The 57,671-nt window shown below is 41.8% G+C and carries 44 protein-coding genes and 1 pseudogene (1 of these 45 only partly in view); 21 read left to right on the top strand and 24 right to left on the bottom strand.

Annotated elements, in window-relative coordinates; genetic code table 11:
* Positions 1–963 precede the first annotated feature (963 nt).
* Positions 964–2,073 (bottom strand): HNH endonuclease, encoded by a 1,110-nt coding sequence (locus ATS75_RS05980; protein WP_058559513.1) that lies wholly within the window; start codon positions 2,071–2,073, stop codon positions 964–966.
* Entirely contained in the window at positions 2,070–2,669 is a 600-nt protein-coding gene (locus ATS75_RS05975; RefSeq protein WP_058559512.1) for a class I SAM-dependent methyltransferase, read from the bottom strand. The genes ATS75_RS05980 and ATS75_RS05975 overlap by 4 nt, the downstream gene beginning before the upstream one ends.
* 254 nt (positions 2,670–2,923) lie before the next feature.
* On the opposite strand from ATS75_RS05975, the gene ATS75_RS20600 reads away from it, so the two are divergent.
* Complete coding sequence (locus tag ATS75_RS20600) at positions 2,924–3,127, top strand: hypothetical protein (RefSeq protein ID WP_414858278.1); 204 nt, start codon at positions 2,924–2,926, stop codon at positions 3,125–3,127.
* 486 nt (positions 3,128–3,613) lie between these two features.
* On the opposite strand, the gene ATS75_RS05970 is transcribed toward ATS75_RS20600, so the two are convergent.
* Positions 3,614–4,105, bottom strand: a complete 492-nt coding sequence (locus ATS75_RS05970) for a DUF417 family protein (protein ID WP_058559511.1) — start codon at positions 4,103–4,105, stop codon at positions 3,614–3,616.
* A gap of 195 nt (positions 4,106–4,300) precedes the next feature.
* Positions 4,301–4,858 (bottom strand): TetR/AcrR family transcriptional regulator, encoded by a 558-nt coding sequence (locus ATS75_RS05965; protein ID WP_058559510.1) that lies wholly within the window; start codon positions 4,856–4,858, stop codon positions 4,301–4,303.
* 492 nt (positions 4,859–5,350) lie between these two features.
* On the opposite strand from ATS75_RS05965, the gene ATS75_RS05960 reads away from it, so the two are divergent.
* Positions 5,351–6,856 (top strand): T6SS phospholipase effector Tle1-like catalytic domain-containing protein, encoded by a 1,506-nt coding sequence (locus ATS75_RS05960; RefSeq protein ID WP_058559509.1) that lies wholly within the window; start codon positions 5,351–5,353, stop codon positions 6,854–6,856.
* Here ATS75_RS05960 and ATS75_RS05955 read toward each other — a convergent pair.
* The 9 genes from ATS75_RS05955 to ATS75_RS05915 all read right to left on the bottom strand — a co-directional run bounded on the left by ATS75_RS05955 (position 6,853) and on the right by ATS75_RS05915 (position 21,185).
* Positions 6,853–7,617, bottom strand: coding sequence for a substrate-binding periplasmic protein (locus ATS75_RS05955; protein WP_058559508.1), 765 nt, complete (start codon positions 7,615–7,617; stop codon positions 6,853–6,855). The genes ATS75_RS05960 and ATS75_RS05955 overlap by 4 nt on opposite strands.
* Positions 7,618–7,735: 118 nt before the next feature.
* Entirely contained in the window at positions 7,736–10,369 is a 2,634-nt protein-coding gene (locus ATS75_RS05950) for a glycosyl hydrolase family 18 protein (RefSeq protein ID WP_058559507.1), read from the bottom strand.
* Between the two features lie 65 nt (positions 10,370–10,434).
* Positions 10,435–12,048, bottom strand: a complete 1,614-nt coding sequence (locus tag ATS75_RS05945; RefSeq protein WP_058559506.1) for a lytic polysaccharide monooxygenase — start codon at positions 12,046–12,048, stop codon at positions 10,435–10,437.
* A 67-nt stretch (positions 12,049–12,115) separates the two neighbouring features.
* Positions 12,116–15,292: a glycosyl hydrolase family 18 protein gene (locus ATS75_RS05940; RefSeq protein ID WP_058559505.1), complete on the bottom strand. Its 3,177-nt coding sequence runs from the start codon at positions 15,290–15,292 to the stop codon at positions 12,116–12,118.
* Between the two features lie 422 nt (positions 15,293–15,714).
* Positions 15,715–15,903, bottom strand: coding sequence for an alternative ribosome-rescue factor A (locus ATS75_RS05935; protein WP_058559504.1), 189 nt, complete (start codon positions 15,901–15,903; stop codon positions 15,715–15,717).
* 167 nt (positions 15,904–16,070) lie between these two features.
* Entirely contained in the window at positions 16,071–18,608 is a 2,538-nt protein-coding gene (locus tag ATS75_RS05930) for a TonB-dependent receptor plug domain-containing protein (RefSeq protein WP_058559503.1), read from the bottom strand.
* Positions 18,609–18,903: 295 nt separating this feature from the next.
* Positions 18,904–19,554 carry a UPF0149 family protein gene (locus tag ATS75_RS05925; RefSeq protein WP_058559502.1) on the bottom strand — a complete coding sequence of 217 codons (651 nt, stop codon included), beginning with the start codon at positions 19,552–19,554 and terminating at the stop codon, positions 18,904–18,906.
* A gap of 127 nt (positions 19,555–19,681) precedes the next feature.
* Positions 19,682–20,635 (bottom strand): sensor histidine kinase, encoded by a 954-nt coding sequence (locus ATS75_RS05920; RefSeq protein ID WP_058559501.1) that lies wholly within the window; start codon positions 20,633–20,635, stop codon positions 19,682–19,684.
* Positions 20,625–21,185: a heme NO-binding domain-containing protein gene (locus ATS75_RS05915; RefSeq protein WP_058559500.1), complete on the bottom strand. Its 561-nt coding sequence runs from the start codon at positions 21,183–21,185 to the stop codon at positions 20,625–20,627. Before ATS75_RS05915 ends, ATS75_RS05920 begins: the two co-directional genes overlap by 11 nt.
* A gap of 288 nt (positions 21,186–21,473) precedes the next feature.
* On the opposite strand from ATS75_RS05915, the gene ATS75_RS05910 reads away from it, so the two are divergent.
* Positions 21,474–22,751, top strand: a complete 1,278-nt coding sequence (locus ATS75_RS05910) for an HD domain-containing phosphohydrolase (protein ID WP_058559582.1) — start codon at positions 21,474–21,476, stop codon at positions 22,749–22,751.
* Between the two features lie 350 nt (positions 22,752–23,101).
* On the top strand, positions 23,102–24,121 hold the full coding sequence (gene hemH, locus ATS75_RS05905; protein ID WP_058559499.1) for a ferrochelatase: 1,020 nt from the start codon (positions 23,102–23,104) through the stop codon (positions 24,119–24,121).
* Between the two features lie 90 nt (positions 24,122–24,211).
* Here the strand turns inward: hemH and arfB are convergent, their stop codons facing one another.
* Positions 24,212–24,625 (bottom strand): alternative ribosome rescue aminoacyl-tRNA hydrolase ArfB, encoded by a 414-nt coding sequence (arfB, locus tag ATS75_RS05900; protein WP_058559498.1) that lies wholly within the window; start codon positions 24,623–24,625, stop codon positions 24,212–24,214.
* A gap of 107 nt (positions 24,626–24,732) precedes the next feature.
* Between arfB and ATS75_RS05895 the strand changes: the two genes are divergently transcribed.
* Entirely contained in the window at positions 24,733–25,293 is a 561-nt protein-coding gene (locus tag ATS75_RS05895; RefSeq protein WP_058559497.1) for a hypothetical protein, read from the top strand.
* Between the two features lie 104 nt (positions 25,294–25,397).
* Complete coding sequence (locus tag ATS75_RS05890) at positions 25,398–29,435, top strand: DEAD/DEAH box helicase (protein WP_058559496.1); 4,038 nt, start codon at positions 25,398–25,400, stop codon at positions 29,433–29,435.
* A 7-nt stretch (positions 29,436–29,442) separates the two neighbouring features.
* Here the strand turns inward: ATS75_RS05890 and ATS75_RS05885 are convergent, their stop codons facing one another.
* The 3 genes from ATS75_RS05885 to ATS75_RS05875 all read right to left on the bottom strand — a co-directional run bounded on the left by ATS75_RS05885 (position 29,443) and on the right by ATS75_RS05875 (position 31,322).
* Positions 29,443–30,195, bottom strand: a complete 753-nt coding sequence (locus ATS75_RS05885; RefSeq protein ID WP_058559495.1) for a phytanoyl-CoA dioxygenase family protein — start codon at positions 30,193–30,195, stop codon at positions 29,443–29,445.
* Complete coding sequence (locus ATS75_RS05880) at positions 30,192–30,782, bottom strand: uracil-DNA glycosylase family protein (protein WP_058559581.1); 591 nt, start codon at positions 30,780–30,782, stop codon at positions 30,192–30,194. The genes ATS75_RS05885 and ATS75_RS05880 overlap by 4 nt, the downstream gene beginning before the upstream one ends.
* Positions 30,783–30,959: 177 nt before the next feature.
* Positions 30,960–31,322, bottom strand: coding sequence for a VOC family protein (locus tag ATS75_RS05875; protein ID WP_058559494.1), 363 nt, complete (start codon positions 31,320–31,322; stop codon positions 30,960–30,962).
* A 230-nt stretch (positions 31,323–31,552) separates the two neighbouring features.
* On the opposite strand from ATS75_RS05875, the gene ATS75_RS05870 reads away from it, so the two are divergent.
* The 8 genes from ATS75_RS05870 to ATS75_RS05835 all read left to right on the top strand — a co-directional run bounded on the left by ATS75_RS05870 (position 31,553) and on the right by ATS75_RS05835 (position 41,592).
* A complete protein-coding gene (locus ATS75_RS05870) occupies positions 31,553–32,173 on the top strand; it encodes a fused MFS/spermidine synthase (protein ID WP_058559493.1) in 621 nt (206 codons plus the stop codon).
* Entirely contained in the window at positions 32,166–33,059 is an 894-nt protein-coding gene (locus tag ATS75_RS05865) for a spermidine synthase (protein ID WP_058559492.1), read from the top strand. Before ATS75_RS05870 ends, ATS75_RS05865 begins: the two co-directional genes overlap by 8 nt.
* 287 nt (positions 33,060–33,346) lie before the next feature.
* Complete coding sequence (locus ATS75_RS05860; protein WP_058559491.1) at positions 33,347–34,249, top strand: ABC transporter ATP-binding protein; 903 nt, start codon at positions 33,347–33,349, stop codon at positions 34,247–34,249.
* A complete protein-coding gene (locus tag ATS75_RS05855) occupies positions 34,249–35,769 on the top strand; it encodes a hypothetical protein (RefSeq protein ID WP_058559490.1) in 1,521 nt (506 codons plus the stop codon). Before ATS75_RS05860 ends, ATS75_RS05855 begins: the two co-directional genes overlap by 1 nt.
* A 234-nt stretch (positions 35,770–36,003) precedes the next feature.
* A complete protein-coding gene (locus ATS75_RS05850; protein WP_058559489.1) occupies positions 36,004–36,765 on the top strand; it encodes an ABC transporter ATP-binding protein in 762 nt (253 codons plus the stop codon).
* Positions 36,766–36,782: 17 nt separating this feature from the next.
* Positions 36,783–38,783: a TonB-dependent receptor gene (locus tag ATS75_RS05845; RefSeq protein WP_058559488.1), complete on the top strand. Its 2,001-nt coding sequence runs from the start codon at positions 36,783–36,785 to the stop codon at positions 38,781–38,783.
* Positions 38,784–38,795: 12 nt separating this feature from the next.
* A complete protein-coding gene (locus ATS75_RS05840) occupies positions 38,796–40,238 on the top strand; it encodes an ABC transporter permease (RefSeq protein WP_058559487.1) in 1,443 nt (480 codons plus the stop codon).
* Positions 40,231–41,592, top strand: a complete 1,362-nt coding sequence (locus ATS75_RS05835) for a DUF3526 domain-containing protein (protein WP_058559486.1) — start codon at positions 40,231–40,233, stop codon at positions 41,590–41,592. The genes ATS75_RS05840 and ATS75_RS05835 overlap by 8 nt, the downstream gene beginning before the upstream one ends.
* A 59-nt stretch (positions 41,593–41,651) precedes the next feature.
* On the opposite strand, the gene ATS75_RS05830 is transcribed toward ATS75_RS05835, so the two are convergent.
* Together ATS75_RS05830 and ATS75_RS05825 are read right to left on the bottom strand one after the other, a co-directional pair.
* Entirely contained in the window at positions 41,652–42,809 is a 1,158-nt protein-coding gene (locus tag ATS75_RS05830) for a benzoate/H(+) symporter BenE family transporter (protein ID WP_058559485.1), read from the bottom strand.
* 353 nt (positions 42,810–43,162) lie between these two features.
* Positions 43,163–44,007: pseudogene (locus tag ATS75_RS05825) on the bottom strand (ectonucleotide pyrophosphatase/phosphodiesterase); the annotation flags it as partial.
* A gap of 119 nt (positions 44,008–44,126) precedes the next feature.
* On the opposite strand from ATS75_RS05825, the gene dgt reads away from it, so the two are divergent.
* Positions 44,127–45,593, top strand: a complete 1,467-nt coding sequence (dgt, locus tag ATS75_RS05815; RefSeq protein WP_201020952.1) for a dGTPase — start codon at positions 44,127–44,129, stop codon at positions 45,591–45,593.
* A 169-nt stretch (positions 45,594–45,762) separates the two neighbouring features.
* On the top strand, positions 45,763–47,316 hold the full coding sequence (locus ATS75_RS05810) for a hypothetical protein (protein ID WP_058559481.1): 1,554 nt from the start codon (positions 45,763–45,765) through the stop codon (positions 47,314–47,316).
* A gap of 279 nt (positions 47,317–47,595) precedes the next feature.
* On the opposite strand, the gene deoD is transcribed toward ATS75_RS05810, so the two are convergent.
* Both deoD and ATS75_RS05800 read right to left on the bottom strand, forming a co-directional pair.
* Complete coding sequence (gene deoD / locus ATS75_RS05805) at positions 47,596–48,303, bottom strand: purine-nucleoside phosphorylase (protein WP_058559480.1); 708 nt, start codon at positions 48,301–48,303, stop codon at positions 47,596–47,598.
* Positions 48,303–49,535: a phosphopentomutase gene (locus tag ATS75_RS05800; protein WP_058559479.1), complete on the bottom strand. Its 1,233-nt coding sequence runs from the start codon at positions 49,533–49,535 to the stop codon at positions 48,303–48,305. Before ATS75_RS05800 ends, deoD begins: the two co-directional genes overlap by 1 nt.
* Before the next feature lie 191 nt (positions 49,536–49,726).
* Between ATS75_RS05800 and udk the strand changes: the two genes are divergently transcribed.
* From udk to ATS75_RS05785, 3 genes are all read left to right on the top strand, one after another.
* Complete coding sequence (gene udk, locus ATS75_RS05795) at positions 49,727–50,356, top strand: uridine kinase (protein ID WP_058559478.1); 630 nt, start codon at positions 49,727–49,729, stop codon at positions 50,354–50,356.
* A gap of 19 nt (positions 50,357–50,375) precedes the next feature.
* Positions 50,376–51,599, top strand: a complete 1,224-nt coding sequence (locus tag ATS75_RS05790) for a NupC/NupG family nucleoside CNT transporter (protein WP_058559477.1) — start codon at positions 50,376–50,378, stop codon at positions 51,597–51,599.
* A gap of 186 nt (positions 51,600–51,785) precedes the next feature.
* Positions 51,786–52,505 (top strand): substrate-binding periplasmic protein, encoded by a 720-nt coding sequence (locus ATS75_RS05785; RefSeq protein WP_058559476.1) that lies wholly within the window; start codon positions 51,786–51,788, stop codon positions 52,503–52,505.
* Positions 52,506–52,516: 11 nt separating this feature from the next.
* Here ATS75_RS05785 and ATS75_RS05780 read toward each other — a convergent pair whose 3' ends face one another.
* The gene (locus tag ATS75_RS05780; protein WP_058559580.1) at positions 52,517–53,233 is read right to left on the bottom strand and encodes a substrate-binding periplasmic protein; all 717 of its coding nucleotides are present in this window, start codon (positions 53,231–53,233) and stop codon (positions 52,517–52,519) included.
* A 212-nt stretch (positions 53,234–53,445) separates the two neighbouring features.
* On the opposite strand from ATS75_RS05780, the gene ATS75_RS05775 reads away from it, so the two are divergent.
* Together ATS75_RS05775 and ATS75_RS05770 are read left to right on the top strand one after the other, a co-directional pair.
* Positions 53,446–54,348, top strand: a complete 903-nt coding sequence (locus tag ATS75_RS05775; protein ID WP_161936884.1) for an endonuclease/exonuclease/phosphatase family protein — start codon at positions 53,446–53,448, stop codon at positions 54,346–54,348.
* A 13-nt stretch (positions 54,349–54,361) separates the two neighbouring features.
* Positions 54,362–56,536 carry a M3 family metallopeptidase gene (locus tag ATS75_RS05770; RefSeq protein WP_058559474.1) on the top strand — a complete coding sequence of 725 codons (2,175 nt, stop codon included), beginning with the start codon at positions 54,362–54,364 and terminating at the stop codon, positions 56,534–56,536.
* 100 nt (positions 56,537–56,636) lie between these two features.
* Here ATS75_RS05770 and ATS75_RS05765 read toward each other — a convergent pair whose 3' ends face one another.
* Both ATS75_RS05765 and ATS75_RS05760 read right to left on the bottom strand, forming a co-directional pair.
* Entirely contained in the window at positions 56,637–56,846 is a 210-nt protein-coding gene (locus ATS75_RS05765) for a cold-shock protein (RefSeq protein ID WP_058559473.1), read from the bottom strand.
* A 723-nt stretch (positions 56,847–57,569) separates the two neighbouring features.
* A protein-coding gene (locus ATS75_RS05760) for a sensor domain-containing diguanylate cyclase (protein ID WP_152996186.1) crosses the window boundary here: on the bottom strand, positions 57,570–57,671 show its 3' end. 1,506 nt of this gene lie beyond the right edge of the window; the window shows 102 of its 1,608 coding nt (coding positions 1,507–1,608); its start codon lies off the right edge, out of view; it ends in the stop codon at positions 57,570–57,572.

Here is a 57,671-nt window from a genome sequence, read left to right as displayed (position 1 = left end):
TTTATCTCAGCCAGCTCTGCGCTTGCAAGCCAAAAGCCGGATATAAACTCAGCCTACATTCATAAGCACCAAGCTCTCAACACACTCCAATTCCCCGTGATCACTCCCGAAAGTTATAAATTGATGAGTAATCACTTGCATGGATGCAAGTTAAGCCGTGACTTCGCCATGGACGGCGAATACACGGCGCTTACGTTCAAATCAATTTTTAACTTGAGGATCAAGTGTGATCCTCGGGTGCGCCGAGAGAGTCCAGAGAGAGTCCAGAGAGAGGTCGGCGGCAGCCTCTCTTTGGTTGCCATCGCCAACGCGATAAAACCTCGAATAGAGGTTTTAATCCCTTCACAACCCTAATTAAAACCAAGAAATCACGGCTAAAGCCAGTTCCTACAAAGCAAAGCGCGAGGTAAACTCCCGCCTACATTCATAAACACCAATCCATCAACACACTCCAATTCCCCGTGATCACACCCGAAAGTTATTAATTGATGAGTAATCACTTGCTGGGAGGCAAGTTAAGCCGTGACTGGCACATGGATGTGCCTTACACGGCGCTTACGTTCACATCAATTTTTAATTTGAGGTAACAGTGTGATCCTCGGGGCGCCGTGGGATTCCAAAGGGCGGTCGGCGCTTTAATATATTAGAGAGCGCCCCTTGGTTGCCATCGCCAACGCGATAAAACCTCGAATAGAGGTTATTTAATCCCTTTCCCAAAATCATGTAAAAATCACGGCTAAGGTTTGTTCTTACAACAAGATATAACCATGTAATTAAATACATCGACGCGCTAAAGCACGACCTACAATTCAAAAGCTGCGCTTTTCGCGTGAGCAAGCTCTGCGCCTACAAACCAAAATACGCGAGATAAACTCGCACCTACGGCACGATTTCAATTTAAAAGCTTCGCTTTTCGCGCGAGCAAGCTCTGCGCCTACGAGTTAAAGCGATTTAAAATCGCGCCTACGCGTCGTATTTCGGCTTACCTTCCGCCACTAAACCAAGCTCAGCACTTGGTTGCTCTTTGCTATGCAGATATAAACCCACACCAGCGGCGTGTTCAAAGCTGTCTTTCGCTAACCACAACTTAGCGCTGTTTGCCTGCGCTACCTGATACGCCCAATCACTCACCGAGCGTGACTTATCAGCATCGCAATTAAAGTAATTGCTGAGTTCACGGGTTATATGCTGGCTATTCAAAACCAAGTTTTGCTCTTGCCAGCGCTCGCGGTGCAACTGCGCGGCTAAAAAGTCCCGTTTGCTGTTATTACACGTACTGTGCGCGGCCACAAAGTTGTGGCCTAAGTCATTCGCGTAGCGGGCAAAGGGAATAAAGTGGTCAACCTCGGTTTTGTTATTCAACGGCTTTTGGCAGTAAAAACAATTACCGTGTTGCAGCTCAATTAACACAGGTTTGGCTTTACTCAATGCGTTACGGTCAAAGCCGAATAAAAAGTCATGCAACTGGCTTTGTGGGCCAATTAACGTTTGGTTATGTTTAATACTCTGAATTTTTTGCAGCCACGCATTTTTAGCCAAATAGACCACCAAATCATAAAAGCGCCGAAAACAGCTCGCGATGCCCGCATTGAGGGTAATGAATTTGGTGCTATTGGTATGCGGGTATAAAAAACACTCCGCTTGCTTTGCAAGTATTTGTAACCGCCACAACGGGCCTGTTTTAAGTGTGGCTAATGCCGCGTTGAATGTGGGCTTATAAAATGCGCTTTGTTTTAATGCGCGTAAATTACGAATATTGTTTTGTTGGCACTCATACAGCACCGAAATCACTTTAGATTGTGCGCCGCTGTTTTGCTTTAATAACGCACTTTCGCCTGTTTGCTCTGAGGCAAATGGCACCGCATGATGCCAATATAAAACAATGAGTTTGTCGGCCAAGGTGGCTAAATCTATTTTCAGCTCTGCTTGGTCTGATACCAGCGGTTGTTCAACACATACATCAGCCAACGCGTGCAGCAACGCAAATTTATACGTTGCGCTAAAATCACCTTCCACCAGCATGCGCTGAATATAGGCGATAAAGTCGAGTTGCTGCTGCATTGCACCAATCATAAAACAGGCACAGCTTTAATTAACGCATTAAGCCACACTTCGCTTTCGCGCTCTGGTCGTTGGTCTATCGTTTGCCATTGTTTTATTATTTTAAGCTCGGTGTGCTGAGTAATTAGCGCGGTTAAGCCGTCTTCATTTAAATCGGTAAATTCACGGCCATTATGCACGCGTTCTTGCGTGCCATATTTAAACGACACATACAAAACACCGTTTGGTTTTAGGGCATTTTGCAGTTTTAAAAACACCTGCGGTAGCTCTACTTTTGGCACATGCAATAAGCTGGCGCAGCACCAAATGCCGTCAAAAGCGTTCATGTCATCAATCTCTTTAAAGGTTTTATGAATGACAGGCTGACCAAGGTGTTTACTTGCAAATTCAACAAGCGCTTGGCTTGCATCTATCGCGGTGACAGTAAAACCAGATTGAATGAAGTGTTGGGCGTCGCGGCCAGTGCCACAGCCGGCATCTAAAATAGCTGCGTGTGCAGGGAGTAAAGGGAGGAATTCATCATACAATGGCGACATATCAACATTCACAGAGGATGCGATAAACGCTGCACTGTGTTGATTGTAATAGTCGATACTGCTATTAGACATTGCTCTACCGCTCCGTGGCAAAATTCAATACAAAAGAATGGGTTACTTAATAATTACCCTATAAAAAGGAATCTATCACATATTCCCATAAAGAATACAGGGTTTTACGACCAATAGACTAATTGCTTTAATTTATTGGCTTTTATAACACGTTGAACGCCTTATACTTCCTCGATTCACTTAGTGTGGGCTTTGGTACATCAGCGCCAGAACTTGTGGTGTCAATTCATGCCGCATAGAACAAGCAAGAAGATATCACTGTAGGTAATGTGGTAGGCAGTAATAGTGGTAATATTCTGCTTATTTTAGGGCTCTGTGCTGTTATTACCCCGCTGACTATTTCAGCATTGGCGCTCAAGTGTGATGCGTCTGTTATGTTGGCCTGGTCGGTTATGTTTTGTGTGATGGCCTACTGCTTATTACCTTGTTATTTACCTTATTTACACCTACTACTCTGAAAAAACAGCATAACGCGCAGGCTATTATGCATAAAAACGAAGCCAATGAAGGCGCTAGGTTCTCGGGAAGTGACGAAAAGGTTTTAATGTAGGTCGTGCTTTAGCACGTTAAATTTCAACATTAGGCATAGTCGCCATAAATGACGACCTACAGATGTGATCAAGTAAACCGCGTCAGCAAGCTTAACGCCTACGGTGTATAAAAGGTGCTAGGTTCTTGGGAAGTGACGAAAAGGTTTTAATGTAAGTCGTGCTTTAGCACGTCAATTTTCAACATTAGGCATTGTCGCCATAAATGACGACCTACAAATGTGATTAAGTAAACCGCGTCAGCAAGCTTAACGCCTACGGTGTATAAAAGGTGCTAGGATGATTATCGTAGCCCGCCGCTTTGTCTTCTTATTTACCTTCACATTGTTAGTTTAATTTTACGCGACACTAAAAAAGGCCCCATGGGCCTTTAGGTAACATCACTTACCATGAACGTTAAGCTGATTTAGCAACCAGTTCATTTAAGCTGTTGCCTGCCACAAAGAGTGACGCTGCAAATAAGCCTATGTCTTTTAGTAAAAACTCGCCCACAAAACTCAATACTGGGAAGCCCGCATCGCTTGTGATACCCGGTAAAAATACCATCATACTGATTGTGACTGTAAATAATGCCATCGACAGCACGCCGCCAATTATCGACAACGCAGGATTCACAAAGCGGCCAATAAATAATAAACCGATGATGATCTCAAGGCTGCCTAAAAAGTTAACCATGCCCTGCTTTGAAAAAATAGCGTACATCCACGATACCAGTGGGTTATTAGCAATCATGCCGTACATGCCTTCGGCTTGGCCTGCACTAAACTTGATACCGCCAAACCAAATATAAATAACCCCAAGGGTAATATAGATTAACGGGAGGCCTGCTTTTTCAAGCTTGTTAGCGAGGGTGGTTAGTGTGTTTAGTTGTGTTGGTGTTAGGGTCATAGGGTGCTCCAATGTACTGTTTGATTTAACAAACCTACTAGTAGGTAGGTTTGTTGGTTAAAATTTTTAGTTACGTTATGTCAGCCTGTTAGTGCTTTTTAGCTGGCACTAACCGGTTGCCTAGTAAAAACACACCTACGTTTAAGCCCTGTGGTTCACTTTTACGCAGAGCGTGTATTTATATTGTTTACTTAGTTAAGCCTTTAACATGTCTATGCTTGCATCGCAGGTTTGCTTAAATAACCCGTGGTTCTGGCCTCGGTTAAGCATCAGCGCGCCTTTTACGGCACAACAAATAATAACCGCTTGCTGGTAAGGTGTTGCCTTAAACGCAAACTCACCCGCTTGTGTGCCTTGATCTAAAATACGCGAGAGTATTTGTAGCTCTAAACCTGCCAGTTTATTTACGTGCTTTTGCAGTGGTTCGGTCATGAGCTGCAAATCAGTTTGCATGGCGTAAATACCACACATTTGCTGCTGCTCTGCGCAGCTTTCAAATATAGCAAAGTAGCCTTTTAGTTGGTCTACCGCGTGTTTTTTAGTTTTTAACTGTGAGTCTAGCTGTGCCAGTGCATCACATTTTTGTTGGCAATACGCAATGCCCAAATCAGCTTTCGCAGGAAAGTGATGATGAATACTGGCTTTGGTAATGCCCAATGTTTTTGATAAATCTGCATAACTAAAGCCGTTAAAGCCCTTGAGCTGAATAAGCTCGTTCGCATGATGCAAGATAGTGTTGTATGTTGTGTTCATGCAGTCATATTACCTACCAGTAGGTAGGCTGGCAAGTTATTTTTTAACCTTAGCCAAAAAAAGATCAGCTTGATCGTTTAAGATCCTGTTATTAATCGTTAAATTAATAAGCGTTTAATCACGTGGTACATGCCTTTCGCTACCCTGTCATCAGATTTTTATTACAGCACTTTGCTTATTTTATATAAATACTTTGTGTATTAACTGCGCTTTACCCGGCATTTATGTCCTTTTACCCCTAAACGCTACATTGCAATAGGCGGTGCGTTTGTTTATAAAAGTGCGCCGGAGCCATGTGTATTTGCAGGGGTTATTAACCGGTCGTGATCTGCGCATTGTCATGTCGTTATGCGTATTTTACGCTGGCTTTTTTGCACGTTATGGCGTGCTGCACTGGGGACAAAAAAATAATTCACCGCGGTGCTTAAAAAATGTCTTCAAACCTTAATAAACAGGCTATATTTTGTATCAAACCACTTAAGGACTCATGCTATGACGGGTAAAACGCTGATTTTCAATTTTGATGGCACAGGGAACGAACCCCGCGATGCAGAGCAATTTAGTTCTGAACATTTTAAAGAAGATGCCAGTATTTCTAATATCCTCAAACTGCATTTGCTGCTAGGTGGGGCACTTAATAACGAACCCACCACTAAATTTGATAACCAATTGAGCTTTTACTACCAAGGAATTGGCACACAAGGCAGCCGGTTAAAGCGCTTGTTAAACCAAACACTGGCCCCGCGTGATGATGACGTTGCCAGTATTTTAAACCATGCCATGAGTGACTTTAACGCGTATTATCAACCAGGCGATTGTGTTTTATTAACAGGCTTTAGCCGGGGTGCAGCGCTGGCGCGTCGGTTTGCCAAATGCCTTGAACCGTTAATAACCGAGCACGTTTACCTGTGTGTATTTGACACCGTGGCCTCCATTGGCCTGTCTAAAGTCACCAAAGCAACGCGCGGGGCTGAACACGTTATTTTTGAAAACCATACCCTTGCTAACAATGTAAGCAGTGCCTTGCATTGTGTGTCGCTGGATGAAAAACGCCGTGCATTTGAGCCCACGCTATTTAATCATCACCCTGATGTTCAAGAAGTGTGGTTTGCTGGGGCACACTCCGATGTGGGAGGTGGCTATTATCGCGATGGCCTTGCCGATATTTGCTTACGCTTTGCTATTGAGTGGTTGCTTGATCAGCCGTTGTCTGTGGGCTTTATTACCAGCCATGAAATTGATTATGAATCACTTTTCCCAAGTGTAAAAAATTCCCTGATCGCCCAAGATGACATGACCGTGACGCCAGACCCATTAGCGCTCAGCCACCAGCAAAATTACTTTTGGTTTAATCCATTCTTTAAACTCATTGACCGAGAGTGCTGTGTGTTAGTGGATGACCAAGAAAGCGAGTTACCGCCTATCGTGCATCACAGTGTGGCAAAACGGATTCATCACTTAACCAGCTATCGCCCTGAGTCATTAAAAAGCGTCAATTATCAGCTACTCTACAACGACAATACCACCTTGGATTTTAAGGGACTCAGTGACCACATTGGGCTGAACACGCAAAATATGTCGGTGTTGAGTATTGGCCAAAGCCATGATGTGTGGGTGTTTGCGTCTGAGCAATATAATGCAACGGGCTTAATGCTGGAGCAAGGCGCAACGTACCGCTTTACTCCCTACCCAGAACAACACTGGTTTGATGATGGTGTTAAGTGCACCGCGGCAGGCTGGCACCGCGATAACGTAAAACTAGGGGTGAAAGAAATCCCCATGGCTGTGCTCGAACCGTTTAGGCGTTTGAGGCAATCTCACTGGTTTGCGCTAATTGGCGCCATTAATTTTACTGATAATGCGGCCTTTGAAATTGCCGATGGTGGCGAGTTTAACATGCAGCACTCAGGCGAGTTTACGCCCTTTGCAAATGATCTCATGCGCTTTTATGGTGCCAATGCGGGTAAAATAAAAATACAGGTAACGCGTTTGGGTTAGTCCATGTAATTGGTAATAATGTCGGCTATGGGGGTTTCAAGCTGTTTAATTGCATCATCTATTTTTTGGCTTTGCGCTGAGTTGACTGTTTTTTTGCTAAGCATAAAGTGAATGGGGTTATCGTTCACAATATACGGATGCACTGAAATCTCGCTATAGCCTTTTTTAGCAATAAGGTATAAGCCTGATACCTCGTCATCTATCATGTAATCAACTCGTTTAGCTTGCAGCATGCTCAACCGTTGGTTGATCATTTTTACTGGAACTATTTGATCTTTATATTGAGGTAATTTTCTTAAATTATCAAACTCTTCACCATAGTAGCTGCCACTATTAACAACAAACGTTTTGTCACTTAGCATTAACTGAGCAAGCGTTCTTGAGGGGGAAATGTTGTTAGCGCGGCCAAATATCCGCATCCGCTCATGTCGATAAGGTAACGAAAAGTGGCTGTATTTTGCTCTTTGCTGGTTAAAGCTTGCTGCCGTAAGTAGATCAACAGTGCCTTTTTTAAGCTCAGCTAATCCCCGACTCGCTGATGGAAGTGCGATAAACTCACTGCAAAAGCCGGCCGTTTTAAGGACCAACCGTGTAATTTTCATATCAATCCCTGTATAGGTTTGCTGTGATTTATATGCATAAGGAGGCCAAGCGGGACCCACCCCTACCTTTATGGTTTTATCACACGCAAAACTAGTCGATAAAAAGAATGCTAAAAAAAGACACAGTAATTTAATAATAATGACAACTTTATTGTGCATACATTAGTAGAGTATGGAACATACTGAGCTAAACACAAAAAAAGCAGCTAAAAAGCTGCTTTGAATGAGTCAGTTCACTTTAAATTGCCACCTGAGAGTAGGTCAGGTGGCGTTTAGATTAAAGTAACTTCCATACGTCAGCTGAGCCTGGCTCGTTTCCTTGAGTCCACCACTTAGCTTGGTATTTGTTGCCGTTGTGAGACACTTCATCACCGCTGTTATACACCGCTGATGACTGCCAAACAACACTGCCAGACCCATCAACCGGTTGTGTTGTTGGTTCCCATACGCCGCCTAAATCAGGACGATTACCTTGTGTCCACCATTTCGCTTTGTATTCAACACCGTTATAAGTCACGACATCGCCACTTACGTAAGTAGCGGCTGCATCCCAGTTACCTGTTGGTGGTACTGTGGTGTCTGTGTTCGTTACTGTGACTGTGAAACTTTGTGTTGTTGTCAGCTCGCCATCGCTCACAGCCACTGATACAGTAACGTTTGTGTCTGCATCAACCGCGCCTGCTGTTAAGCTTACGTTAGCGCCATTGCCCACAAGGGTTAAACCCGCTGGCACTGTCCATGAGTATGTAAGTGCATCGTTTTGTGCATCGGTTGCAACAACCGCTACGCTTGCAGATGCGCCTTCTTCCACACTGACATTAGCAATTGCATCAACACGTGGTGCGGTGTTATCACCACCACCTGTGGTAGGTGCAATTACATTTACGGTTACGTCGCGGCTGACTGTTGCTTTGCCATCTGTTACCGATACCGTTACGACATATTGCGTGTCAACTGTCACAGCAGGTGCGGTAATCACAAGAGATGCACTGTTGTCACCCGATACGGCGAGTGCACTGTCGGCTGTCCAGCTAAAGCTAAGTGAGTCGTTATCAGCATCGGTTGCAGATGCTGCTACCGTGACACTTTCACCTGCATTTACAGACACCGTTGAAGACACTGACAGCACTGGTTTTTTGTTACTTGGTGGATTAACCACACCGCCTAAGCCATCGTGCATGGCGTTAAGAATGTCGCCATTATCCGCATCGATTTCCCATGCAAATAAACCGCCTAGGTTATGCTGCTTAACATATGCCCCTTTTGCGATAACTGATTTAGGGCTATCGTACGTGATGAGTTTACCGGTTGAGCGGTTCCATACATAAGCCGCTTGCGCTTGCTCATCGTAACCAACTTCAAACCCATTTACGCCAGTCCCCGCCGCACCGACCATATGTGTTTTAACACCTTTATAGTCAATTACGCCGTCTTCCCATACGCCCTGTGCTGTTGAGCCTTTTAATGGGCCTGTGCCTGTTGCCGTCATTGGGTTGCCATCAATCGTTGTGCCTGTTGGGTAAACACCTTCCCAGCCACGGCCGTACATGGCTGCGCCAACAACAATTTTCTTAGAGGGTACATTTTGCGCAAGTAATAGCTGTACTGCGTTGTCTGTTGTGTATGCTGGGCCTTTACGTGGCTCGCCATTTTCATCTAACCCGGTGCCATTACATTGGCCTACACTCATGTGCTCACCACAATAAAGTGCCGTTTGATGACCTGTTACGCCGCTCCACGCGCCGTAAAAATCGTATGTCATGGCAAAAATGTAATCCATGTGCTGGCTAGCAGCTTGGTAGTCAACGTCTTCAATTTTGTCGTAACCTGCACCAATGGCCGATGTTAGCTCGTATGTACGGCCTGTTTCTGCTTCAAGTTTATCAAGCATGGCACGTAGTTCTTGCATTAGCGCTACATACGCTGGGCCATCGTTAACGGGGTCGCCAATGTCTGGATTAGGGCCGTCACCACCTGGGAATTCCCAATCGATATCCACACCGTCGTAGAATTTCCATGTTCTTAAAAACTCTTCCATGGACGCTACAAATGTGTCGCGGTTTGCTTTATTAGTAAAACCACCGAATGGGTCAGACAGTGTCCAGCCGCCTACCGATGGTAATATTTTAATATCTGGGTAGCGCTGCTTGAGTGCCATTAATTGTGAGTAAGTCCCTCGGATCGGGTCTTTTGCATCAACGCCTGGTAATGCTTTTTGAACCGCTGCCCATGGGTCGTGAATAACCACTTCGTAATCTGCAGAGCCGGCACAGGCTGTATCAAGTGCTCGCTTAGGGCCACCAGTTAATGATGCATTTTCACCACAGATTGGGATAAAGCCATATAAAATGTGGCTTAAGTTTTGAGCTGGCATATTGGTTACATCGTAATCACGGCCATAAATACCCCATTCGACAAAATACGCGCCTGTTACAAGGCCTTCTTTCGTGCCAATGTCGCGATTATTTGGATCTACATCCATAGGCAGTGGCGCTAGGTGGCCGCCGTCCGTGTCTGCGATTACAATGGGTTTGCCCGCACTGCGCGCACACGTTGTGCCGCCTTCGCACAGCTCAACATACATTGTGTGGCGGCCTGCTTTATCATAAGGGAATGAAATAGTGCCTTTTTTGCTGCCTGCTGCCAGTGCGCCTTCATTTACTAGCATGTCATCAAAGTATACTTTGTAGCTGTCGCCACCGTCACCACTCCAGGCGCTCCACTCAATATTGATGGTTACTTCATCAACACGTGAAACGAGTTGCTTGTACGAACCCGTGCCTTCTAAGTCCACTTGCACAAATGAGTACTGTTGTGGTTCCCAGTTAATGCTTGGGGTAGAAGGGGCTGCAGATGCTGCACTTGCAAATAAAGCAACCCCTATCGCTGCGCTTAGTTGTTTGATATTCATAGGTCTCTCTTATCCATTATTTATGTCATTATTTAATAAGTTTGAACTGCAAAACTTAGGCTTTATTAAAGTTTGGTCCATACATTGGCTTGCCCTGGCGTATCGCCCTGAGTCCACCATTTAGCGCGGTAGCGCTGTCCTTGATACATTACTTCTGCGCCACCTTGGTAGGATTTGCTGGTATGCCAAGTGGCTGTTGTGTCATCTTGTGTGGCTGACTCCCATGCCGCTGCGGTATCTGGTTGTTGGCCTTTGTTCCACCATTTAGCGGTGTAAATCACGTTAGCAAAACGCACTTTGTCGCCTGCTTGATACGTGTTAGCGCTGTTCCATTCAGGGACTGTTGGATCAACCGGATCAATTGGGTCGACGACAGGCACGTCGTTAACCGTGACACTGAAGCTTGTTTGTGTGCTTAATTGACCATCAGACACTGAGACTGCAATGGTGTAATCGGTGTTGGCTGACACCTCTGCAGTGGTTAAATTGATGTTGGCGCCTGCGCCTGTAAAGCTAAGAGGTGCAGGTACTGTCCAACTGTAAGTGAGTTCAGTTTGCTCATCATCAAAAGCATGCAGATGAATGGCAGTGGTGGTGTTTTCATCTACCACGAGGCTATCTGGGGTGTGTACAATCGGTGCTGTATTTTGCGGTGCACTTTGTACGCTCAGGGCGTAGGTGTAATTTGCATCGCTGCTGTACACTTGGTTTATCAGCACGTCGGTTGCATCGAATGTAATGTCACCCGCTTGATTTTGCACCCCAATTTGCACTAAATGTGCGTAATCAAGGTTAAGCTGTGCAGCCAAAGCTTGTTGCCAATTTGCTTGATTATCGGCATTTATTTTAAGCTGCTGGTTGATCACCTCTTGGCCTGTTTCGTCAAATAAACGGGCCCACACGGTGTCACCTGCAATGGCGTTTTGCCCTTGGCGAACAAAATAACCCACGCTGGTCCACGCGTTCGGATCGGTCGGGCCTGCGTCGTTTACTATATTGATATCACTACAGTTATAAAACCCTTCACCCACCACATCTATACGTTGCCAACGGCTGTATAAAATAGCTTCGCCGCTGCGATCTTGTGGTATTGCTACATTCATTTCGTAGTAGCGTTTACCATCAGGGTCTTTAACAACTTCAATGTTGTCGTGCGCTTGTACTAGCTGTAAGTCTTGCCAAGTGAGTACGTCAGTTGCGCTATTGAAACTTGGCTTGGTGATGTAGAACTGCCAAAAGCTTGGGTTATGCGGGGTTGATGCCAAATAGCGTATTTGAATATCGCCATTGGCATTAGGCACGACATCGCTACGTTGAAAGTGTGGTGAGGGTAAATCCATACCCCGTTTGGCGTTATCGCCACCGGCACATAAAAGCCCGTTCGGTACTTTTGCTTCAACGGCGACTTGGTTTAGGTAGTCGGGGGTATTCACTGAAAACTCAATTTCTTGTACAAACTGTACGGTGCCTGATTCTAAAAATGCCGCACGGCAGGCTAAATTTGGAATATTGCTGCCATCTTCAGGCCACCAATACCCGCCGTCTGCTTGGCAAAAAGCTTGGCGAGCTTTAGGGCTGTCCATGTAACCATGCGCATTAACATGCGCTGGCGCAATGCTTAATAGCACGGTGCTTGCAATCGCCGATAGCGACAGGGTGTTTAATTTAATGGATGTCATTGTGTTGTCCTTCAAAAAGACTTTATACAAGGGTGAGTAAATGCTCACCCTCTTTTATTGCTATTATTTACAGGCTACAGCTTTTGCTCCAATCGGCAGTGCCCGGCTCTGAGCTGGTCCACCATTTGGCTTTATACACTGCATTGTTATGCACCATGAGGTCACCGCCTGATGCATGGCTTGGGTTGCCAGCCCAGTCGGTTTGAGGGAAATTTGGATAGACAGCAATATCAGCAATGGCAACCCCTTCACATGTACCTGACGTGTCGCCACCTCCTGTACCGCCACCAGTGTCACCGCCGCCATTACCTGGCGTTGCATCAGGTAGTGCTGGGTATTCAGCTTTAAATGCGTACACTTTTCCGTCTTTTTCAATGGTGAAGTTACTTGGCCCAGTGATTGGCATGTAGTACATCACTTGCGCATTCACAGTAGTACCTGCACTAAAGTCTTTAGGTTGGCCGCCCCATTCATTGTTCAATGTGATTGAAAAACGGTGGAACTCATTCTCATAACCACCAATGTTGTTACCTGCTGCGTTCGACCCATTCACTTCCACTGCCATGCCCAGCTTTTCTTGCGCATTCCAGTTAGATTTAAAAATAGCGGAGGTTGATACCGGCACATCAAATGAGATTTTTGCACCACTTAAATCAAGGCTCGAATTATTAGTGAACGCAAATGTTGGGCTAATTGGGTAGTTATCATCGCCAATTGGGAAGTCTTTTGCTGCAAATGTAACATCGACTGCTTCAGCGGGTACGGTGAAATCTGGGTTCCCGCCGTGTATGTCATATGCAACACCACTTTGGTTAAACTTATCGTATGCTAATGACGTTAAAGTTGAGCCCATGAAGTATTCGCCTTTGGCTGAGTCATAGTCAAAGTCGCCTGCTAATTCCCAGAACATGATACCGCCAAGGCCGTTGTTGATAACGTAATCAACTTTCGTTGCCATCGACTCTTCGTCTTCAATGGATAAGAATACTTTTTTGTCTGCGTTCCATAACCACGGTGCAACGGCAACGCTGTCATAATGACGCGTATAAGTACCCGTTAAGCGGTCGTCAGCATCTGTGTCAGGTGTTAAGCCATAAACCCCTAAATACGAACCAACAATGCCATTTTCAAGGTTTTTAACATGCCATAATGGGTTTGAACCTGCTGGCATTTCTTGCCCTGCATCGTTCTTATCATGCCACAGGTTATCAATGCCTAGCGCACCATTACCGCATTTGTTTTTCTCACCTACGCCAGTACCTTTAGCGCAATCAGCTTGGTTTGGCAGTGCCGCTTGGCCCCATAAACCGTTTGTTCCGCCTGATACATCTTTAAATCCACGGGTGTAATACGGTAAACCAATATTGATTCGCCCTGCTGACATCGCGCCACGAAAGTAACGTACAGCCCAATCGGTATTTAAATAACCAATGCCTTCAAACTCTTTGGTGCCATATACATTCCACTGTGCTAGCTCAGAATCAAGGCCAGTGTCGAATAATGCGGCATTGTGACCAACGTGTGAGTTCCATGCACCGTGTAAGTCGTAAGACATAATGTTTACGTAATCAAGGTATTTAACCGCTTGGAATGTTTCCATACCGCGAAGTAAATAACCTGAAGACGGAGAAGCAATTGTCAGTAAGTAGTGCTTGCCTGCAGCTTCACCTGCACGGTCTAACGCCTCACGTACTTTTTTCATTAGCACTTGATATGAAGCATTTAAACCACCACGACGTGCGTTTGAAATTGGGAAGTCATCAGGGTGACCTGAGTCATTCATTGATGAAGGGTATTCATAATCGATATCAACCCCATCAAAGCCATACTTTTCAATAAATTCAACGGCACTTTGTGCAAATGCGTTAATGCCAGCATGGTTGATTGAGCCATCAGCATTGGTGGTCATAGTATAGAAACCACCGCTTTCAACACGGCCTGTTTCATCAAAATAACCGCCTGTTTCAGCCCATCCACCGACAGATATAAGTGTTTTCACATCGGGGTGTTGTTTTTTGTATTTGTTTAACAGGTTAAAGTGACCTTTGTAGTTAAACTCTGGGTCCATTTCAGCCCCTACTACGCCAGGCCATTCCATGTTTGTAGCTGGGTTATTTGCTGACGCAGGATCGCCAATTGATACTTTGTTATTTGCATCAACATGGGCAAATGCATAGTTGATGTGAGTAATTTTGTCCCACGGAATATCGTTCACTAAATAGCTAGGTTGGCCATTTGCGCCATTGCGCCAGCTAGTAAAGTAACCAATCACTCGACGAGGATGGTCTGCGCCCATGATCTCACGACCATCGGCGTCATAAATTGTACAATAAGGCGTGTTTACGCCGGGTGTTTGATAGAGACCTTGTGGACGACAATCGGTGCCTGTCACTGGGCCGGTATTTTCGTCAACAACCGTTAATACTTTTGTTACTTGCGCTGTTGCACCGTCGTTATCAGTTACTGTTAGAGTAAAAGTTGCCTGGCCGAGCGCCGTGGCTTGCCATGCAAAACTACTTGCTGTTGAGCTTGATTGGTGAACATCGACCCCGTTTGCCGCAAAGCTTAAATCGGTTACTTGGCCATCACTATCGGTACCAGAAAGTGCGAACACCACCTGCGATCCAACAATAAGTTGCTCCGGTAAGGTGCTAAACGTAATACTGGCGACAGGAGCTTGATTAACTGGATCAACAACAACGGCATCGCTGACATTAATTGTTTGTGTAATTTGTGCAGATTTTGCACCCTGATCATCCGTTGCCACGGCACTAATTTGGTGCGAACCAGGGATAGCCTGCCAATTGGCACTAAACGGTGCAGTGGTATCAACGAGCACTGACGTGCCATCAACAAAAAATTCTACATTTTTGACAGTGCCGTCTGGATCTGTTGCTGACGCCAACATGACAACGCTGTCTTTATCGGCAAATTGAGATCCGTCCGCTGGGCTCAAGCTTGAAATAGAAGGGCTTATATTTTCCGTGACAGCGCTGTCACATTGACCCAGCAATTTCCACTCTTTCCAGTCACCCGCATTCTCCACGGGATTTGACTGCGTCCACCATTTTGCTTCATACGCATTACCTTGTGACTGTACTTGGCTTCCGCCTGTGTGTGTTTGGCCTAACTGCCATGAAGTGAGCGCACTGCAATCAACCGCTGCATGTGCACTGAGGCCAATTACGCTAAGTGATAGGGCACTTAACTTAAAGGCATTTTTTAATATATTACGTGAGCTCATCTGCTCCTCCGCCCAGGGGTTAAAAATAACATTTATTTTACATCTGTTTTCAAAATTAACACACTTTACACGCACGTCAACTTAATAATAGAAAATAAAGGTACAAAAGCAGCGGAAAAAGCAACCCAAAAAGATCAAGCAAACCATATAATGTGATTATAAAGTATTACACTTTGTGTTTATCGGCTTTTATTGTGTGTAATTTGCAACACTAAAAAAGAACAGTTATTTAACATTAAATTAACTTAAAATAATGAGCATTTACGCGGGCTTGAGCTGAAGTTTACGTGTACGTAAAAGGTACATGGAGGGCTGAATTATGCTTTATATAACCATAAAGCCCCGTATTAGAAAAAAATTATCTAAGCGGGGCTTTAAATTTATTAAAAATTTGGCAAAAGCCTTATTTGATTACTGCTTTTTTATGCAGCCATTAAATAAGACTCTCGTCCTACGTGTTTGTTGTTTCGGCTGTAAGAACCTTTGCCTTTCTTAGCTTTTACAACCTGTGGCTTAAACACCTTTGATGTGACTAACGCGGCCAATGCATTATCACGGATTACACCACGACCGGTGTCTAGTTTGCTGTTTGATTTCGCTTTTTTACTCATACTGTTCCTTTAAATATTAGGGCTATTAATCCAGGGGATTTAGATGGCGATTGTAGGCTTAATTTTCAACTGCGCAAGTGTTTTTAATACGTTTTAGCGCATTCATTTACGAAAAAAGCGCAGTAAACACTGCGCTTATAATTAGGGAGAGTGATTAGAAATTAGGGTTAAAAACTAAAACTCACTTTTGCATAATAGGTCATACCATCAAAACCGTAAGGCAATGCTCTAACAGGGTATTTGAACGCTTGATTGGTTATAAAATCAAGCGCCTCGTCTTGCCCTAGCTCATCAGGTGTTACATCAAATAAGTTATCTATACCCATGTTCAAAGTGAGTGACTCATTTAACTCATAGCCAAGATTAACATCAACTAACACCGCCGATTCCACAACACTGGTGGCTTTAAACTCACCTGTTGGTGACAACTCATTAGGTAAACCAATGTGATCATTACCAAAGTATTTCACATCGGTTTCACCAAAGTAGTTAAAGCGCAACATGGCACTGAGTGCATCTCGCTCATAATCAAATGTTAAAGTACCCCGTTCGCCGGGCTGACCATTGGTTAAAAAACTACGTTGGATATCATCCAAGGCAATACTCTGCGGTATTCCCGCTGGCGCATTTACTTTGTCGATTTCGGTTTTGTTTAAATTACCTGCAAACGTTGCGGAAAAATTACCGTCATATAAATCAGTACGATATGAGGCAATAATATCAACACCTTTGGTCGTTGAATCCACTGAGTTTGAGAAGTAAGCGGCTTGATCTGCCCCCGTTTTAGCCAAAGCAGCCACGGCTTCAGGGCTAAAGGCTACGTCGCTGGCTGATAAAAAGCTTCCTAGCGTAATACGGTCTTCGATGGCGGTATGATAAAAATCAACCGTTAATGACAACTCACTGCTGACATCGTAAACAAAGCCAAAGCTGATATTTTCTGAGCTTTCTAACGCTAAACTCTCAACCCCTAAAGCTGAAGGGAATTCAGAACCTGCGGTAGCAATAAACGATTGCTCAAGTACGCCACCAGCCCCTAAATTAGTGGTATAGGCTGTGTAGGCACTTTGCTGAAGCGAAGGCGCTCTAAACCCCGTTGAAACGGCACCGCGTATTGCAAAGTCATCAGAAAATTCATAACGAGATGCCAGCTTACCAATTACGTCATCTCCCGCATCTGAAAAGTCTTCATAACGTAACGCAGCACTGATGTTCCATGCGTCTGTCAGCATGGTTTCTGCATCAATATAAATGGCATAACTGTTACGCCCTTGCTTATTTGATGCCTCTGGACGAAGCCCGTTGTAAGCTTGAAAACCACATTCTGCAAATTGGCTTACGTCGTTTACCGCGGGGTAAGAGGTATCCATGTTTGCTAATCCACACGCATAAGATGCTTCAGCCCCTGGCACTATTTGGTAGTTTTCTTTGCGGTACTCTGCGCCTACAGCTAAATATATCGGCTCGCTTGTGCCGATATCAATGATGCCATTAAGATCGGCATTAAACGTGGTTTGATCAAATCTAAACCCACCGGAGTAGCCGCCAGTTGGCCCTGCATTGGCAGCGATATCAGCATCACTTGCACTGGGATTATTAAATAGGTATTCAGCTGCGTAAGAGGCATTTAATGTGTTACGTGATGTAAAATCGTATTGGTTTTCACCATAGACCGCCGACACATCGTAATTCCAATCTGTGTTTACGTCACCTTTGACGCCTAATGCAACGGAGATATCCTGCGCTTCATTGTAAATACGCGGTAAAAAGCCATCACTGTATACTTGGGTGACGTTTTTAGATGCGGCATCAAAATTTCGGTAAAAGCCATTACCCAACGCAGTGCGTTCGGAGTAGCCACCAAATGAATAAAGTTCAACATCGCCCATTGGCAACGCCATGTTATAAAACAACGATGTGAATTCGCTATTTGCGTTCCCTTGTCCCCAGCGCACTTCTTCAGATAACGTACCAGATGGCACATCTAATGACCCACCACTATCACGTTGCGCGCGGTTAGTGCCGTCAGCATCACGGTATTCAGCAGAGAAATTGATAAAACCGCCGGCATCTGAAATATCAAAACCACGGTTTAAACCAATAGATAACGTATCACCATCACCCTCTTTGGTACTGCCCATTTGTACATAACCTGTGGTAATACCCGTGGAATTATTTAATGATAAGTTTATGACCCCGGCAATGGCGTCTGACCCGTATTGAGCGGCTGCACCATCACGTAAAACTTCCACTCCATTTAAGGCTGACAGTGGAATAGCATTCATATCTGTGCCCGCGGCACCCGCTCCCACGGTACCCACTAAACCAAAAATTGATTGATTATGGCGACGTTTTCCATTGACTAAAACGAGTGTTTGATCTGGCTGTAAACCACGAAGAGTCGCAGGACGAAATAAATCGGATCCGTCCGATACCTGTGTACGTGAAAAGTTAAAAGAAGGCGCGGTTGCTTGTAAACTTTGACCCAGCTCTGTGAACCCTCCTTTATTTAAGGTATCTGCATCGATTAAATCAATAGGTGAAGATGACTCGGTAACCGTGCGATTTGATACTCGAGATCCTAATACGGAGATTTGTTCTATATTTTTATCAGCTTGAACCGGCTGCTCTTGAGCTATTAAAGGAGAGGCACTAACGGCGAAACCAACCGCCATTGCGATGGTACTAATACGAAGTGTTGTCATTGTATATTCGACCCTGTTACTGATCTTGCTTGTGGATTGCAGCACGCGCAAGTAAATTTATAATTATTGGTTTAGGCCACTATTTAACGGATCTGGTGTTTAAAAAGTAAATAATGCCTTGCCTCGCATCCTAGCAATATCCGCCCTAAAAAAGAAACAGATTTATCTAAGACCATGGTCGAAATATGCAATATTCATCTAAATTTGATAGGAAAAAATTAATTTGATTGAATTTCAAACAAAAAAAAGCATGATTATTCAAATCATGCTTTTTTGTTTTTGATTCTGCTTGTGTTTAACCTTCTTCCTCTAACAATGCGAGTTTTTCGTCTTCGAGCATCAAGGCCATAGAAGCAATTGAAACTAAGCTCTCATCTAAACCAGCAAACAACGTTGTAAATCCACCACTGAGTGTGGTTGGATCTGCGTGCTCTGCTAATGCTTTTTCCCACATTGCAAACGTTGCCAACAAATTCAGGCTTGCTTGAAAGTTATCGATAAAAAGCTGGCCATCTTCTTTTGGCTTTGCTTGTTGTTTATCTACATTAAGTAAAAAATTAAAGTCCTGCTGCCATACTTCTTGGTTAAGCATGTAAGCTGCTAAATAACCCGTGCACCAGTTTTGCAATGCAATCGTCGGCGCTTGTGAATTCTCAGCTGGCATATAGAGTGTTTTTAAAATGTGTTTTTGCGCAACTTGTGCCTCAGTCACGCTATCGAGCACATTATTCAATGCATCGCGTTCTTTTGAGTCGTTCATTAATGTGTTGAACACAGCCTCATCTGCACCTGCAATGTAACTGGCTATTTCTGATTCACCATAAAACTCTGAACACGCAAGTAATGCACTCATAAAACCCAATACATGGTCAGTACTTAATTTTTTTGATTCAGAATGTTGTTGTAAAAAGTCTGCAAGGAAATTTAAGCTGTCTTCGTTGATCATAATTAGCCCTAAAAGTTTAACTGTACTATACGCTTATAAACACATTAGAAGGTTAAGCTAACTTATTCAAATATTTTAACAAATTAACAGATACTAAATGGTGTTTAACTGGGCGCTGTTCACATAACTACTGAGTCAATACGGGGAAAAAACAACTCACTTTAGTGCCTTCATATTCAGTACTGTCTATGTCAATCGTGCCCAGGTGGTCTGTTACCATGGTATACACTAATGACATGCCCATTCCGGTGCCCGTGCCAACGGCTTTGGTGGTAAAGAAAGGGTTAAATATTTGCGTTTTAACATCATCACTCATTCCACAGCCATTATCAGTCACTGATATGACTATTTTTTCATTTTCAAAGCCTGTATATACATGAATATGCCCTTCTCTTTCATCCACCGCATCACATGCATGTTTGGCATTGATCAGTAAATTGACAACAACCTGATTAATCGTTGATAAATTACACATGCTCAGTGGCAATGTGGTGATATTCGTCGTGATGTTGTAGCTAACCAGCTGATTTTTTAATAATTTTAATGCGTTTCTCACACCATCAGTCATATCTGAAAGTTCTTTTTCGTTATTTGCTGGCCGCGAAAAATCTAGCAAATTACGCACAGTAGAGTTGATTCGTCTCAGGCCTTCGTCACTGTCCTCGATCAGTTCTTGGATCTCGGCACCAATTTCAATAAACGACTGCGCTGTTCGTAATTCTTTTAATGCGCTTTTGAGCGCCTCTGCCCCCATTTTCCCAGATACAAATCGTTCATTTAGAAGAAGTACTTTATCTATTGTTAAGCGTGTTTTAAGAAGGTACTCATTGTTACTCATGACGTAAGCAAGTGGATTATTTATTTCATGTGCAATGCCTGCGGATAAAGTACCTAGGGTAGACATTTTATCTGCTTGAATAAATAGCTGCTCATGGAGTTCTAAATCCGCGACTTTTTTTACTAACTCTTGATTAAGTGCGTATAAAACTTGGCTTTTGTCTTGAATTAATTGCTCAGCCTTGATTCGAGCCGCACGCTCTTGATAATAAGCCTGTTCAAAATCGTCATTTTTAACCGTCATTTTCTTCCTGTTGTGTGTAATAGACATTTAAAATACACGCTTCAGCGCCGCGATGTTGGCATTGTGGGTGAGTTATTTTAACTGCCATATCAAAATGATCACCTGCTCCATAAATTAAACCTTCAGCTAAAATGCATAATTTTCGTGGCGAGTTATAGTGTATTTCAATGTGCCCAGATGCAATCATCATGCAACGCATAATGGGTAAGTTTGCGCCATTGTGCAGCTTATTGACCTCTTTGTGGATCACGTTATTAATATTTAAGATAAGTGCTTCAAAATGAGCAAAACGACTTACCACCACTTCATAGTGATGCATTAAATGCGCGAATAAATGGCGACCAAATAAAGCTAACACTTCGTCAAGCGTTAGCTGAAGCTCTTCACAAATAGCATTAACCATGGCATAGAGCTCGGTATCAGGGTAGTCATTAACACCAATATAGCACCGCCCTTTGGGTGCATGTTTTACAAGCAAGTTTTCCCAATATAAAGTATCTTTTAGCTCTAACACTAAGGTCTCTAACGCGTTAAAAATACTCCCCTTCATTTTATTGCATTCCCTAAAGCTGCACATTAGGCTGTTAAGGCATGACGCTTTATATTTTGTACTAATAAAACTTTATGTCATTCATGATGAATCATCTTTAACCAAATGGTTGACTAAAAATAACCTGCCTTAGGTGTGATACACGTCTTTACGACTTTGCCGAACTTCTATTTATAAAATTAGCACAATTTATTTTTTTCACACATTTATAAACTGGGTTTCACACGCTATTGTTTAAACTGTATAAAAATAAAGGAGTTGTTTGTGGAAAAATCAGCGATCCAAATTATGTGTGTAGACGACGATGAAATAGTACTGCGCTCTTTATCAAGGCTGCTAAAAAGTCAGCACAACGATGTATCAACTTTTACAAACCCACTTTTAGCGCTAGAGCAGATCAAAGCACACGAGTTTGCGGTGATCATTAGTGACATGCGCATGCCGCAAATGAATGGTGCCGAGCTATTTAATCAGGCACAAGCTATTTCACCTGACTCGCAACGAATTTTAGTGACCGGCTTCACTGATATAGATACAACCCTGGATGCGGTTAACAAAGGAAAAATACACGGTTTTATTCAAAAGCCTTGGCAAAATAGTTTATTGCTTAGTACCGTCACTGATAGCGTTGAAAAGTATAAATTAAAAAAACAAAACCAGCGGCTGCAACAGCAAATAACTAAACAGAACTCACAACTAAAAGAGCTTAATAATTCATTAGAACAGCGCGTTGAAAAACGCACTAAACAAATTAAATTAGTGTTAAAACAACTCGAAGTGGCTAATGCCCATGAGGTTGACGATCACCGAAGTACCGTTGAGCTTTTATATAACTTTATTAATGCAAATCCATACCTTGATGGTACTAAAGCACAGAATATTGCCAATACATGCACAGAAATAGCAAAACAATTAAAGCTGCCACAAAAAAATATTGAAATGGCATCAATGGCAGGTTATCTGGCACAAATAGGGTTGCTTGCCATGGACCCTGAGCTCTACAAAAAACCGGTCCATGAGTTAACAGAGCAACAGCGAAAAAACTTTTATACGCATCCCAGTACAGCGCAATTAATGTTGATGCCAGCAACCCATTTGCATGAGGTGTCTGAGGCTATTTACCATCAGTATGAATATTACAATGGTAATGGTATTCCCAAAGGCATAAAAGGCAGTGATATTCCGCTCAGTGCGATGATTTTAGCTGTTGCGCGTGACTATTGGAACGCCCATGAAAACAGTGCGTTAGCATCCGATAAGCGCCACCAATACGCTGTCGATTGCATAACTCGATACAGCGGAAATTTTTATCATCCTAAAATTGTGTCTGCGCTTGAGCAGTGCCAACTAAAGTGCATAAAACAGCAGTCTCAAGTAGGCTCAATGAAAATAATGAATGCACAAGAGTTGCAAGTAGGTATGGTACTCGGGCATGCATTACAGAGCCACGCCGGTATTATGCTTTTGCCTAAAGGCCATATATTAAGTGCTAAATCAATTGAGAAGTTGCAGCAACTTGAAGCTAAAAAACCGTCACCATTTAGAGTCATGATCAAATCATCCTGATTAAGTGATCTCATTTAGCCTTTTATTCGTTACAATAGAATAATAATGTACCCAAACCACCTCAAGATGCATAATTCAGCGTTTTATAGGGGCTTAAGATCAAGTCGTTACTTTGCAAAAATGGCAGCGCCTTTTAATAAGTAACAACGATGAAGTAAGTGCCTTTGAAACCCCAAGAGAGTTGGTTTAAAAGCAATTTATACTGCGTTATTGATTTTAACGATAGAACCACTATTATTTGCAATCAATGCCTTGCCTAAATCGCTTTTAACTTCAACGACGTTAATATCTCAAGGTAGTTTGGGCATATATGAATTTTATCTAATTACTGTCTACTTTAGGAGCAGTGCGTGTCGCGATTTTCAGCCGTAACCGATAACCCCCATGACCAGCGTTTTAACCAAAAAACAGGTATTTTACTCACCAATTTAGGTAGCCCAGATGCACCTACGGCTAAAGCATTACGTATTTATTTAAGGGAGTTTTTGTCTGATCCCCGTATTGTCGAGATCCCACGGCTAATTTGGATGATGATACTGCATGGTATTATTTTACGTATCAGACCTAAGCGCTCTGCCAAATTATACGAAAGTATCTGGACTGAGAATGGCTCGCCATTAACGCACATCACTCGTCAACAGCGCGATAAGCTCGATGCGTTTATTAAAGCACAAGGGTATACAAACACTGAAGTTGTTATGGCGATGCGTTACGGGAACCCATCCATTGAAGCAGGCCTTGAGCAACTTAGAGATAAAGGTTTAACGCGTATTGTGGTACTGCCTTTATATCCTCAGTATTCTAGCCCAACCACGGGGTCGACCTTTGACGCTGTTGCTAAAGTGCTACAAAAATGGCGTTGGGTACCTGAACTTCATTTTATTAATGGCTATCACAAAAATGAGTTATATATTGAATCGCTTGCTAACAGCGTAAGTGAAGACTTACATGCTAATGGTACACCACAAAAACTGGTATTCTCATACCATGGTATGCCAAAACAGTTCTTAGACAATGGTGATCCGTATCATTGCTTGTGTTTACAAACCACTCGTCTTGTTGTGGAAAAACTAGGCCTTGATAAAGAGATGGTGATAAGTACATTCCAAAGTCGATTCGGTAAGGCTGAGTGGTTAAAACCTTATACAGACGCCACACTTGAGGCTTTGCCAGGGGAAGGAATTAAAGACGTTGCGATTATCAGCCCAGCATTCAGTGCAGATTGCCTTGAGACGCTTGAAGAATTAGAGGGTGAAAACCGCGAAATTTTTGAGCATGCAGGCGGCGAAAAATACCGCTATATTGCGGCGCTGAACGACAGAAATGACCATATCAGTGCATTGTTTAATGTACTAAAACCTATGCTTTAACTAAGGCTGTTATTTCCGGTGCTGTCTCAGCACTATTTTCGTTTTAAGTAAAGCTGAGCCTAGAATGTGGGTGTTCCCCATAGAAAGGCTCTAAAGTTTTATATTGCCGCGCAACGCTTTGGTTTGACCATGTTTGGTTTTTTTATCCATACGCTTGCGCTGCGAACTTCTGGTGGGCTTTGTTGCCCGTCGCGCGCGCTCTAACTTAGTCGCTGATACGATCAAATCTTTTAAACGCTTTAACGCGTCTTCTCTGTTTAACTCTTGTGTGCGATGACTTTGCGCTTTTAATACAATGACGCCCTCTTTTGTTACTCGACTGTCATTAAGTTGAAGTAGGCGCTGCTTGTAAAAGTCAGGCAGTTTAGAGCGTTTGATATCAAATCGAAGATGGATAGCACTGGCTACTTTATTTACATTTTGCCCACCAGCACCTTGCGAGCGAATTGCGGTGAGTTCGACTTCCCACTCATCAATTGTTACTGTATTTGATATAATTAACATTAGGTTCAGATAGTTTTGTCAAAATGTGAGTATAACATTTGTTAGAAGCTGAGCCTATGTATTGGCACTTTGCTTAATCAAGCAGACTATTTTATAAGGAATTTAACATGAAAAAATTAATGATGGCACTGAGCTTAATGGCAATGAGTTTTTCAAGTTTTGCTAAAGATATCACTGAAAACGATCTCCAAAACTACATGCAAGCGCTTCCTGCGGTTGTTGATTGGTCGCAAAATCAAGACGCACTTAAAAGCACGGATTTAAAAAACTTACTTGGTGGTTCTGACAATAGTAGCAATGCTATGGCGCTTGGTGCGTTAGGCATGATTAAAGATAATGATTTGTACAAAGATTTTGCAGCATTAACAAACAAATATGGTTTTACACCGGAACAGTTAATCTCTGTAGGCACTGACGTTTCAATGGCCTATTTTGAAAACATAAAAAGTGAGTTATCACCCGAGAATAAAGAAAAAGTAAATCAGCTCATGGGGGGATTACAGAGCATGAATAGCGTTAAGGATAAAGGCGCTAGTTCGATGATGGGCATGCTGGGTAACTCTGCTAGTGCCAAAAGTAATGATGAACCTTTAGTGAGTGCTCACAACCTTGCACTCATTGAAGAATATATGCCGCAATTGAAAAAACTATATGCCGTATTGCAATAATAATGATTAAGATGAAGAAGCGACCTACGGGTCGCTTTTTTATTGCTTGTTAAAAATGGCTCCTTATACTAAGCCTCATGTAAAAGCGATATGTTAGACACTTTATGCCATTGAATGACCTGCCAAGCGTAAATACGCAAGACGAGAAAAAACGCCTATGTGTTTTACTTGCTCACCTTTTGAGTGCCTCGTCGTATGGTTTTCAACATTCAGAGCAACAAATTTCTCAGCGACTATTTCGTGTATTTAAACCCGGCTATTCGTTTTCAAAAGCTGATGTCACTGCACTAACCGAACAATTAGTCGATATGGAACTACTATGGAAACTGCCCTTTGGGCCCCACTATAAAGTGACGACGGATGCTGTTCCTTATATTGTTATTAATTTGCTACAACACCAAACCAGCTTAATTGATCCATTATTAACTGAAATTAGCCATGTTTATCATCAACAAGATCGTGCGCTAAATTTTATTACCTTGTTACTGCACCATTTTAATCAAACAAAAAACCATATTATCGTTAACGCAGAATTTGATCTTGGCGAACAGTTTGTACATTTACTTGGCCAATCCCAATTTGCTAATCAGCTTTGGGAAATACTACCCAAACAATGGCAGCAAGAATGCCTGACTCACTTCGCTCACGCGCAATTTTTTAATTTAATGGCAGCAAAACCTTGGCCTAAATTAGTTAACTCGTGTGATGGGATGAGTGAGTACACGCGTTACTATTTTAATGAAAACCTTGCGGTATTATTACAAGACAATCAATGCGATGAATTACTCGACACCCGCTCTGATTGGCAACACGCATTATTTTTAGAGGCGAATACCCTCGCTATTAGCGGTCATTCAACTGAAACCGCACTTGCCAATTACAAAAGTGCGCTCACTCGCTTTAGGAAAGTGTTTGGCAAAGGCTGTTACCCCGCTGAAATAACAGGGCTGTTGTACACGCTAACCCTACTTATTAGTGGCAGCACCGCTGACATTAAACAATTAACCACCTGTAAAAAGTGGTACCACAAACATTTTGGGGAACATGCCTACACCAGCATAGGTGTTGATTATTTACTGGATAGCGATCCGATTTCTCACTTTGCTGGATATCGACTTATTAATAGACTAAGCAACTTAATAAGTAACCCAAACGCAATTGGGGCATTATTTTGCTTTTTAATTGCATTAGTTAAGTATGCTAATGATGAGCAAATAAATGAATTACGCGGGCAATCAACACTTCTAAAACAGCTCTTAGAGAGCTTAGAACCGCATTCGCATTGGCTTGGCAAACAATGCGTATATCTAGCGAACTGGCTCTACGATGATACTCCTCTGCCCAGCGAAGGTGTTTTAAAATATTTTGTACGCGTACCACAATGGCAACGGTGGCTTGATGAAATAAGCCAAATAAATGAAAAAAAAGCCACGATGCGCGTTATTTGGCAGCTGGATCTAACTCATCTGGATTTACCGCTGATCCAAGCTAAAGTACAACAACTTAATGCTAAAAATGAGTGGACTAAAGGACGAAAAGTCGCCATACATGATCTTGAAAATGGGCAATATGAACCCGCCCTAACCGAAGCCGATATCAAGCTAATAAACGTTATTTATAATCATGCAGGGTTTGGATACCAAGAAGTGCAAGCAACGGCGACAGTGCTTCATGCTTTAATTGGCTTAAAAAACTTAGAAAGCCTTCATGGTGAACCGCTTAGTATTATCCGTGGTGAATTTGTCATTGAAATTGTTAAAGATAATAACGATTGTTATAAACTAGCGCTGCAACCAGAAATTAAAGAGTGTGATGAGGATTTTTTATTAACTCATAGCCACGACAGTAGTTATCAAGTTTTTGCCATTAGTGAAAAACAACTAAAATTACAGCAACTTTTTTCACATCAACCTAATAATCTAACACAAGAGCGTTTACCGCAATTAAACATTGCGTTGAAAGCCTTGGCGGATGATCACTTTATAAGCAGCCAGCGCAAAGAGTTTGCACACGTTAATAACGTACGACAAGGGGGGGTTGAGTTAAGTGCTGTTATCAAACTAACCCACATGGGAATAGACGTTAATTTTTACGTTATGCCATTAGGTGTTGATGGACCTTGGGTCATACCTGCACTAGGGGCAACCACACTCGTACATGACGATGGTAATGAAACAGATAATATTGTTGTTCAACGCGACCTTAAAAAAGAACAACGAACGTTTAACACGTTGTTAAAGCAACTCAATGGTGTATTTATAGATAAAGACTATCAACGGCACACGCATCTGCAGCAATTTTTTATCCCTGAAGATATTAGCCACGCCATACAAACACTGGAGTATGCACATAAAAAAAATGCGCTGGTGTTAAGCTGGGACGAAAGCAGCCAAAACATGAAAGTCGCCAATAGTAAGCAGCTGTCGCTTAACCTTAATGACGATAATGATTGGCTTAGTGTCAGCGGCGATCTCTCACTGCCAAACGGTGAGGTTTATGCTTTACAAACACTCCTCAAAGCCCCACGCAGGGGCAGCATCATTGATTTAGGCGATGAGACATCGCTTTTATTAGATCAACGATTAACTACCCTATTAACCCGCCTTGAAGGTATGCAGCACGATAACGACACAACGCAACTTCGTATTGCGAATGCCCGCTCATTGCCACTTTTTAGAAGCGTATCGGATTTAGAAAACGTCACTGTGGGCGAGCGTTGGCAACAACGCCTAGCGAAGTTTAATCAGACGATACCAGCCATAATCCCAGCGCACCTGGTTAATACATTGCGAGACTACCAAATCGCTGGTGTAGAATGGTTGATGCAATTGGCTAATTGGGGCTTAAATGCCTGTTTAGCCGATGACATGGGGTTAGGTAAAACATTACAAACGCTTAGTGTTATTCAAATGCGCAGTACGCGGGGTGCTAGTTTAGTTATTGCCCCAAAATCGGTATGCCACAACTGGGCTGTTGAAGCACAGCGCTTTACACCATCACTCACAATAAAAACCATTGATAATGCAGGAATGTGTGATGAGGTATTAACTAGCGCAATAGCGAATGACCTTGTTATTGTCAGCTACGGATTGCTGCCCTTGATTGGCGAGCAGCTTGCCGCTAAACACTTTACCAACATCATTCTTGATGAGGCTCAAGCAATAAAAAACCCATTAAGCCAAAGAGCCAAAGCAGCATTTGCACTAAATGGGGAGTTTAAAATTGCGCTGTCAGGTACCCCGATAGAAAATCATTTGGGTGAGTTATGGAGCCTGTTCAACTTTTTGATGCCGGGCTTTTTACACACACTGCCGGCCTTTAAAAAGCGCTTTGGTAATGCGGATAAAAACCAGCAACAGGCTGAAACATTAAAAGCATTGATCACGCCTTTTATACTCAGGCGAAATAAACACACCGTATTAAAAGAGCTGCCTGAAAAAACCGAAATAAACCTCACGTTTGCGCTTAGCGAAAAAGAACACGCTTTGTATCAGGCAACACGTTTAAACGCGCTTGAACAAGCAAACCAAAAAGACAGCCAATACATCACTATTTTGGCATCATTAACCAAACTTCGCCGCGCCTGTATTGCACCACAACTGTTACTTGAAAACAGTAATATTGCCTCTAGTAAGCTCGATACCGCTGAATCCATTATTACTGATTTGCTTGAAAACAATCACCAAGCACTTATTTTTAGCCAGTTTGTTGATGTATTGAAACTGGTTGAACAACGCCTGAAAAAACGTGGAATTGAGTATTGCTATCTCGATGGCAGCATGAGTGCAAACAAACGGAAGCAGCAAGTAGAAAAGTTTCAAGCGGGTGATGCCCCCTTATTTTTAATCAGTTTAAAAGCGGGCGGAACAGGGCTTAACTTAACCGCTGCAGATTACGTATTGCATCTCGACCCTTGGTGGAATCCGGCTGTTGAACAACAAGCTTCTGATAGAGCACACCGATTAGGGCAAACTCGCCCTGTCACTGTGTATCGGTTAATTGCCAAAAATACAATTGAAGAGAAGATTCTTGAATTACATGAACATAAACAGGCGTTAGCGGACAAATTGTTAACTGGCAATGGTGATACAGGGCAGTTATCAAAAGATCAATTACTTGCGCTTTTAGCGCATCAAATATAATAAAGCCCTACTGATGCGCCAGCGTCACTTCAAAAGCGCTGGCATCTTCTAACTGGTTAAGCATCTGATTGCTTGGTAAGCAGATATCCTGCACAAAATGCAATACATCAGGCTGAGGTTCACAAAACAATATGTCCAATGCTAAACGGTCTTTTCCATAGAGGCCGCGATGAATCATATTTGCTGAAAAAATAAGTAAGTCTCCGGCCTGCATTTCTATCGTGTGACCGGTAGCAAGATCATCGTGCGTGTTGTTATGATCTGTTGCTAAACGCGTTGCCAGCTCATCAGGTGTATCCCAGCGTCGGTGTGTACCCGGAACCAGCTCGATGCCAGGTTCATCTTCTAGGGCAACGCGACAATGAATGACTTCAGGTCCTGCTAACGCTGCTTGTTGTTCATTGATATCTAAATGGTATTGCATATCTCGGTGCCAATAATTCTCTTGCTCTGGATTCACCGGATTAAAAAACAATTGCGTATTCATAAAAGCGGCGCGCGTTAAGATTGAATCAACCTGCGCCATCAGTTTATGGCTGGCAATAAACTTAAAAAGCACCATACGTTGTGCATCATTAAGGTATGTGTTAGCGGTTAAATAGGCGCTATTGACCGCTTTGCTTTTATAAAAGTGATGATTATCTGGGATCCACTGCTGATGAAAACATTTTACAACATCACGCACCTCGCACAGCTCAGGCTCTGTGTAGAAACCTGGCACATGAAAGAATCCGGTGCTGCTAAATTGTGTATTAATCATTCATCACCTTGGTACTGTAAAATAGTGGCAACCTGCTTTTGAAGTGTGGGTAATACATCAACTTCAAACCATGGGTTTTTACTCAACCACCTATTATTTAACGGGCTTGGGTGAGGCAATGCGATTATATTAGGCCAATGCTCACGCCACGATTTTACTAACTCAGTCAGCGACCGGCTTTTATGTTGTGGCATATGATATGCCTGTGCATATTTACCTAAAACAATTGTTAGCTGTATATTGGGTAATGCATTTAATAGCGATGCTCGCCATGCCGGTGCACACTCTTTTCGCGGAGGCAGATCGCCTGACTTACCTTTACCTGGGTAGCAAAAGCCCATCGGTAAAATCGCAATTTTATTTGCGTCATAAAATACCTCTTCATTAATACTCAGCCATTGGCGCAATCGTTCACCGCTGGCGTCATTAAACGGTTTACCTGTTTGATGTACTTTTAGCCCAGGGGCTTGACCAGCAATTAAAATACGTGCATTCGTATTACATTGAATCACGGGGCGCACTCCCAAGGGCAAATGGGGTTCACAGATCATGCAATTACTAACTTGCTTGATTAAGTTACTGTGCATCACTGTTTTGTCCTCTGTGCCTGAGTAAATATAACGTTGTTCTTTCACTAAATCGCACATTAAGCAGAGAAATTGTTACCTGAAACAGTTTAAGCGTAACAGCGCGAAGCACTTTATTGCTTTTATTTGCCATGAAGTCAGTTTGAGTTAGTAAAAATTTGATCCATAAAGTAACGGCTATACTTTTTCCGACCACACGGCGAACTCGTTGCCGCTAGGCTCAGCAAAATGAAACCGACAGCCTCCCGGAAATTCAAAAATGGCCTTAATAATGGCCCCTCCATGCTGCTCTACCTTAGACTGCGTTGCGGTAATATCATTGCTATAAAAAACTAATAATGGCGCTCCATTCGCGCTGTTTGCACACAGAGGTGCTTTATAAAAGCCACCATCGAGCCCAGCATGCACTTTACTAAACGCCGTGTAGTCAGGGCCATAATCTGTAAACTGCCAATTAAACACCGCACTGAAGAACGCTTTTGTAACCATTAAATCTTTCGCTGCAAACTCAACGTAATTGAGCTGTTCATGATTTTCCACATCTAATCCTTAATAACTAGTTAACAATGCGATACCTACGCTTTTTTATGTTTTAAGAATACAAGCTGTTAAAAAAAATAGCGAATAATTCAGCAACATCATTATGAATAAACATACAAAATGTGCTCACAGCCGTGTTACTGCACGTATAAAAAGTCACCAAATAGTGTAGCGAAGCACTTTACATCACGTTAAGATGGGTTAAATATAACAACAATAAGAATCTGTAAATGTTCAACAAAACTAATGCATTAATTTACTTTTTAGCCTTTAGCAGTGGCTTTAGTATCATGGGAATAGAGTTACTCGGCGGGCGGATATTAGCGCCATTTTTTGGTAGCAGCGTGCATATATGGGGCAGTATTATTACCGTGTTTATGCTGAGTCTATCGTTTGGTTATTTACTTGGCGGTAAAATGTCGATTCGCCAACCCTCTTTAACAAAATATGGGCTGATCTTTTTATTAGCAAGTATTATGGTGCTACCCATCGCGCTTTTCGCACAACCTATAATGGAATTTATTTTCAGCCATATCGAGGATAGTCGCTATGGCTCTTTGCTTGCTTCTACCGCCTTATTTTTTATCCCAACCATTATTCTAGGCATGATTTCGCCCTACTCTGTTAGGTTACTCGTTACCGACCGTGAAAGAAGTGGCCAAGTTGCTGGCGGCTTATACTTTGTTAGCACCTTAGGCAGCGCTTTAGGCACAATTATTACGTCTTTTTATATGGTGCTGGCATTTGATGTCAATAGCATCATTATTGGGTTTGCTACTTTAATAGGGAGTTTAGGGCTGCTTGCAATTGCCGTTGACACTCTGGCAAAAAAGGAGGTCGCGTATGCGTAAGCTCGCTGCCTTATATTTAGCTGCAACAGCTTTGCTAACCATCCAAGTAAACGCAGAAGTCATCCATAGTGAACGCTCTTTATATCGCAATATATTAGTGGAAGAAAACGGCGATCTGCGGTGTTTAAAATTTGACGAAAAAACCCGTATGAGTAGTCAAAGTTGTCTGTATAAGAGTAAGCCGCAACAACTTGTGTTCAACTACACTAAACTCACCTTTGCTAGCTTATTCATGATTGATGACCCTAAGAATGTGCTCATTATTGGGTTAGGGGGAGGGACACTGTCTAATGTAATACACGAACTCTACCCTGATGCTACAATAGAAAACGTAGAAATTGATCCGGCCGTTATTAAGGTAGCCAGAGATTACTTTGCATTTGTAGAAAATGATAACGTCACTTCTAAAGTGCAAGATGGCCGTATTTTTATTAAACGTGCCGCGATAAAAAAACAACAATATGATTGGGTCATTCTTGATGCTTTTAATGGTGATTACATCCCTGAGCATCTGTTAACCAAAGAGTTTTTTGAAGAAATTAAAAGCGTGCTTTCGCCTAATGGTATTGTGGCTGCCAATACATTTTCATCAAGTAAACTGTACCAGCATGAATCCGCGACTTATCACGCCGTTTTTGGTGATTTTATAAATGTATCAACGACTAAAAATAGCAATCGCATCATCTTAGCCGGTTATAAACAGCACCCAACGGAGCAGCAGATCGCTAGTAAAATAGCACGTTTAGCCCCTTTGCTCTCACCCTATGGTGTTGACTTAACAGCAATCAGTAAAGGTATGAAGGCAACGAAAGATAATCAAGACTGGCCCGCTAATACCAAGGTATTAACAGATCAATACTCGCCAGCCAACCTTCTCAACTTTTAACATGTCCATATCGCCGACGAGAGTCGGCGGCTTTCAAAGCTGCCATCTTATATGAAACATGGTCACTCGCTAGTGAGACCTAAACCAAAAAGCCTGAAAGTTCAATCTATTGCCCCTTAGTTAGCATCATGGCATTGTTTGTACTTTTCACTACTATTTAGCGAAAGTGGTTATTAAGTACACCTCACAAAAAGCACCTCCTCGCTAACCTGCTGATATTTAATGCTTTAAATAATGGTCTAATCATTGCTGAGTAAATAAACTTAATTCGCAAGAGACGAACACGCATGTTAGATATTCAATCATTGAGCCATCAATATAAAAAAGGTAAAGATAAACAATGGGCTATAAATGATCTGTCGTTACAGGTTAAACCTGGTATTTTAGCCTTGTTAGGCCCTAACGGGGCGGGCAAATCGAGTTTAATGAGAATACTGGCCACTATTACAAAACCAACACAGGGCACTATTTTATATAAAGGCCACGATATTGTTAAAGCGCCCCAGTTGTTACGCAAAGAGTTGGGCTATTTACCGCAGTATTTTGGGGTGTATGACCAACTAACTGGCATTGAGTTTTTGCAATATATGGCGGGATTAAAAGGGCTCGAAAACACCCAAAGTAAAAACATCATTGACGACTTACTTAATAAGCTAAATTTAACCCATGCGGCAAACCAACCTTTAAAAGGGTATTCCGGCGGCATGAAGCAGCGAATAGGTATTGCTCAAGCACTATTAAACAACCCCCAATTACTAATTATTGACGAACCAACCGTGGGCCTTGACCCACATGAACGTTCGAATTTCAGGCAGTTGTTAACTGAGCTTTCGACAGACCGCTGTATTATATTCTCAACGCATATTGTCTCTGATGTTGAATCTATTGCTGATCATGTTGCGATTATGCAAAACAGTCGCCTTATTCGCTCCACCACCTCGGCAGTATTACAACAAGAAGTAGCCGATAAATGTTGGACACTTAACGTTGAACATAGCGAACTTAAACGCATTCAGGATGAGTTTATTGTGAGCCATAGTGTAAAGCGCGCAAACAAGCTGGCGCTTAACATTGTTTCTCCGTTTAGCCCGAGTGAAAAAGCAACGCTCAGAGAAGCCACGTTAGAAGATGCATATTTGTATTTTACCCGTGATCAATTTGCTACCGCAAGCGCACAGAGAGCAAGCTAATGAAACACATAGGGCAATGTATCATCGCTGACTTTAAACAGCGTACACGGCAACAGCGCTTTATTGTAACGCTGCTCTTGATGTCAGTATTAACACTATTGTACTTCCCACCACCTGATGCACACTATCAAACTCTCATCATTAATGGCTATCGCGGTGTTTACAATAGCGCATGGATTGGGCTATGCCTTGCCATGCTCAATGTGATGTTTTTACCTATTATTTGTTTTTATTTAGTCAAAAATGCCCTTGAATTAGACCGGCAATCAAACACGTGTGAGTTAATTGCAGCCACCCCCATCAACACACACGTCTTTGTATTTGCTAAGTGGGCTGTCAACCTATTGATTTTGCTGATTATCGTATTGGTTATGTTGCTGACGAGTCTCTTTATTCAAATGTATTACGGTGAGAGTTATCAATTGGATGTATGGGCTTTTGTGTGGCCGCAGCTGGTGTTTGTGCTCCCCTTATTGTTCGCTATTTCATCCATCGCTATTTTGTTCGAATCAATAAAATGGCTGCGAGGCGGCTTTGGTAATGTGGCTTATTTTTTCTTATGGGTTGGGTCTATTACTCAGAGTATTGAAGGAATGTCGGGGATTGGCGCAATACTTGAAAACCTAGAAACTGAAGTAGCAACCCGTTTTCCTGCTCAGCAAGGTATGTCTAACATCGGCATCACAACCAGTAATTCTGTCAACACCTTTTTATGGGATGGATTTACGCCGAGCTCACCTTATCTTGTTGGGATGCTGCCTTTATTGGGCATCAGTTTGGTCGGGTTGATACTAGCATTTTGGTGCTTTGATCGTTTTAGCCATACCTCAACAACACAGATAAAAGGCAGGTCTGCCCTTGCAAGCTACCTTGGAAAAGTCGCAACCATGCTTGATACCTTATTCATAGCCGCAACCAAGTCATTTTCGTTCACGCGTTTTTTTAGACTAGAGCTTAAACTAATGCTCAAGGGACAAACTAATGGTTGGTTTATTGGTTGGTTTGTTTTGAATGTGTGTCAGCTATTCGTAAGTCAGCAGTTACTAATAAGTGCGTTTATACCGCTTTCACTATTGTGGTGTGTTCTCGTTATTTCGCCATTAGGGCAACTGGAAAAGCAAATGAATACGCTTGAAATAATGACCTACAGTAAACGCACCCCTTTATTACAAAATACAGCCAGCTTAACCGCAGGGTGTGCCGTGCTTGTACTTGCATGTTTAGGCGCAGTTGCACGGCTGATTTTAATCGCTGAATGGTTACTGCTGATCCAATTGTGTATTGCGATTATATTTATGACTTCGCTTGCTTATTTTTGTGGCGCATTGACCCAAACAAAACGCATGTTTGAAGTACTTTTTCCGGCTATTTGGTACTTAGGCCCAATTCAAACAGCATTATACCTAGACTTTTTAGGCGTTAATGGCCAAGCGAGTTGGCATGCAGGCATGCCTTACTACTTTTTAGCATGTGCGATCACCATGATTACACTAACAATGAGTATAAAACAAACACGCTAACGTTCTGGTAATCATTAAACTCAGAATTAATATGCCTATACCCGCCTACGCGAGTATAGGCATATACCTACTCGCCTGCATCACTTTACAACAACCGTTGATTTCATCACACGCTAGCCAATGATGCTTTTTAGATAGGTATATTTATTTGAGAATCATTCTTATTGTTGTCCCCAAAGTTAAATTGTTATAACATAACAATTGATACATTATAACAATATTAAAAGGTTTCTCATGATTGAAATAAGTCACTTGAGTAAATCGTTTGGTGATAACCATGCCTTAAACGATTTATGCTTATCTATTCCCGCAGGTCAAGTTACCTGCTTACTTGGTGCTAACGGCGCGGGTAAAAGTACCACACTAAACCTGCTTCTAAACTTTATTACTCCTGATTCTGGTCGAATAACCATTGATAATATTGACGTGCAAATGGAGCCAGAAAAAAGCAAACGGAAACTTGTTTACCTCCCTGAGCAAGTAAATTTATTTGAAGAGTTTAACGCGATTGAAAACCTGCAATATTTAGCATCTCTTACAAAACAAGCTACAAGCAACGAACAGATTGAAGATGCGCTGATACAAACAGGGCTGCAAAAAAGTGCCTGGCTCAACCCCCTGAGTAGCTATTCAAAAGGCATGCGTCAAAAGGTAGGCATTGCATTTGCTATTTTACGACGAGCAAAAGTGCTGTTACTTGATGAACCAACATCAGGGCTGGATCCAAGTGCAACCCGTGAATTCATCAAAATCATTGAACTACTCGCACAACGCGGGGCAGCCATTTTAATGGTGACACACGATCTTTACTGCGCACACACCCTTGCTAAGCATATAGGCATCATGAAGCAAGGAACACTGTGTACGCTGCTCGATAACGATACCCTCACCCTTGATGAACTTGACGCACATTATCATCACATTATCTCAGGTGAGCCATTACCTCAGCCCAACATGCTTGCTAACACAGCCTCTCTAAAACCAGAACTTGTATAATTAATAGGAAAAACAACATGTGTAGTACCCGCCTTTCGCCTATCAGCCTTGCGCTATTTAGCTGCCTTAGTCTTGCAACAGCAGTACAAGCCGACGATGAGCAAAATAAAGATTCAACCCTATTTATTGGCGAAGTAATTGAAGTTGTTCACCAAAATAGTGCCGCAAAAGAAGCTCAACTAGTGGGTTCTATAGACATCATTAACCGAGACCAATTACAAAATGAGCATGTGAATGTTACGGTGGACTTATTAAAGAAAGTTCCTGGCGTTTATTTTTCACGTTTTAACCAGGGGATCATCTCCACCGATGTGGCGATTCGTGGCTTTAATGCCGAAGGCTCCATGCCGCACACCAAATTATTGATTGACGGTATACCCAGTAACTTACACGTGGGTTTAGGAGAAATGGATGCGCTGTTTCCCATGGAAGTGGAATCAATTGAAGTTGTAAAAGGCAATCATGATGCGCGCTATGGTTTACATAATTTAGCGGGTAATCTTAATCTGCGCAGTCGCCGTGACGATGCCAAAGAAGTGGAAGTGCTCGTAGGCAGCTTTGATACTTATGAAGCACAAGGTTACTTTGGTGATGTAAATAACACCTTCTCACAGCATTACTTTGTTGGTGTGCGTGAAACTCAAGGGTATCGTGAACACAGTAACTTGGAAAAACATACGTTCTCAGGCAAATGGTTTTATCAACCCACTAATCAAACCGAAGTGGGTGTTGTTGCGCGTTATTTTGATTATGAAGCCGATGCACCTGGATACCTTACAGAAGAAGCCGCACATAGCGATGCAACCCAGTCAGCTGATTACGCACAACATGATAGTGGTGACAAACAAACCCAACACCTCAGCTTGCACCTAGATCATGCTTTTGATCAACAATGGCAACTAAGTGTGAAAACCTATATTCAACAATTTGATCGCCACCGCTACATTCAATATACCGCCACATCAGCACAACAAGAACGATTAGAGAAAGACCGCCAATACGGTGCTATTGCTACATTAAGTGCTGTACTGAATTCATCCTGGTTGTTAACCATGGGCCTTGACTATCAAGCGCAAGACAATACCAATGAACGCTTTAGAACCAGTGAGAAAACCCGCCAATTGCAATTTCGTGATTGGGATTTTGATTACAATAATGTCGGTGGATTTACGCAACTTCAGTACAGAGGTGATCGATTATTGTTAAGCGGGGGGCTTCGCCTCGATAGCTTTTCGGGCGACTTATTTGATGGCGTTAATCAACAGACTAAAGCAATCAATGATGATGGCGTGATCTTACAACCTAAGTTCAATGCGTTATATGAATTAACCGACTCGTTTAATATTTTTGCCAACTATGGGGTTAGTTTTCAGGCACCAACAGGCAGTAAAGCCTATCTGAGCGAGCAAAATCCAGGCTTTGAGTTTTCTAAAAACTACGGTTATGAAACCGGCGTAAAATGGCAGTTATTTGATTGGTTGAATACACGAGTGTCTGTCTGGCAGCAAGATGCTAAAGATGAACTAACACCCAAAACGGATGGCTCGGGTGGCTTTAACAACATAGGAGAAACAAAACGACGAGGCTGGGATCTCGCCTTTAGCGCCGATATAAATTCAAACTGGTCTAGTTTTGCATCGTATACCCGCCAAGAAGCGAAGCTGGTTGAACCCGGTGAAACTAAAATTGCACAAAAAGGTAACTGGTTATTAGGCGTGCCGGAGTTTACGGCAACGGCAGGTGTTATTTATCGCCCTATAGAAAAACTAAAAATGGCTATCTATGGGCATTTTCAAGGTGACTATTACGTCAGTAATGTCGTACAAAATAGGCAATATGGCGATTATAAACTGGTTGATTTTGCCCTTAATTACGATTTAGGTTGGGGTAATGCGGGTTTTAGAATCAATAATCTCTTCGACAGTTACTCTGACTATGTTTATTTAGTAGGTGATGAAACTATCCACTCTCCAAGCGACGGCCGATCAGTCAATTTAAGCCTGTCATATAGATTTTAAAAGGAATGATACATGTCTAATGGAATAAGTTGGCACGTGTGTAAACACGAGCTAAAACAAAAGGCAAAAAATAAAACGCTTTGGCTGTTGTTTGCTCTAATGCAAATTTTACTGGCCGTTGCTTTATTTACCAGTTGGCAGCAGTACCAACAAAGCCGAGCATTGCAAATTAGTTCACAGCATTTAGTTGAACAACAGTGGCTAGCACAACCTGACAGACACCCCCATCGAGTGGCTCACTTTGGGCATTTTGCTTTTCGCCCTCCCAGTGCGTTGAGTTATTTTGATATTGGGGTAAATAACTGGGTGGGTAACAGCGTATTCTTAGAAGCACATAAACAAAACAGTGCTAATTTTGCTAAGGATGATCAGGCGACAACTTTACTCAGGTTTTCTGAGTTATCCGTGGCTAATTTACTTTTATTTGTTTGGCCTTTAGTGTTAATTGCTTTGGGGTTCTCTACCATTAGTGGCGACCAACAGCGAGGTACGCTAAAACAACTGTTGGCTGTGGGTGTGAAGTTTACGCATTTATTGTGTGGTAAAGGCTTGGCTTATACGTTACTAAGCGGTGCCTTTTTATTGCCTGTTTTTATCGTATCAATCGTACTGTCGTTAGCCAGTGATGCTGTGTTTACTGATGCTGTGTTTTATAGAGTCGGGCTGTTATTTTTACTGTACTTAGCCTATTGCGTATTTTGGATAGGTGTTGTGTTATTGGTTTCAAGCCTCACTCGCATGCCAAAGCACAGCTTAACAGCGCTAGTTACGTTATGGTTTGTGTTACTGGTGCTGACACCCCGTACACTTGCTGACATTGCACAGCAATTACACCCACATAAAAGTCGCAATATGTTGTCACTCGCTGTGCAGAGTGACATTCGTAAAGTGGGTAATAGCCACAACCCAAACGACCCTCATTTTAATGCGTTTAAACAACAAATTTTAAAAAAGTATGCTGTAGATACAGTAGAAGATTTGCCGGTGAACTACCGAGGGCTCATCATGCAAGAAGGTGAGCGTATTAGTGCTGAAATATATCAACGCCATTATCAAAATCAGCTTGATCAGTTTAATGCTCAACAAGCATTTATTAGCAAATTTTACTGGCTTAACCCTTATTTAGCAGTCAGAGACTTGTCGATGGCGATTAGTGGCGTAGACAGCCGGCACTTTTTTGATTTTGAGCAACAAGCTGAACAGCATCGTTTTAAACGCATTCAAGGGTTGAATAAGATACACACTCACGAGATTGATCACCACAACGACCGTGAGCAACGTGTGTCGTCATCAATGTGGCAGAACTTTCCTAAGTTTGATTATCAGCCAGCTTCACTAAGCTGGTCCTTAAGAAATAGTTTAGTGGCTGCGTGTTCTTTTGGACTTATCACTTTTTTACTGCTGGCTGTGTTGATCACGCCACGCTTACAACGTAAGGCGTTTATTCATGCTTAAATTTGAACTTAAACGATTACTTTCGCCGCGCGCTAACCAAATTAGTTTGTTGGTGTTTTTACTCAGTGCGTTACTCGCTATTTTTTTAGGAGCCAACACATATAAAAATATTCGTAAAGACCAAGTCATTGCAACGATTGTGTTTGACAAAGAGCGCGCTCACTTAAAAGAAAAAGGCAACCTGCCAGAAATGGGCTCACTTGCATACTATGCAAAAGCACCTACACAGTGGCAACTGTCGCCGTGGGCAGCGCTTTTTACGGGGCAAAGTCAAAATAACTTAGCCGCAATGAAAATAAACGCCTTGGCCTTACAAGGTCAAATTTATAACAAAGAAGTGATCAACCCGAATAAACACCGTGCCGGTGGGTTTGATTTAGGCTTTGTGCTTGCCTATATGCTGCCCATTTTAATTGGTGTATTGTCCGTTAATTTACTCAGTGATGAGCGTCAATCGGGCCGCTTTAGGCTGCTGAGTGCGTTTGCGGGTAACGCAGCTAAAAAGACCCTGATACGCGCGCTACTGTTACGTTTTTATATTGTATCGGGACTGCTTGTTATTTTGTTTATAGTGTCTGCTACTTTGCTTACATTACCATTGAATGGGATGTTTTTATCGGTAGTGGGGCTGAGTATTGCGTATTGCGCTCTGTGGTTTTTAATTGCTGGCGTTATAGTGAGTTTAAACCTAACAGGCTTATTTAATAGCCTTGCCTTTATCAGCATTTGGCTTGTTTTTGCTGTGCTGACACCTGGTGCCATTCATTTAATTTTAAACCAACAGTACACGCAACAACCGGCATTACAAGCCAGCGTTGAACAGCGTTTAATCTTAAATGATGGCTGGGATCAGGACATGCAAGCGGCGCTGACGCGCTTTAGTGAGCAGTATCTTCAGTTTAGTGAAAAACTTAACTTTGAAGGGCGGTTTCACTGGAAATGGTATTATGCCATGCATCAACTTAGTGATTTAGCTGTTGATGAACATTGGCAGGCGCACCTTGCTTTACAACAAGCGCGTGATACCAGCTTATCACGCATTAGTTGGTTATCACCAAACTTGGTTTATCAACAAGCCCTTAATACGTTTTCAGGAACCGATACCCTCGCTTATCAACAATACCTTTTAAACGTAAGCGAATATCATAAACAAGTCAGCGAATTTATTTACCCTTATTTATTCGATGATATCCCTGTGACGAATGCGGATCTTGATTTATTTCCAATGTTTAAACCAAATGCGCAGCCAGTTCAAAGCAATGAGTTATATTATGGCATGGGTTTATTTGTGATCCTGTGTGGTCTGTTCACGGCCATTATACGCGTACGCTTTAGACATCTCACGGTCACTTAAACTGACAATTTCGCAGTGATAACGTGATTAAGGGTCACGTTATCACTGACACGTTAAACTCACTTTCGAGGTATTAACCACAATGTTAACGCCCCCGCTAAAATCCCCCAAAATGCAGAGCCAATAGAGTACAAACTTAAATCTGAGGCTGTGACTAAAAAGGTGATCATGGCCGCTTCAGTGTAATAACTATCGGATAAAGCTTGCTGTAAACTGGATGCAATAGTGGTAAATAACGCAATGCCCGCTAAAGCAAGAATAAGTGCTTGTGGCAAACTGGCTACCAACCCTACTAACGAAGCTGCACCTATTGCCATTAAAATATAAAAGCCACCGCCCGCAATACTCGCCCAATAGCGCTTATTGGGGTCTTTATCTGCATCTTCACTCATGCATATTGCTGCAGTAATGGCCGCAAGGTTTATTGCATAACCGCCAAATGGGGCAATCAAAATATTCGTAAAACCCGTCACATTAAGTGATGCAGAAATCGGCGCGGGGTAATTATGCGCTTTCATAACAGCAATGCCGGGCAGGTTTTGTGATGTCATCGTAACGATATACAGTGGAATACCTATGCTGATCATGGCTTGTAAGTTAAATTCTGGTGCAATAAAAGTAAATTCACTCATTTTCCATTGCCAGCTACTGGTATCAATCTGGCCTGTAGCACCTGCCATAACAAAACCTGCAATAAGCACCATGAGCATCGCAAACCTAGGCATTAGTCGTTTACACAATAAATACGTTAAAACCATTGCACCAATTAACATCGGCTTATCGCCCATAAAATTAAATACATCAATTCCAAACGTGACTAACACACCGGCTAACATGGCACAGGCTATTTGACTTGGGATCCGTTGCATTACTTTTTCAAACCAACCGGTAACCCCTGAAATAAAAACCAATAAAGCGCTCAACATAAACGCTCCCACCGCCTGATTTAGGCTGTAACCTTGTGCGCTGGTAATCAACAATGCCGCCCCGGTTGTCGACCAAGCAATAAGAATGGGCAGTTTATAATAATACGACAAAGCAATGGAGGTGCCGCCCATTGCAAGACCGAGCATCAGCACCCAGCTAGCGACTAGTTCAGGCGTGCCTCCGAGTACAATGACGACTTGATAAATCAATGCTATCGAACTGGTGAAACCGATTATCACCGCGACTAACCCTGCCGTAATTCGGTTTAATAGTTGATCGGATAGCCCCATATAGCACCTTAGGTTAAGGAGTATTTAACGCTTATTTATACATAGATTAACCTAAGGTGCTAGGAACAAAGTTAAAACTATGACTAAGGTCTATACCCAAGCCATCTCAAGATACAGAATTCAGCGTTTCACAGGGGCATAATATCAAGGCGTTACTTTGCAACAATGGCAGTCCCTTTTAAAAAATAACAACGATGAGAGTAAGTGCCTGTGAAACGCCCAGCGGGTTGGTTTAAAAGCGATTTATACTGCGTTATTAATTTTAACAATAGAACCACTATTATTTGCAATCAATGCCTTGCCTAAATCGCTTTTAATTCCAACTGAAACTCGCATCTTGAGGTGGTTTGGGTATATGCGTCAATTTGACTTTGAGTGACTCCCTTATTCGCATAAAGCAGTACCCGAGGACCGGTATTTTTAACCATAAACGCATCATCTTTTGGTAAGGTATCTAACGCAATACTTTGCTCAGGATCAACTTGGCTCATACCATGATCTGATACCAATACTAAATTGGCATTAATCGATAATTCATTGATTCGATTATGTAACTGCCCTATTAAATTGTCCAGTTTCTGAACAGCGCCTCGAGTTTGTACTGCATCAGGACCAAATTCATGGCCCATAGTGTCTACTAAAGAAAAATAGCTGATCACTAAACGTGGCCGTTGTTCTTTTGGCAGTGTTAGCCACTGCACGATTTGATCAACTCTTTTTTGATAATCGCTGTGTTTTGAATAATGGTAATAATAATCGGGTAGCATGCCGTTAAAGCGAGCATCAGACTCGGGCCAAAAATAGGTTGCCGACTTTAACCCTTGCATAGACGCTAAATTCCAAAGTGGAATGCCACTTAACCACGTGCTGTCATCTTTTCCTTTACCCATTCTGTAACAGTCGCTTCGTTTTGTATCGCAAAAACGATTTTCAACAACACCATGATTTATTGGTAAAAACCCGTAACCATCGATATATGGTTTGGAAATGTTTTTGTTGGGTAGACCGGCCGCATTTTGTGGCCTCTTACTCCTTGCTTCGCAATATTAGCTATTTTTTTAGCACCATGCTTTTCGATATAATCCCACCGAAAGCCATCGAGAGAAATAAGTACGACGATTTGCTCTTCACTGCTCTTGGTTGGCAGGCTCAGTAATAAAAGGACAATAATAGTTAAATTGAAAAGTAGTTGGCGCATTAAAGCACTCCTAAAAGTTTGGCGTTGCCATCATAGAAAAATTTACGCAGGAATAAAATAGCTTTACCTATTATTTCAAGCTGTTAGATTTAAGGCATAGACCACATATGAATGGATTTATTATGATCGACTTTCAAAAGAAAATAACACCCGCCAGAGCCGAGCGCAGCACAGCTAATCTAAACATGGCATTGGAAAGCGATCGTGGTCGAATAATCAACAGTGCGGCCATTAGGCGCTTACAACAAAAAACGCAAGTATTCCCATTGGAGCGCAACGCAGCGGTCCGCTCAAGGCTTACACACTCACTTGAGGTGCAACAAGTAGGCCGATTCATCGTGCAACGTATTTTTCATTTTTTAACGCAAGAGCAAATTATTAATTATGGCTTAAAAGATTTAGAGCGACCATTAGAAAGCTTAGTTGAAATGGCCTGCCTAATGCACGATATTGGCAACCCACCGTTTGGTCATTTTGGTGAGGCGGCTATTAATAAGTGGTTTCGCTCTCATTTAACCAGTGTCACACCTGAGCGCTGCCAAACCCCAAATACCGGTATTAATGTTATTTTTAAGCACTTAATTGAAGACATTCAAAACTTTGAGGGCAATGCACAAGGAATTCGTATTGTGCATTCACTACTCAGCTTAAACTTAACCTACAGTCAAACGGCAGGGATTCTAAAATATACCCGTCCAGCCAGTATGGCAAAACAAGACAGTCCAAAAGATAAAAACTACCTGATGAAAAAAGTAGGGTACTACTTCAGCGAGAAACCGTTTATTGAAACACTACAAAATGAGCTTGAAATAAATCAATACTGTCGTCACCCAGCAAGCTATATTATGGAAGCTGCGGATGATATTTCCTATTGTTTAGCAGATATAGAAGACGCGGTAGAAAAAGGCATTATCAGTGTTGAACTATTATGCGATAAATTAAAATACCAATTTAAACGCACCCTTATTAATCTAACGATTGATGACACTGAACATTTAAATTTCGTTGAGAAAGCAATTGATTACGCACTCAACAAAGCCGCTGCTCAACCTTATAACTTTAATAGTGAGTTTTTTATTTATTTGAGGGTGTCGTTACTGCACCCACTTGTAAACCATGCAGCAAATCGTTTTATTGAACATATTGAGGCTATTTATCATGGCGATTTTAACCATGCTCTTCTTGAAGACAATAGCCACTTACATGCAGTCACTAAAACATTAAAGCAAGTGGCGCTTGAACATGTATTCAACCACCAAGAAGTAGGTAAGTTAGAGTTACAAGGTTATCGTATTATTACCGGATTGCTTGACTGCTATAAACCCTTGTTAGCACTTAACTGCGATGAATTTAAACGAGTAATAAAAGGAGATACAACATTTTTGATTGAGTCTAGGTTAATAAAAAAGCTTTCTAATAAACACCTTAATAGCTATCAAAAAGCAATTAATGATTTAACGCACGAACCCGACCACTTTGCTGCCTATGAGTTTTACTACCGTTGTCGCCTTATTCAAGATTATATTAGTGGTATGACGGATCAGTTTGCCTATGATGAATACCGCTCATTAATGGCTATAGAATAAAAGTAAGTCCGTTAAAGAATAAGGCGACGAGCAATACTTTCGCCCGCTTGTATAAGTTTTACTTGCTTGATTAACATTCGCACACGGGCGTTTCTAATTGCTGGCTAGATAATTTGTCTGAGTAATATTAAACTAAGACTATTGTTTATTTATCATTAAATGTGCGCCAATGACTTTATTTTTACGCTTTTTCTTTTTGACGTTGCTTACCTGTAGTTTTAACACCACAGCAAAATACAACGAAGCGATGTGTATTTTGTATAAACAACAGATGCAGCAATTTAGTGATGATAAAAGCAGTCGCAGTTATCGAAACGCAAGAAGAGACTTTAATAAAAACTGTAACAACCCACCACCTGTTGAAAAAAAACCTCAGCAAACTATTACAGAACCAGCACCGGTTATAAACAGTCAAAGTACTCAACAAGATAACGATGCGCGCAATGACCCCAAAAGCGTTAACGAGCAAAGTGCTGTAGAAAATACCCTATCAATAAACGAAAGTGTAAACCCCCTTGACGCAAATGACACGCCAAAACAATCTGAGGTTGAATTATCTGAATCAGATTTAGAGAAAACAAATACAGTGGTTAATCAAAACCCACTTATTGAGGCCGAGAACGAGACAAAAATAGAGTCCAACGTTCAGGTTACTCCCGTTGAGTCGCAACCTAAGCCAGCTTTAAAAGTAGCTAAAGTGCCAACGATTACATCACCTGTCATAGCCGCAAGTGGTCAGTCAACATCATTGACCACGCCGATTCTTATTATCGTGTTAGTGTTACTGATTGCTGGATTAGTGATTTATAAACTTCGCATTAAAAAGCAATCAGCCGAATCATCCACTACGCCTATCAGTAACGCAGTGGTAACGCCTGTCACAATGCCAACCAAGCAAGATGTGCAGCAAACGTCAGTTTCGGACTCAAAAGCAGGTATGGGCACATTACACACAGATACAGCAGCCCCTGAAAAGGAATTGCCCATTGAGCAAGACATCAATGAACCCAACGTGCACACAGTTAACCCTGAAGTTGCAAATACGCCCTCTGTAGACTCACCAGAACAACTCGAAGCCAACACAGCAGGTGATGAGCTGAATGAACATAAAGAGCGCGAAATAGAGCCTATTGAACCTGACGCCACATACGATGAACCAAACCATGAAACTGCTGATGAGTCATTATCGACACTGCTTAAAAACGAACATGACTTTAAAGAACCAGAAATACGGATATTTGACCCTGATGCCCCCTTGCCAGGGAAGAAAGAAGAATTGCCTCCACAAGCTCGAGTTGAAGAGACTCCTATTGATACTTTAAAGGAAGACTCTCTCGCTGATTTGGCTGATACTACGACAGATCCTTTAAGTGAGCGAAGTAATAATCAAGGTGCTTTAAAGCAGCAGATGTCTGAGCAAACAATTGATCCAGCAGATAAAAGTGAACAGCAACAAAACATCAGCACTGAAGAGCATGAGATTGAACTAGCGCTCAATACATTAAATACACAGATTACTGAGCAAGGCAGCTCTTCAGAAAGAGTAGATGAAACATCTGATAAACAAGTTAAAGCCAATCCGTTTGCAAATCTCTCGTTAGACCCTACATGGGACCCAAGCACAAAAGAAAAGCCAACCATCGAACCCAAAAAAACGGTTCCAAAGTCAGCGGAACTCATTGCAGCAGAAGAACGTGCTAAGCAGTTGAAGACCGATAAGTAATACCAATCCGCAATAATACTTAATCATTTTACTGGGCTAAACGTGTCGCTAGCTGCGTTAAAAAATTCGCTACTTAGAACAACTAAATAGCGAATTTTTTGCCTTGCTATCAACACGTTTTTCTACCCTCATAATAGATCACTTAATTAAGCGAGTTGGTATTACTTGCTTTGACAGAGGTATAAAAAAAGCCGCATAAATGCGGCTTTGGGAGGTTAGTCTCACTGTATTTGGGCGTGTCTCCAAACGAGTGAATACGTTACCAAGGAACTTTGCTGATTACGCTTCTACTGACTCAAGCGCAATCTTAACCATTTCGTTAAATGTGCTTTGACGCTCATCGCTCGGCGTAGCTTCACCGGTAATTACGTGGTCGCTAACAGTGAATAACGCCATGGCTTTTGCACCGTATTCGGCTGCAACACCATACATACCTGCTGTTTCCATATCGACAGCTAACATGCCTAACTTATCAAGCTCTTGATAAAAAGTATTGTCCGCTTGATAGAAAGTATCTGTAGTAAATACATTACCTACTTTTGCTTTGATACCTAACTCTTTAGCGGCATTAACACCGTTTAAAAGTAAGTCAAAATCTGCAATAGCAGAGAAGTCATAGCCACGTACGCGAGCACGGTTTACGTTTGAATCTGTGCTGGCACCTTGTGCAAAGATAACATCACGAATTTTAATGTCGCTACCAATACCGCCACATGTGCCTATACGAATAAGGTTTTCAACGCCGTAACTAACTATCAATTCACGGGCATAAATTGACATAGATGGAATACCCATCCCAGACCCCATAATACTGACTGGCTTACCTTTGTAGGTACCGGTAAAGCCATACATATTACGAACGCCTGTTACTTTAACTGCGTTATCAAGAAAGTTTTCTGCAATATATTGCGCGCGTAGTGGATCGCCTGGCATTAAAACCGTTTTTGCGAAATCACCATTGTTCGCTTCGATATGCGGAGTACTCATTATTCGTTTCCTTTTACAATTGGCGCTTTTAGCTTGTCTATAAAGCCTTCACCATAGTCAAGTGCAGGTAAGTTAAACCACTGGGCAAGGGTTTGACCTATGTCTGCAAAACTAGCACGTTCACCAAGGGCCGTATTTTCAAGACCTGGTTGGTACGCAATTACAGGTACATATTCACGGGTGTGCTCACTGCCCGGGAATGTTGGGTCACAACCGTGATCCGCTGTAATTATTAAAATATCATCATCATTTAGCTGCTTAAGTATAGTCGGTAAAAAGTCATCGAACTCTTTAAGCGCTTTAGCATACCCAACAGGGTTGCGACGATGGCCAAACTTTTCGTCAAAATCAACAAGGTTCGTAAAAATCAGACTATGATCTGGCGCAGTTGCCATTACCTCAGTCGTTTTTTCGAGTAAGTTTTGCAAGCCTGGGGCTTTGTGCTTTTGGGTAATGCCTTGGTGTGCATAAATGTCTGCAATTTTACCAATGCTAATTACTTCGCCGCCGTCCTCTGCTAGCTTATCTAGCAATGTTGGTGCTGGCGGTAATACTGAATAATCACGACGATTGCCCGTTCTAGCAAAGTCTTGATTATTTGAACCCAAAAATGGCCGCGCAATCACTCGTCCTATGTTCATTTCATCAAGCAGCGCCCGTGTGATTTCGCAGACCTGATAAAGTTTTTCTAGACCGAAAGTTTGTTCATGCGCGGCTATTTGAAACACGCTATCAGCTGAGGTGTAACAAATCGGCATACCAGTTTTGATATGCTCTTCACCTAGCTGTTCTAAAATAGTAGTTCCTGAGGCATGGCAGTTACCTAAAATGCCAGGAATACCGGTGCGAGTAATTAACTCGTCAATAAATTCTTGTGGAAAACAAGGCTGTGTATTCGGGAAATAACCCCAATCGAATAACACAGGTACACCCGCCATTTCCCAGTGACCTGATGGTGTATCTTTACCGCTTGAAAGTTCTTTAGCATAACCCCATGCTGCAATTGGTGTTTGGCGGTCGCTAACTAAGCAAGGCTCTTTGCCTGCCGCTTCACATGCATCAATCAACCCTAATAGCGATAAATTCGGTAGCGAAAGTTGTTCGCCCGTTTCCTCTGAGTAAGCTTTCAACAGATGTGCAAATGTGTTTGCGCCTAAATCACCAAATTTATCAGCGTCAGGAGCAGCACCTATGCCTAAGCTATCTGCCATCAATATAATTGCTCTTGCCATACTCACCTCGTTAATCCAATGTGGCTACTTTATCTGCTGTTGCTTTTTACCGTACAGGACATAAGTCCTGTTTCATAAAACCTAAACATTATAAATTTCACATCTTAGAGCGAAGCAAGAGAGATTAATCGTGTCTTTTTTGCTATTGTGATCTACCAACAATGTATCCTTATGTGTGGATGAGAACTTTAGTGACACGAACAATAATAGCTATTGCTGGCGCTTCTGCGTCGGGCAAATCTCTTTTTAGCCAAACTATTTACAATGAGTTGGTTAATGAGCTTGAACCAGGCGCTATCGCCGTGATCGAAGAAGATGCGTACTACAAAGATCAATCGCATTTACCGTTTGACCATCGTACGCAAACGAACTACGACCACCCTGATGCGTTTGAACATGAGTTAATGTGTAAACACCTGACTCAATTACGCAATGGGGAAGCAGTCGAAGTTCCGACATATGATTATGCCCAGCACACGCGTAGCGACAAAACTCGCACCGTGATGCCAGCAGAGATTCTTATAGTTGAAGGGATTTTATTGCTTAGCGATAACGCGCTAAATAAAGAATTTGATATCAAAGTGTTTATAGATACACCCCTTGATATTTGCCTAATGCGCCGTATGCAACGTGATATGGAGCAACGAGGCAGAACATTACAGTCCGTTGTTGAACAATATCAAGCGACGGTGAGACCGATGTTTTATCAGTTTATTGAGCCCTCAAAGCACAAGGCTGATTTAGTGGTCACACGTGGCGGCATGAATCGTGTTGCGATTGATATAATTAAAAGTAAAATAAAATATTTACTGCAAAAATAACAACGGGAAATAATCACAAATGACAACATTTATGAGCTTAGTCGGCATGTGTGTGCTGCTAGGCATTGCTTTTGCGGCGTCAACCAACCGAAAAGCGATTAGTTTAAGAACGGTGGGTATTGCGTTTGCCATGCAGTTCATTATTGGTGGGTTTGTGCTGTTTTTCGAAGCAGGTAAAAACGCCTTAGTAAGCATGTCAAAAGCCGTATCATCGGTAATTGGATTTGCCAATGACGGAATATCATTTTTATTTGGTCCGCTTGCGAGCCAAGATACTTTAGGGTTTATTTTTGCGGTACAAGTTTTGCCTGTTATTGTGTTTTTCTCTGCGCTTGTTGCAGTGCTCTACCATATCGGCATTATGGATTGGATTATCAAAATCCTCGGCGGTGGTTTACAAAAACTGTTGAAAACATCGCGTACTGAATCGCTTTCAGCGACCGCTAATATATTTGTTGGCCAAACTGAAGCTCCGTTGATTGTTAAACCTTTTATTGCAACGATGACTAAATCAGAGTTATTTGCAGTAATGGTGGGTGGCCTAGCCACTGTAGCAGGCTCAGTCATGGCCGGTTACGTTATAATTGGTGTAGAACTTAAGTATTTAATAGCAGCCAGCTTTATGGCCGCGCCTGGTGGTTTTTTAATGGCCAAGATGATTGTGCCAGAAACTGAAACCCCAAAAGATACTTTGGCCGATCTTGATGATAATGAAGATAAACCAGTAAATGTGATTGATGCAGCCGCATCTGGCGCCGCAAACGGTATGCATTTAGCGCTCAATGTAGGAGCCATGTTATTAGCGTTCGTTGCTTTAATCGCGCTTTTAAACGGTTTATTAGGTGGTATTGGTGGTTGGTTTGATTACCCAACACTGACTCTACAAGAAATTTTAGGTTATATATTTGCCCCAGTTGCCTGGTTACTCGGTGTACCATGGAGTGAAGCAATTATAGCCGGCAGTTTTATTGGTCAAAAGTTAGTAGTGAATGAATTTGTTGCTTACTTAGACTTTATAAATTATCGCGATACGTTAAGTGCGCACACACAAGCGATTGTCACATTCGCGTTATGTGGGTTTGCTAACTTATCATCGATAGCTATTTTACTAGGTGGATTAGGCGGTATGGCGCCTAGTCGGCGAAAGGATATCGCACGCTTAGGGCTCAGAGCAGTGTTAGCAGGATCTATGGCTAACCTTATGAGCGCCGCAATTGCAGGTTTTTTCCTCTCGCTAGCTTAGAAACTTTGAGATGAGCCTTAGTTGCAAAACAATAGGATAACGCTTTAAGGGGTTAAAGCATTATCTGACTTGAACGATACTTCACCAAGGGCCGCAAGGCCCTTTTATCGTTTTAATACCTTTAACTTTTCTTATTCTCACCTTTGTTACTATACTGATCCTATCACGGTAAATTAGGGTTAATTAATGCGAGCGCTGTTTTACTCATTGCTAATGCTGTTTCCGCTATTAAGCCTTTGCCAACCCCTGTTACAAGTAGTGACGGAGCTTTCACCACCTAATCAAACTCGCATTAATAATGAAGTTGCTGGTCATAGCACTGACATTGTCAAACGTATCTTAGCTGAAGCCGAACTGGATGCCTCTTTCTCAATTTATCCATGGGCACGGGCATACAAATTAGCCAGCAAATTCGATAACACTCTCATCTATAGCCTAGCGAGAACCCCTGAAAGAGAAATGCTATTCCATTGGGTCGGTCCTGTTGCACAATTTAAATTAGGCTTTGTAAAGCTCTCTGAACGTAGAGATATTGAAATAACAAGTATAGCAGAGGCTAAAAAATACAAAGTAGCAGTTCAACGACATGATTTGGCTTTTCAGGTTCTATCAAAGCATGGATTTGATTTATTAATAACCTCAGATATAAGAAAATCTTACCACTTATTGCTCGCAAAAAAAGTTGATTTGATCATAGATGATAAGAATTATCTACCTGCAATGGGTGAACAACTGGCAATCGATCACGGTAAACTGAGCTTTATATATGCTATTGATGAGCTTGCTGTTTTTGGTTATCTTGCAGCAAATATAAATACCGAAGCAAAAATTGTTGGTGCATTAAAAAGTGCATTTAATGAAGTCAAAAAAACGTCCGAATATAAAACACTCATTAAAAATCGTTAAGTATTGTCAAATCAGCGTTTGTTAAAATATCGCTGTCTAAAAGTGTCTAAGTCGTCTACTTTTCTTAATGCTGCCAACTCTTGATTAAACTTCTCAACAATTTCTTTTGGCACTGATTTATTAAAGGCAAGGTAATTACCTTTTAACTTATTAACGGGCAATTCGACTAACTTTACGACTTCACTGCTGTCATGACCATACTGCTGTAATTGATAATCAATCGTAGACTCTGATCCTAGAATTAGGTCTATTTTATTTTTAAAAAATAAGTTGATGTATTCATAATGGTGGGAAAAGTTTAGTAAGTTTTTATCTTTGATAAAGCCAATATCATGTACTAATTGCTCGTACACATCCCCTCTTGCTAATCCCAAAGTATAATTACTGACTTGGCTCAAATCAGTCGGATTAATGTGACGATTACTTGTGAGTCGATAAAAAAAAGTACGTGAAGAGATTAATGGACCAACCCATTGAAAAAGTAACTCCCGCTCAGGTGAACGCGCGGTCGACACTAAACCTGAAGCTTTATTTTTCTGAGCCAAGTGATACGCCCGTGTCCAAGGAAGCAACTCAAATTGACAATCAACATTGACTCGCTTACACAAGGCACGTGTAATATCAAGATTCACCCCTTGTAACTGGCCTTTATTTGAAAAGTTATAGGGCGGAAATTGCTCAGTATAAATGGTAATAACCGGCTTAGAGTATGCAATGTAGCTACTCATTAACAATAAGCACGCAAAACTGTGTCGAATAAATATAGCGCTAACCACTTATAGACTAAAAGATACTTAATAATAAGTAGCTTTATACACCTCGTCAAATAACTCAATGAAAACAGTGTGGCCTATTTGATAGAAACCTATCGCAACTAAGTTGCAAATCACAAATGATACAATACAACATTACTTTAAATTCATTTAATGACTTTTTACCAATGAAAAAAATTAACTTTTTACTTTTTGCCTCAAGTTTAGGTTTACTTGGCTGCAGCCAAGGGGAGTTATATTCAGCGCATAAATTAACAGTAGCGACTTGGAATGTAGAACACCTTGCTAGTGATGGTGATCAAGGCTGCAAGATGCGCACTGAAAGTGACTATAACCAGTTAACTCAATATGTTAATACTATCGATGCTGATGTATTTGCTTTACAAGAAGTCGCCTCTGAGGCTGCTGTTTCGCGCATATTTAATCCTGAAAAATGGCAAGTCATTATGTCATCGCGTAACGACTCCCCCAGTTATAAATGTCGTGGTAATGGCAATCTATCTACACAGCAAAAGGTCGCCTTTGCTGTAAAAAAGTCAATTACAGTAAGCGACATAAAACACTTAACCTCATTTTCTGAGGTAAAGCTCGGTGCAAGAGAAGGCTTACAATTGTCACTGAAATATAATAATCAAACAATAAACTTGTTAAACCTTCATCTTAAAAGCGGATGCTTTACTCAAAACTACAGCCAAAGCGACAGTAAAAGCTGTCAAATATTTGCCAAACAAGCTGAGCTTCTAAAACAGCATGTTGCGAGTCAAATACTCCCTGGTGAGCAGTGGCTTATGTTAGGCGACTTTAACCACCACCTAGCAGATGACAAAAACACATTACGCAACACTTTAATACCTGAAAATATGTCTGCAAACAGTAAGCTAACAGTTCTGACCGACGGTAAACAAAGTTGTCACCCTAAATACCCTGCACCCATTGATCATATAATTTCTTCGCCAACAATGACCCGTAAGCTTTCCTCACTTGTCATGTTTCACAAATACTCACAACAAGCACCCACCACAATGTTAAGCGATCACTGTGCGTTAAGTGCCACTTTTAATATTAACTAACAAGAGAGAAAAAATGAAAACAATTTTAGCAACGGCCATTAGTTCGGCATTATTTTTAACAGCCTGCTCTGAGCCTGTCGACACTAATGCCAATAATGCAAGCAAAACGACCACAGCTGTTGAAGTGTCCTCACAACAACAAGATATCAACCCACTAATGAAGCCAAGTTCACTTCAGTACCAAGCACCTGACTTTGCAGCGATTGAGGATGCACATTTTTTACCCGCATTTACTAAAGGTATAAAGCAGCAAAAACAAGAAATTGCCTTGATCGTAGAAAATACAACACCAACAAGCTTTATTAATACTATTGTTGCATTAGAACGAAGTGGAGAGCTATTAGGCCGCACAAGTAGCATCTTTTTTAACTTATCAGGGACTGATTCAAACCCTACACGACGTGAACTGCAAAAAGAATTAGCACCAAAGTTAGCTGCGCATAGCGATGATATCTTCTTAAATAAAGCGCTATTCTCAAAAGTAGAAAGCCTGTTTAATAATAAAGAACAGTTAAACCTAACAGCTGAAGAGTCGCGCCTTTTAGAAGTGTATTATAAGCGTTTTATTCGTGCTGGTGCTCAGTTAAATGATGATCAGCAACAGCAGATCCGCGATATTAATGCTCAGCTTTCTAAGTTAACAACTGAGTTTAGCCAAAACTTACTGGCACTCATGCAATCTAATACGATTCTAATTGAGGATAAATCAAAGCTTGCTGGTTTAACCGAAAGTAAAATTCAGCAATTAGCTAATGCAGCCAAAGAAGCTGGGCATAAAGATAAATATTTAATTAAGATCACAAATACGACTCGCCAGCCTATTTTAGCCTCATTAGAAAATCGTGAGCTACGTGAAAAAGTGTGGCAAGCATCTGCAGATCGAGCATTATCTGGTAAGAACAGCAACCGTAATATGGTACCTAAGCTCGCTAAGTTACGCTCAGAGCGTGCAGCTCTGCTTGGCTATGACAGTTATGCCGATTATGGCTTAGAGTCACAAATGGTGAAAAAACCAAGCGCCGTGTACGACATGTTTGGCTCAATGGTTCCGCAATTACTACAAAATGTAAACGCAGAAGCAGGCGCAATTAAAGCTAAAATAAACGCATCAGGTAAAGACTTTGAGTTACAACCTTGGGATTGGTTTTATTATGCAGAGCAAGTACGTAAAGATAAATACAACCTCGATGAAAATGCTGTAAAAGAATACTTTGAGTTTAATCGCGTGCTTGAAGATGGTGTTTTTTATACCATGAATCGCTTTTACGGTGTCACCTTCAAGCCGCGCCCAGACTTACCTGTGTATCACCCTAATGTAAAAGCGTATGAATTATTTGATCACGATGGAACAAGTTTAGCTATTTTCTACGCAGATTACTTTGCACGCGAAGGAAAACGAGGCGGTGCTTGGATGAGTTCATTCGTAAGACCTTCAGAGTTATTAAATAACAAGCCTGTCGTTGTGAATGTGATGAATATCCAAAAAGCACCTGAAGGCGAACCTACGTTAATTAGCTATTCAGAAGCCACAACTATTTTCCATGAATTAGGACATGGCTTGCACGGTATGTTAACCAAAGTTAAATATCCTAGCTTAGCGGGTACATCTGTATCACGTGACTTTGTTGAGTTCCCTTCAACATTTGAAGAAGATTGGGCGATGCACCCTGAAGTGATTGCAAACTACGCGAAACACTATAAAACAGGTGAGCCGATACAAGCAGACTTACTTAAAAAAGTCATTGATTCACGTAGCTTCAACCAAGGATTTGATACTTTAGAATATGTTGCTGCGGCGTTGCTTGATATGGAGTGGCACTCAGTTCCTGCGGATGCACCTTTACAGGACATTGTTGAGTTTGAAAAAACAGCACTGGATAAGCACAATATAAATGTACCATTTATCCCACCACGTTATAAATCAGCGTATTTTTCACATTCTATGGGTGGCGGATATTCTGCAGGTTATTATGCCTACATGTGGAGTGAAATTTTAGCTGCTGATGCCTACGCTTTCGTGCAAGAAGAAGGCGGTTTAAAGCGTGAAATAGGCGATAAATACCGAAAAGAGATTTTAGAAGTAGGTAACTCTCGTGATCTAATGGAATCTTATAAAGCATTTAGAGGCCAAGAACCAAGTACCAAGGCACTACTAAAACGAAGAGGTCTCACAACAGTTGTGAACTAATAAAAAGGTAAGCAAGTTAACGCCTGCTTACCTACTCTTGATTTTTAGACACAAAAAAAGCGCTATATAAGCGCTTTTTGAATTCTACCTAAGGGTAAAATTATACAGCAGTGATGTTTTCTGCTTGAGGACCTTTTTGACCTTGTGAAAGAGTGAACTCTACACGTTGGCCTTCAGCAAGAGTTTTGAAACCTTCGCTTTTGATTGCTGAGAAATGTGCGAAAACATCTGGGCCATTTTCTTGCTCGATGAAACCAAAACCTTTAGACTCGTTGAACCACTTAACTGTACCTGATACGATGTTAGACATAGTAATATCCTGATATAAAAAATAAAAATAATGCCCATATGGGCGGGTGTAGCAAAAAATGAGATGGTACTTAAAAACTTCAGGACGGTACTACAAGTATTACTTATACAACAACGCAATGGAGATTTATAAATTACATGCTTTCTTTCTAGCTGCGGCTTACTATATAGAGTTGTAAGAATATGTCAAACATTATCTTTGTGTTTATGAAGATAAATCAGAACATGGGTAATAAAATACATTGAAATTCGCCAGCAGAAATAACCACTAAACAATCATATTGTATTTTAGCGTTTTTCTTCGAAGTCATGCTGGAATGGATGGGATTGCTTATTCTACTATAGCGAACCTCGCTTAAGGTTAAGCGAAGTTGTTCACTTTCATTACTCATCACTGACATAGCCTAATTAACCTGAACTCTGGTTAAGGGATGTGCTAATATACTGATATTAAATAATAAATTTTTTATAACTCTCCAGCCGGAGACTTTCAGGGGTAACAAGGCGAATTTATGCGTCAATAGCTTGCCTATTGCAAGTAAATTCAACGCAGTTAGCGCTTAAAGTAGCCGCTGGAAATAAATTTATTATCCAGAGTTCAGGTTAATTAACTGAGGCTACACCTAACGCGCATAAACATCCCTACAAAGACAAACAAAGCTCAAACCTTAGTGTGAACCTGACAAATTTCATCACATCTTACAATTGACTGGCTTCCACTTATCTAAGCAACGATAGCTTTATCAACATAGCCATATTCAGGGTCAAGTACACATCGATTGCGCCCTGTATTTTTAGCTTCATAAAGGGCTTTGTCCGCACTTTT

The sequence above is a fragment of the Pseudoalteromonas sp. H105 genome (genome assembly GCF_001469215.1).
In the GTDB taxonomy this organism is placed as follows: Bacteria; Pseudomonadota; Gammaproteobacteria; order Enterobacterales; family Alteromonadaceae; genus Pseudoalteromonas.
This window is presented reverse-complemented; position numbering and strand designations above follow the sequence as displayed.

Bases quoted from the DNA above. Each gene is read 5' to 3' on its own strand.
- ATS75_RS05955 (WP_058559508.1), bottom strand. From the start codon at position 7,617: ATGCACAATAAAGTTGTCATTATTATTAAATTACTGTGTCTTTTTTTA.
- deoD (WP_058559480.1), bottom strand. From the start codon at position 48,303: ATGAGTACTCCGCATATCGAAGCGAACAATGGTGATTTCGCAAAAACG.
- ATS75_RS05775 (WP_161936884.1), top strand. From the start codon at position 53,446: ATGAAAAAAATTAACTTTTTACTTTTTGCCTCAAGTTTAGGTTTACTT.
- ATS75_RS05895 (WP_058559497.1), top strand. From the start codon at position 24,733: ATGAAAAAATTAATGATGGCACTGAGCTTAATGGCAATGAGTTTTTCA.
- ATS75_RS05770 (WP_058559474.1), top strand. From the start codon at position 54,362: ATGAAAACAATTTTAGCAACGGCCATTAGTTCGGCATTATTTTTAACA.
- ATS75_RS05870 (WP_058559493.1), top strand. From the start codon at position 31,553: ATGTTCAACAAAACTAATGCATTAATTTACTTTTTAGCCTTTAGCAGT.
- ATS75_RS05860 (WP_058559491.1), top strand. From the start codon at position 33,347: ATGTTAGATATTCAATCATTGAGCCATCAATATAAAAAAGGTAAAGAT.
- ATS75_RS05885 (WP_058559495.1), bottom strand. From the start codon at position 30,195: ATGATTAATACACAATTTAGCAGCACCGGATTCTTTCATGTGCCAGGT.
- ATS75_RS05840 (WP_058559487.1), top strand. From the start codon at position 38,796: ATGTCTAATGGAATAAGTTGGCACGTGTGTAAACACGAGCTAAAACAA.
- ATS75_RS05890 (WP_058559496.1), top strand. From the start codon at position 25,398: ATGCCATTGAATGACCTGCCAAGCGTAAATACGCAAGACGAGAAAAAA.
- arfB (WP_058559498.1), bottom strand. From the start codon at position 24,625: ATGTTAATTATATCAAATACAGTAACAATTGATGAGTGGGAAGTCGAA.
- ATS75_RS05835 (WP_058559486.1), top strand. From the start codon at position 40,231: ATGCTTAAATTTGAACTTAAACGATTACTTTCGCCGCGCGCTAACCAA.
- ATS75_RS05865 (WP_058559492.1), top strand. From the start codon at position 32,166: ATGCGTAAGCTCGCTGCCTTATATTTAGCTGCAACAGCTTTGCTAACC.
- ATS75_RS05925 (WP_058559502.1), bottom strand. From the start codon at position 19,554: ATGATCAACGAAGACAGCTTAAATTTCCTTGCAGACTTTTTACAACAA.
- ATS75_RS05785 (WP_058559476.1), top strand. From the start codon at position 51,786: ATGCGAGCGCTGTTTTACTCATTGCTAATGCTGTTTCCGCTATTAAGC.
- ATS75_RS05780 (WP_058559580.1), bottom strand. From the start codon at position 53,233: ATGAGTAGCTACATTGCATACTCTAAGCCGGTTATTACCATTTATACT.
- ATS75_RS05830 (WP_058559485.1), bottom strand. From the start codon at position 42,809: ATGGGGCTATCCGATCAACTATTAAACCGAATTACGGCAGGGTTAGTC.
- ATS75_RS05915 (WP_058559500.1), bottom strand. From the start codon at position 21,185: ATGAAGGGGAGTATTTTTAACGCGTTAGAGACCTTAGTGTTAGAGCTA.
- ATS75_RS05930 (WP_058559503.1), bottom strand. From the start codon at position 18,608: ATGACAACACTTCGTATTAGTACCATCGCAATGGCGGTTGGTTTCGCC.
- ATS75_RS05790 (WP_058559477.1), top strand. From the start codon at position 50,376: ATGACAACATTTATGAGCTTAGTCGGCATGTGTGTGCTGCTAGGCATT.
- ATS75_RS05975 (WP_058559512.1), bottom strand. From the start codon at position 2,669: ATGTCTAATAGCAGTATCGACTATTACAATCAACACAGTGCAGCGTTT.
- ATS75_RS05970 (WP_058559511.1), bottom strand. From the start codon at position 4,105: ATGACCCTAACACCAACACAACTAAACACACTAACCACCCTCGCTAAC.
- ATS75_RS05945 (WP_058559506.1), bottom strand. From the start codon at position 12,048: ATGACATCCATTAAATTAAACACCCTGTCGCTATCGGCGATTGCAAGC.
- ATS75_RS05800 (WP_058559479.1), bottom strand. From the start codon at position 49,535: ATGGCAAGAGCAATTATATTGATGGCAGATAGCTTAGGCATAGGTGCT.
- ATS75_RS05850 (WP_058559489.1), top strand. From the start codon at position 36,004: ATGATTGAAATAAGTCACTTGAGTAAATCGTTTGGTGATAACCATGCC.
- ATS75_RS05920 (WP_058559501.1), bottom strand. From the start codon at position 20,635: ATGACGGTTAAAAATGACGATTTTGAACAGGCTTATTATCAAGAGCGT.
- ATS75_RS05910 (WP_058559582.1), top strand. From the start codon at position 21,474: ATGTGTGTAGACGACGATGAAATAGTACTGCGCTCTTTATCAAGGCTG.
- ATS75_RS05935 (WP_058559504.1), bottom strand. From the start codon at position 15,903: ATGAGTAAAAAAGCGAAATCAAACAGCAAACTAGACACCGGTCGTGGT.
- ATS75_RS05810 (WP_058559481.1), top strand. From the start codon at position 45,763: ATGACTTTATTTTTACGCTTTTTCTTTTTGACGTTGCTTACCTGTAGT.
- ATS75_RS05855 (WP_058559490.1), top strand. From the start codon at position 34,249: ATGAAACACATAGGGCAATGTATCATCGCTGACTTTAAACAGCGTACA.
- ATS75_RS05940 (WP_058559505.1), bottom strand. From the start codon at position 15,292: ATGAGCTCACGTAATATATTAAAAAATGCCTTTAAGTTAAGTGCCCTA.
- ATS75_RS05950 (WP_058559507.1), bottom strand. From the start codon at position 10,369: ATGAATATCAAACAACTAAGCGCAGCGATAGGGGTTGCTTTATTTGCA.
- ATS75_RS05845 (WP_058559488.1), top strand. From the start codon at position 36,783: ATGTGTAGTACCCGCCTTTCGCCTATCAGCCTTGCGCTATTTAGCTGC.
- ATS75_RS05965 (WP_058559510.1), bottom strand. From the start codon at position 4,858: ATGAACACAACATACAACACTATCTTGCATCATGCGAACGAGCTTATT.
- ATS75_RS05960 (WP_058559509.1), top strand. From the start codon at position 5,351: ATGACGGGTAAAACGCTGATTTTCAATTTTGATGGCACAGGGAACGAA.
- ATS75_RS05765 (WP_058559473.1), bottom strand. From the start codon at position 56,846: ATGTCTAACATCGTATCAGGTACAGTTAAGTGGTTCAACGAGTCTAAA.
- ATS75_RS05880 (WP_058559581.1), bottom strand. From the start codon at position 30,782: ATGCACAGTAACTTAATCAAGCAAGTTAGTAATTGCATGATCTGTGAA.
- ATS75_RS05980 (WP_058559513.1), bottom strand. From the start codon at position 2,073: ATGATTGGTGCAATGCAGCAGCAACTCGACTTTATCGCCTATATTCAG.